The 54353-nt window shown below is 71.5% G+C and carries 59 protein-coding genes and 1 pseudogene (1 of these 60 running past the window's edge); 34 read left to right on the top strand and 26 right to left on the bottom strand.

What is annotated here, in order from left to right; translation table 11 throughout:
* Window positions 1-1392, top strand: partial view of a bifunctional metallophosphatase/5'-nucleotidase gene (locus tag ACFUJR_RS19625; protein ID WP_383167932.1) — the 3' portion only. The gene continues 429 nt to the left of window position 1, outside the view; the window shows 1392 of its 1821 coding nt (coding positions 430-1821); its start codon lies beyond the left edge, outside the window; the stop codon is at window positions 1390-1392.
* Between the two features lie 86 nt (window positions 1393-1478).
* Here the strand turns inward: ACFUJR_RS19625 and ACFUJR_RS19620 are convergent, their stop codons facing one another.
* The 5 genes from ACFUJR_RS19620 to ACFUJR_RS19600 all read right to left on the bottom strand — a co-directional run bounded on the left by ACFUJR_RS19620 (window position 1479) and on the right by ACFUJR_RS19600 (window position 6669).
* On the bottom strand, window positions 1479-2906 hold the full coding sequence (locus ACFUJR_RS19620) for a sensor histidine kinase (RefSeq protein ID WP_383167928.1): 1428 nt from the start codon (window positions 2904-2906) through the stop codon (window positions 1479-1481).
* Window positions 2903-3628 carry a response regulator transcription factor gene (locus tag ACFUJR_RS19615; protein WP_383167925.1) on the bottom strand — a complete coding sequence of 242 codons (726 nt, stop codon included), beginning with the start codon at window positions 3626-3628 and terminating at the stop codon, window positions 2903-2905. Before ACFUJR_RS19615 ends, ACFUJR_RS19620 begins: the two co-directional genes overlap by 4 nt.
* A gap of 20 nt (window positions 3629-3648) precedes the next feature.
* The gene (locus ACFUJR_RS19610; protein ID WP_383167922.1) at window positions 3649-4707 is read right to left on the bottom strand and encodes a S1C family serine protease; all 1059 of its coding nucleotides are present in this window, start codon (window positions 4705-4707) and stop codon (window positions 3649-3651) included.
* 111 nt (window positions 4708-4818) lie between these two features.
* The gene (locus ACFUJR_RS19605) at window positions 4819-5847 is read right to left on the bottom strand and encodes a LacI family DNA-binding transcriptional regulator (RefSeq protein WP_383167920.1); all 1029 of its coding nucleotides are present in this window, start codon (window positions 5845-5847) and stop codon (window positions 4819-4821) included.
* Window positions 5848-5871: 24 nt separating this feature from the next.
* Window positions 5872-6669 carry a response regulator transcription factor gene (locus tag ACFUJR_RS19600; protein WP_383167917.1) on the bottom strand — a complete coding sequence of 266 codons (798 nt, stop codon included), beginning with the start codon at window positions 6667-6669 and terminating at the stop codon, window positions 5872-5874.
* Between the two features lie 227 nt (window positions 6670-6896).
* Between ACFUJR_RS19600 and ACFUJR_RS19595 the strand changes: the two genes are divergently transcribed.
* From ACFUJR_RS19595 to ACFUJR_RS19565, 7 genes and pseudogenes are all read left to right on the top strand, one after another.
* Window positions 6897-7700: an alpha/beta hydrolase gene (locus tag ACFUJR_RS19595; protein ID WP_383167914.1), complete on the top strand. Its 804-nt coding sequence runs from the start codon at window positions 6897-6899 to the stop codon at window positions 7698-7700.
* A 45-nt stretch (window positions 7701-7745) separates the two neighbouring features.
* Window positions 7746-8000 (top strand): MoaD/ThiS family protein, encoded by a 255-nt coding sequence (locus tag ACFUJR_RS19590; protein WP_352191364.1) that lies wholly within the window; start codon window positions 7746-7748, stop codon window positions 7998-8000.
* Window positions 8001-8010: 10 nt separating this feature from the next.
* Window positions 8011-9108, top strand: coding sequence for a hypothetical protein (locus ACFUJR_RS19585; RefSeq protein ID WP_383450582.1), 1098 nt, complete (start codon window positions 8011-8013; stop codon window positions 9106-9108).
* A 78-nt stretch (window positions 9109-9186) separates the two neighbouring features.
* A complete protein-coding gene (locus tag ACFUJR_RS19580) occupies window positions 9187-9876 on the top strand; it encodes a DUF2993 domain-containing protein (RefSeq protein ID WP_383167908.1) in 690 nt (229 codons plus the stop codon).
* 542 nt (window positions 9877-10418) lie between these two features.
* Entirely contained in the window at window positions 10419-11264 is an 846-nt protein-coding gene (locus ACFUJR_RS19575; RefSeq protein WP_383167906.1) for a sulfurtransferase, read from the top strand.
* Between the two features lie 39 nt (window positions 11265-11303).
* Window positions 11304-11591 carry a DUF1416 domain-containing protein gene (locus ACFUJR_RS19570; RefSeq protein ID WP_352191368.1) on the top strand — a complete coding sequence of 96 codons (288 nt, stop codon included), beginning with the start codon at window positions 11304-11306 and terminating at the stop codon, window positions 11589-11591.
* Between the two features lie 140 nt (window positions 11592-11731).
* Window positions 11732-12010 (top strand): annotated as a pseudogene (locus tag ACFUJR_RS19565) (DUF3099 domain-containing protein); the annotation flags it as partial.
* 62 nt (window positions 12011-12072) lie between these two features.
* Here ACFUJR_RS19565 and ACFUJR_RS19560 read toward each other — a convergent pair.
* Window positions 12073-12435 carry a DsrE family protein gene (locus ACFUJR_RS19560; protein ID WP_383167902.1) on the bottom strand — a complete coding sequence of 121 codons (363 nt, stop codon included), beginning with the start codon at window positions 12433-12435 and terminating at the stop codon, window positions 12073-12075.
* Between the two features lie 105 nt (window positions 12436-12540).
* Here ACFUJR_RS19560 and ACFUJR_RS19555 point away from each other — a divergent pair, with 105 nt between their 5' ends.
* The 6 genes from ACFUJR_RS19555 (at window position 12541) to ACFUJR_RS19530 (ending at window position 17538) form a co-directional block, all read left to right on the top strand.
* Complete coding sequence (locus tag ACFUJR_RS19555; RefSeq protein ID WP_383167899.1) at window positions 12541-13299, top strand: hypothetical protein; 759 nt, start codon at window positions 12541-12543, stop codon at window positions 13297-13299.
* 17 nt (window positions 13300-13316) lie between these two features.
* Window positions 13317-14102 carry a hypothetical protein gene (locus ACFUJR_RS19550; RefSeq protein ID WP_383167896.1) on the top strand — a complete coding sequence of 262 codons (786 nt, stop codon included), beginning with the start codon at window positions 13317-13319 and terminating at the stop codon, window positions 14100-14102.
* Window positions 14099-15211: a hypothetical protein gene (locus tag ACFUJR_RS19545; RefSeq protein ID WP_383450579.1), complete on the top strand. Its 1113-nt coding sequence runs from the start codon at window positions 14099-14101 to the stop codon at window positions 15209-15211. Before ACFUJR_RS19550 ends, ACFUJR_RS19545 begins: the two co-directional genes overlap by 4 nt.
* Window positions 15212-15438: 227 nt before the next feature.
* Complete coding sequence (locus ACFUJR_RS19540; RefSeq protein WP_383167887.1) at window positions 15439-16011, top strand: FABP family protein; 573 nt, start codon at window positions 15439-15441, stop codon at window positions 16009-16011.
* Window positions 16012-16110: 99 nt separating this feature from the next.
* Window positions 16111-16548 carry a Fur family transcriptional regulator gene (locus ACFUJR_RS19535; RefSeq protein ID WP_383167884.1) on the top strand — a complete coding sequence of 146 codons (438 nt, stop codon included), beginning with the start codon at window positions 16111-16113 and terminating at the stop codon, window positions 16546-16548.
* 9 nt (window positions 16549-16557) lie between these two features.
* Window positions 16558-17538 carry a YgfZ/GcvT domain-containing protein gene (locus ACFUJR_RS19530; RefSeq protein WP_383167880.1) on the top strand — a complete coding sequence of 327 codons (981 nt, stop codon included), beginning with the start codon at window positions 16558-16560 and terminating at the stop codon, window positions 17536-17538.
* Between the two features lie 4 nt (window positions 17539-17542).
* Here the strand turns inward: ACFUJR_RS19530 and dtd are convergent, their stop codons facing one another.
* Window positions 17543-17968, bottom strand: coding sequence for a D-aminoacyl-tRNA deacylase (dtd, locus tag ACFUJR_RS19525; protein ID WP_383167877.1), 426 nt, complete (start codon window positions 17966-17968; stop codon window positions 17543-17545).
* A gap of 126 nt (window positions 17969-18094) precedes the next feature.
* Here dtd and ACFUJR_RS19520 point away from each other — a divergent pair, with 126 nt between their 5' ends.
* A complete protein-coding gene (locus ACFUJR_RS19520; RefSeq protein WP_383167874.1) occupies window positions 18095-18670 on the top strand; it encodes an ABC transporter substrate-binding protein in 576 nt (191 codons plus the stop codon).
* A gap of 342 nt (window positions 18671-19012) precedes the next feature.
* A complete protein-coding gene (locus ACFUJR_RS19515) occupies window positions 19013-20257 on the top strand; it encodes a GNAT family N-acetyltransferase (protein ID WP_383167871.1) in 1245 nt (414 codons plus the stop codon).
* A gap of 10 nt (window positions 20258-20267) precedes the next feature.
* On the opposite strand, the gene ACFUJR_RS19510 is transcribed toward ACFUJR_RS19515, so the two are convergent.
* Window positions 20268-21011, bottom strand: a complete 744-nt coding sequence (locus ACFUJR_RS19510; protein WP_383167868.1) for an ABC transporter permease — start codon at window positions 21009-21011, stop codon at window positions 20268-20270.
* Window positions 21004-21981: an ATP-binding cassette domain-containing protein gene (locus ACFUJR_RS19505; RefSeq protein ID WP_383167865.1), complete on the bottom strand. Its 978-nt coding sequence runs from the start codon at window positions 21979-21981 to the stop codon at window positions 21004-21006. The genes ACFUJR_RS19510 and ACFUJR_RS19505 overlap by 8 nt, the downstream gene beginning before the upstream one ends.
* 98 nt (window positions 21982-22079) lie before the next feature.
* On the opposite strand from ACFUJR_RS19505, the gene ACFUJR_RS19500 reads away from it, so the two are divergent.
* A complete protein-coding gene (locus ACFUJR_RS19500) occupies window positions 22080-22847 on the top strand; it encodes a TetR/AcrR family transcriptional regulator (protein ID WP_383167862.1) in 768 nt (255 codons plus the stop codon).
* Here ACFUJR_RS19500 and ACFUJR_RS19495 read toward each other — a convergent pair.
* From ACFUJR_RS19495 to ACFUJR_RS19475, 5 genes are all read right to left on the bottom strand, one after another.
* On the bottom strand, window positions 22772-23668 hold the full coding sequence (locus tag ACFUJR_RS19495; protein WP_383167859.1) for a hypothetical protein: 897 nt from the start codon (window positions 23666-23668) through the stop codon (window positions 22772-22774). The two genes, ACFUJR_RS19500 and ACFUJR_RS19495, sit on opposite strands and share 76 nt — an antisense overlap.
* 67 nt (window positions 23669-23735) lie before the next feature.
* Window positions 23736-24425 (bottom strand): hypothetical protein, encoded by a 690-nt coding sequence (locus ACFUJR_RS19490; protein ID WP_383167856.1) that lies wholly within the window; start codon window positions 24423-24425, stop codon window positions 23736-23738.
* A 476-nt stretch (window positions 24426-24901) separates the two neighbouring features.
* Window positions 24902-26425, bottom strand: coding sequence for an MFS transporter (locus ACFUJR_RS19485; RefSeq protein WP_383167853.1), 1524 nt, complete (start codon window positions 26423-26425; stop codon window positions 24902-24904).
* Between the two features lie 110 nt (window positions 26426-26535).
* Window positions 26536-27021 carry a MarR family winged helix-turn-helix transcriptional regulator gene (locus ACFUJR_RS19480; RefSeq protein ID WP_383167851.1) on the bottom strand — a complete coding sequence of 162 codons (486 nt, stop codon included), beginning with the start codon at window positions 27019-27021 and terminating at the stop codon, window positions 26536-26538.
* 287 nt (window positions 27022-27308) lie between these two features.
* Window positions 27309-28208: an NAD(P)-dependent oxidoreductase gene (locus tag ACFUJR_RS19475; RefSeq protein ID WP_383167848.1), complete on the bottom strand. Its 900-nt coding sequence runs from the start codon at window positions 28206-28208 to the stop codon at window positions 27309-27311.
* A gap of 49 nt (window positions 28209-28257) precedes the next feature.
* Here ACFUJR_RS19475 and ACFUJR_RS19470 point away from each other — a divergent pair, with 49 nt between their 5' ends.
* Window positions 28258-28608, top strand: coding sequence for a winged helix-turn-helix transcriptional regulator (locus ACFUJR_RS19470; protein WP_383167844.1), 351 nt, complete (start codon window positions 28258-28260; stop codon window positions 28606-28608).
* Window positions 28609-28906: 298 nt separating this feature from the next.
* Here the strand turns inward: ACFUJR_RS19470 and ACFUJR_RS19465 are convergent, their stop codons facing one another.
* The 4 genes from ACFUJR_RS19465 to ACFUJR_RS19450 are packed head-to-tail and all read right to left on the bottom strand — an operon-like array spanning window position 28907 to window position 30479.
* Window positions 28907-29326 (bottom strand): hypothetical protein, encoded by a 420-nt coding sequence (locus ACFUJR_RS19465; protein WP_383167841.1) that lies wholly within the window; start codon window positions 29324-29326, stop codon window positions 28907-28909.
* On the bottom strand, window positions 29278-29529 hold the full coding sequence (locus ACFUJR_RS19460; RefSeq protein ID WP_383167838.1) for a hypothetical protein: 252 nt from the start codon (window positions 29527-29529) through the stop codon (window positions 29278-29280). The genes ACFUJR_RS19465 and ACFUJR_RS19460 overlap by 49 nt, the downstream gene beginning before the upstream one ends.
* Window positions 29526-29981 (bottom strand): DUF6228 family protein, encoded by a 456-nt coding sequence (locus tag ACFUJR_RS19455; RefSeq protein WP_383167836.1) that lies wholly within the window; start codon window positions 29979-29981, stop codon window positions 29526-29528. The genes ACFUJR_RS19460 and ACFUJR_RS19455 overlap by 4 nt, the downstream gene beginning before the upstream one ends.
* 33 nt (window positions 29982-30014) lie before the next feature.
* Complete coding sequence (locus ACFUJR_RS19450) at window positions 30015-30479, bottom strand: DUF2199 domain-containing protein (protein ID WP_383167946.1); 465 nt, start codon at window positions 30477-30479, stop codon at window positions 30015-30017.
* A 554-nt stretch (window positions 30480-31033) separates the two neighbouring features.
* Between ACFUJR_RS19450 and ACFUJR_RS19445 the strand changes: the two genes are divergently transcribed.
* From ACFUJR_RS19445 to ACFUJR_RS19435, 3 genes are all read left to right on the top strand, one after another.
* Window positions 31034-31480: a helix-turn-helix domain-containing protein gene (locus ACFUJR_RS19445; RefSeq protein ID WP_383167833.1), complete on the top strand. Its 447-nt coding sequence runs from the start codon at window positions 31034-31036 to the stop codon at window positions 31478-31480.
* A 28-nt stretch (window positions 31481-31508) separates the two neighbouring features.
* Window positions 31509-32105, top strand: a complete 597-nt coding sequence (locus ACFUJR_RS19440; protein ID WP_383167831.1) for a hypothetical protein — start codon at window positions 31509-31511, stop codon at window positions 32103-32105.
* 85 nt (window positions 32106-32190) lie between these two features.
* Entirely contained in the window at window positions 32191-32535 is a 345-nt protein-coding gene (locus tag ACFUJR_RS19435; protein ID WP_383167828.1) for a DUF2516 family protein, read from the top strand.
* An 88-nt stretch (window positions 32536-32623) separates the two neighbouring features.
* Here the strand turns inward: ACFUJR_RS19435 and ACFUJR_RS19430 are convergent, their stop codons facing one another.
* The 3 genes from ACFUJR_RS19430 to ACFUJR_RS19420 form a co-directional block, all read right to left on the bottom strand.
* On the bottom strand, window positions 32624-33871 hold the full coding sequence (locus ACFUJR_RS19430; RefSeq protein ID WP_383167825.1) for a PP2C family protein-serine/threonine phosphatase: 1248 nt from the start codon (window positions 33869-33871) through the stop codon (window positions 32624-32626).
* 248 nt (window positions 33872-34119) lie between these two features.
* On the bottom strand, window positions 34120-35199 hold the full coding sequence (locus ACFUJR_RS19425; RefSeq protein WP_383167822.1) for a C40 family peptidase: 1080 nt from the start codon (window positions 35197-35199) through the stop codon (window positions 34120-34122).
* 225 nt (window positions 35200-35424) lie between these two features.
* Window positions 35425-36231, bottom strand: coding sequence for a class I SAM-dependent methyltransferase (locus ACFUJR_RS19420; protein ID WP_383167819.1), 807 nt, complete (start codon window positions 36229-36231; stop codon window positions 35425-35427).
* A 237-nt stretch (window positions 36232-36468) separates the two neighbouring features.
* On the opposite strand from ACFUJR_RS19420, the gene mshA reads away from it, so the two are divergent.
* Window positions 36469-37812 (top strand): D-inositol-3-phosphate glycosyltransferase, encoded by a 1344-nt coding sequence (gene mshA, locus ACFUJR_RS19415; protein ID WP_383167816.1) that lies wholly within the window; start codon window positions 36469-36471, stop codon window positions 37810-37812.
* Entirely contained in the window at window positions 37805-38308 is a 504-nt protein-coding gene (locus ACFUJR_RS19410) for a YbjN domain-containing protein (RefSeq protein WP_383167813.1), read from the top strand. Before mshA ends, ACFUJR_RS19410 begins: the two co-directional genes overlap by 8 nt.
* Before the next feature lie 281 nt (window positions 38309-38589).
* Here ACFUJR_RS19410 and ACFUJR_RS19405 read toward each other — a convergent pair whose 3' ends face one another.
* Complete coding sequence (locus ACFUJR_RS19405) at window positions 38590-39882, bottom strand: MDR family MFS transporter (protein ID WP_383167810.1); 1293 nt, start codon at window positions 39880-39882, stop codon at window positions 38590-38592.
* A 124-nt stretch (window positions 39883-40006) separates the two neighbouring features.
* On the opposite strand from ACFUJR_RS19405, the gene ACFUJR_RS19400 reads away from it, so the two are divergent.
* Window positions 40007-40765, top strand: a complete 759-nt coding sequence (locus tag ACFUJR_RS19400) for a phosphoglyceromutase (RefSeq protein ID WP_383167807.1) — start codon at window positions 40007-40009, stop codon at window positions 40763-40765.
* A gap of 273 nt (window positions 40766-41038) precedes the next feature.
* Window positions 41039-41605, top strand: coding sequence for a GNAT family N-acetyltransferase (locus ACFUJR_RS19395; protein ID WP_383167805.1), 567 nt, complete (start codon window positions 41039-41041; stop codon window positions 41603-41605).
* 24 nt (window positions 41606-41629) lie between these two features.
* Here ACFUJR_RS19395 and ACFUJR_RS19390 read toward each other — a convergent pair whose 3' ends face one another.
* Window positions 41630-42187, bottom strand: a complete 558-nt coding sequence (locus ACFUJR_RS19390; RefSeq protein ID WP_383167802.1) for a DUF4760 domain-containing protein — start codon at window positions 42185-42187, stop codon at window positions 41630-41632.
* Window positions 42188-42406: 219 nt separating this feature from the next.
* Between ACFUJR_RS19390 and ACFUJR_RS19385 the strand changes: the two genes are divergently transcribed.
* Window positions 42407-42874 (top strand): GNAT family N-acetyltransferase, encoded by a 468-nt coding sequence (locus ACFUJR_RS19385; RefSeq protein ID WP_383167799.1) that lies wholly within the window; start codon window positions 42407-42409, stop codon window positions 42872-42874.
* Between the two features lie 71 nt (window positions 42875-42945).
* Here ACFUJR_RS19385 and ACFUJR_RS19380 read toward each other — a convergent pair whose 3' ends face one another.
* Both ACFUJR_RS19380 and phoU read right to left on the bottom strand, forming a co-directional pair.
* Window positions 42946-43098, bottom strand: a complete 153-nt coding sequence (locus tag ACFUJR_RS19380) for a hypothetical protein (protein WP_383167796.1) — start codon at window positions 43096-43098, stop codon at window positions 42946-42948.
* A gap of 304 nt (window positions 43099-43402) precedes the next feature.
* The gene (gene phoU / locus ACFUJR_RS19375; protein ID WP_383167793.1) at window positions 43403-44083 is read right to left on the bottom strand and encodes a phosphate signaling complex protein PhoU; all 681 of its coding nucleotides are present in this window, start codon (window positions 44081-44083) and stop codon (window positions 43403-43405) included.
* Window positions 44084-44345: 262 nt separating this feature from the next.
* On the opposite strand from phoU, the gene ACFUJR_RS19370 reads away from it, so the two are divergent.
* A complete protein-coding gene (locus ACFUJR_RS19370; RefSeq protein ID WP_383167790.1) occupies window positions 44346-45626 on the top strand; it encodes a sensor histidine kinase in 1281 nt (426 codons plus the stop codon).
* On the top strand, window positions 45623-46303 hold the full coding sequence (locus ACFUJR_RS19365) for a response regulator transcription factor (protein ID WP_017242433.1): 681 nt from the start codon (window positions 45623-45625) through the stop codon (window positions 46301-46303). The genes ACFUJR_RS19370 and ACFUJR_RS19365 overlap by 4 nt, the downstream gene beginning before the upstream one ends.
* Before the next feature lie 211 nt (window positions 46304-46514).
* Here the strand turns inward: ACFUJR_RS19365 and ACFUJR_RS19360 are convergent, their stop codons facing one another.
* Window positions 46515-47189 carry a DUF461 domain-containing protein gene (locus ACFUJR_RS19360; RefSeq protein WP_383179995.1) on the bottom strand — a complete coding sequence of 225 codons (675 nt, stop codon included), beginning with the start codon at window positions 47187-47189 and terminating at the stop codon, window positions 46515-46517.
* Between the two features lie 640 nt (window positions 47190-47829).
* On the opposite strand from ACFUJR_RS19360, the gene ACFUJR_RS19355 reads away from it, so the two are divergent.
* From ACFUJR_RS19355 to ACFUJR_RS19330, 6 genes are all read left to right on the top strand, one after another.
* Window positions 47830-48312 carry a CarD family transcriptional regulator gene (locus ACFUJR_RS19355; protein WP_003953493.1) on the top strand — a complete coding sequence of 161 codons (483 nt, stop codon included), beginning with the start codon at window positions 47830-47832 and terminating at the stop codon, window positions 48310-48312.
* 411 nt (window positions 48313-48723) lie between these two features.
* Window positions 48724-49473, top strand: coding sequence for a 2-C-methyl-D-erythritol 4-phosphate cytidylyltransferase (gene ispD, locus ACFUJR_RS19350; RefSeq protein WP_383179998.1), 750 nt, complete (start codon window positions 48724-48726; stop codon window positions 49471-49473).
* Window positions 49463-49957 (top strand): 2-C-methyl-D-erythritol 2,4-cyclodiphosphate synthase, encoded by a 495-nt coding sequence (gene ispF / locus ACFUJR_RS19345; protein WP_383180001.1) that lies wholly within the window; start codon window positions 49463-49465, stop codon window positions 49955-49957. The genes ispD and ispF overlap by 11 nt, the downstream gene beginning before the upstream one ends.
* A 196-nt stretch (window positions 49958-50153) precedes the next feature.
* Complete coding sequence (cysS, locus tag ACFUJR_RS19340; protein WP_383180004.1) at window positions 50154-51551, top strand: cysteine--tRNA ligase; 1398 nt, start codon at window positions 50154-50156, stop codon at window positions 51549-51551.
* A gap of 98 nt (window positions 51552-51649) precedes the next feature.
* Window positions 51650-52609, top strand: coding sequence for a 23S rRNA (guanosine(2251)-2'-O)-methyltransferase RlmB (gene rlmB / locus ACFUJR_RS19335; RefSeq protein WP_383180007.1), 960 nt, complete (start codon window positions 51650-51652; stop codon window positions 52607-52609).
* Window positions 52610-52752: 143 nt separating this feature from the next.
* Window positions 52753-54351: a DoxX family membrane protein gene (locus ACFUJR_RS19330; RefSeq protein ID WP_383180010.1), complete on the top strand. Its 1599-nt coding sequence runs from the start codon at window positions 52753-52755 to the stop codon at window positions 54349-54351.
* The last annotated feature ends 2 nt before the right edge of the window (window positions 54352-54353 follow it).

Raw genomic sequence — 54353 nt, 5'->3', positions numbered from 1 at the left:
CTGAGGCTCGACGTCAGCTCCGTCGGCAACCACGAGTTCGACGAGGGAGCGCGCGAGCTCGCCCGGATGCAGAACGGCGGCTGCCACCCGACCGCCGGCTGCTTCGACGAGGACAGGAAGTTCAAGGGGGCGCGCTTCCCCTACCTCGCGGCCAACGTGACGAACGAGAAGACCGGCCGTCCGATCCTCGACCCGTACGTCATCTGGGAGCGCAACGGAGTCAAGGTCGGCTTCATCGGCGTCACCCTGGAGGGCACGGCCGACATCGTCTCCGCCGAGGGCATCAAGGGCCTGAAGTTCGGCGACGAGATCGAGGCGATCAACAAGTACACCAAGGTCCTGGAGCGCAAGGGCGTCAAGTCCATCGTCGCCCTGCTGCACGAGGGCGGTGCGCCGGCCTCGGGTTCGTACAACTACGACTGTGACAGCCCCGGTCCCGGCGACGGCATCTCGGGCCCGATCGTCGACATCGCGAAGAAGGTCAGCCCGCAGGTCGACGCCCTGGTCACGGGCCACACCCACCAGGCTTACGCCTGCACGATCCCGGACCCGTCGGGCAAGCCGCGCACGGTCACCTCGGCGGCCTCCTTCGGCAAGCTGTACACGGACACGACGCTGACCTACGACCGCCGGTCCAAGGACATCGTCCGTACCGCCGTCTCCTCCGCGAACCACGTCGTCACCCGCGACGTGGCGAAGGCCGCTGACATGACCCGGCTGATCGACCGCTGGAAGACGCTCGCCGCCCCGATCGCGAGCCGTCCGGTCGGCTACATCTCCGGTGACATCGACAACCCGTCCGACGTGCCCGAGAAGCCGCTGGGCAACCTGATCGCCGACGCGCAGCTGGAGGGCATGGCCCCGGCCGACAAGGGCGGCGCGCAGCTCGCGCTGATGAACCCGGGCGGTGTCCGCGCGCCGCTGGTCCACAAGGCGTCCGGCGCCGAGGGCGACGGGGTGGTGACCTACGGCGAGGCGTACACGGTCCAGCCGTTCACCAACATGATGACGGCGGTCGACCTGACCGGCGCCCAGCTCATCACCGCGCTCCAGCAGCAGGTGAGCGGCCCGAACCAGGCGGCCCCGAAGATCCTGCAGGTCTCGAAGGGCTTCACCTACACCCTGGACATGACGAAGACCGGCGCCGACCGGATCGTGACCTCCTCGGTGAAGCTGAACGGCGAGGCGATCGACCCGTCGAAGACCTACCGGGTCGCGATGAACGAGTTCCTGGCCGGTGGCAGTGACGGCTTCGCCGTCCTGAAGGAGCACAAGAACAAGCTGGTCGGCGCGTCCGACCTGGACCTGTTCACCGCCTACCTGGGGGCCCACTCCTCCGCGAGCGCCCCGCTGACCCCGCCGGCGACGGGCCGGATCACGGTCGTCAGGTAACACCGCGCACAACGACGCCCAGGGGGCGGCGGACCGTTCCGACGGCCCGCCGCCCCTTTCGCGTCACCGGGAGTCCCCACACCCGTTCAGGCCCGGTCGAGCCCCTCGTCCGCCACGACCGACGGCGGGGGCGTCGGCGCGCCCGGCAGTCTCAGGACCGCCGCCGTGCCGCCGCCCTCGGCCGCCGCCAAGGTCACCGTGCCGCCCGCCTGGTGGACCGTACGGGCCACGATCGACAGACCGAGGCCCGAGCCGGGCAGGCTGCGCGCCGACGGCGAGCGCCAGAAGCGCTCGAAGACATGGGGGAGTTCCTCCACCGCGACGCCCGGGCCGTGGTCCCGGACGGTCAGCTCGCCCCGCATCAGGGTCACCTCCACCGTGCCCCGCGCGGGCGAGAACTTCACCGCGTTGTCCAGGACGTTCACCAGCGCGCGCTCCAGCGCCGCCGGCTCCGCCCGGACGTACCAGGGCGCCAGATCCGTGACGAACGTCAGCTCGGGACCGCGCAGCCGTGCCCGGTCGAGGGCCGACCTCAGGAGCGTGTGCAGCGGGACGACCTTGAGCGGACCCGGCTCCGCCGCGTCCGGGCGCGCCAGCTCCTGGAGGTCGCCGATCAGCGCCGCCAGCTCCGTCATCTGCGCCTTCACCGACGCCATCAGCGCCCGCCGGTCCTCGGGCGGCAGCGCCCGGCCCGTCTCCTCGCTGCGGGCCAGCAGCTCGATGTTGGTACGCAGCGAGGTCAGCGGAGTCCGCAGCTCATGGCCCGCGTCCGCGATCAACTGCGCCTGCCGGTCCCGCGAGACCGCGAGCGCCGCCGTCATCGCGTTGAACGAGCGCGAGAGGCGGGCGATCTCGTCCTCGCCCTCGACCGGGATCCGTACCGTCAGGTCCTCCGTCGCCGCCACGTGCTCCACCGCGCCCGTCAGCCGGTTCACCGGCTCGAGCCCGGTCCGCGCCACCCACAGCCCGGCCGCGCCCGCGCCCACGACACCGATCCCGGAGACGAGCAGCAGCACCCAGCCGAGTGTGGACATCGAGCGGTCGATCTCGTACAGCGGACGGGCGACGGAGACCGCGACCGGCTGGTTGGCGATCGACACGGGATACGAGTAGACCCGCATCTCCGTGCCGTTCTCGGCGTCCGTCGTGTGCAGGGCGAACGGCTGCTCGCCCCGCGCGACGGCGAGGTCCGCGTTCCGGGCGGGGATCGGGGAGGTGCCGAGCGTGCAGAGGTCACCGGTGACGGTGACGATCTGCAGGGTCTGCGCGGGCCCGGCGGGCACCGGGCGGTCCCGCGCCCCCGGGGCGCAGGAGGCCAGCAGCATCCGCGCCTGCTCGTCCGTGAGGCGGCTGCCGCGCAGCGAGGAGTCCAGTTCGGCCTCCAGCTGCGCCCGGGTCACGAACCAGCAGGCGAGCGAGACCGCCGCCACCGCCACCGCGACCGCCGTCGCCGTCAGCAGCGCGAGCCGGGACCGCAGCGGCCGCGACCGGAACCACACCACAGGACCGCTCACTCGGGGCCTCCGCCGCGCAGCACGTACCCCACGCCCCGCACCGTGTGCACGAGGCGCGGCTCGCCGCCCGCCTCCGTCTTCCGCCGCAGGTACATCACGTACACGTCGAGCGAGTTCGAACTCGGCTCGAAGTCGAAGCCCCACACCGCCTTCAGGATCTGCTCGCGCGTCAGCACCTGGCGCGGATGTGCCAGGAACATCTCCAGGAGCGTGAACTCCGTCCGCGTGAGCTCCACCGCCCGGCCGGCCCGTGTCACCTCGCGGGTCGCCAGGTCCATCCGCAGATCCCCGAAGGTCAGGACGTCCCCCTCGGGCGCCGCCTCGGCGGCGCTCGCGTACGAGCTGCGCCGCAGCAGCGCCCGGATCCGGGCGAAGAGCTCGTCCAGCTCGAAGGGCTTCACCAGATAGTCGTCCGCGCCCGCGTCCAGACCGGTCACCCGGTCGCCGACCGTGTCCCGGGCCGTGAGCATCAGGATCGGCACGGTCGAGCCGGACGCCCGGATCCGGCGCGCCGCCGTCAGCCCGTCCATCCGGGGCATCTGCACGTCGAGCACGACGAGATCGGGGGCGTACGACTCCATCCGGGCGAGCGCGTCGACCCCGTCGACGGCCTCCTCGGTCCCGTACCCCTCGAAGGCGAGACTGCGCCGCAGGGCCTCCCGTACGGCGGGCTCGTCGTCGACGATGAGGATGCGGTCGCCTTCGTTCACCGGGCCAGTCATGGGGCCAGCCTCGCACGCGTTCAGTTCGCGCCGCCGTCCCGGAGCTCGTCCAGGTCGGCCTCGAGCGTGTTCACCGGGATGGCGAATCCGAGACCGACACTGCCGGCCGAAGAGCCGTTCGAAGAACTCGGCGAGTACATCGCCGAATTGATTCCGATGATCTCGCCGTTCATATTGATCAGCGCGCCGCCGGAATTCCCCGGATTGAGCGAGGCGTCCGTCTGGATCGCCTTGTACGTCGTCTTCGACGAACCGGTGTCGCCGTTGAACTCCTGCCCGCCGAACTCGAACGGCCACCCCTGCCGCGGGTCGTACTGCTGCCGCTGGTCCCGGCCGTCGTCCTTGGCCACCGTCACATCACGGTCGAGCGCGGAGACGATGCCGCTGGTCACCGTGCCGGTGAGGCCCTCCGGGGAGCCGATCGCCACGACCTCGTCGCCGACCCTCACGTCGTCGGAGTTCCCGAGCGTGGCCGCCTTCAGCCCGGAGGCGCCCTCCAGCTTGATCAGGGCGAGGTCCTTGTCGGGGTCGGTCCCGACGACCTTCGCCTCGTACGTCCTGCCGTTCGACAGCTGGACGCTGATCGAGGATGCGCCGGAGATCACGTGGTTGTTCGTGACGATCTCGCCGTCGCCTGTGATGATCACACCGGAGCCGGTGGACTTGCCGGACGTCGAGGACGCCGAGATCTCCACGATCGAGGGCGAGACGGCCTGGGCCACGCCGGCGACCGTGCCCTTGCTGCTCGCGGAGACGTTCGTACCGCTGACGCCGGACGCCGTGGGGGCGTCGTCCGCGGTGATCTGCTGCACCAGGGTCGCGGTGCCGCCGCCGACGGCCGCGGCGGCGATCGCCACGGCGACGAGGAGACCGACGCCCCGCCTGGCGCGCCGGCGCGGGAGAGGGGCGGCCGCGGCGGGCGCGGGCGGGGTCGGGGGAGTGACCGTCGGAGGGACGTGCCCCCCGGACGGCCAGACCGTCGTACCCGGCTCCGTGATGACGGGCTGCGTCGGGTCGTACGGCGGCCTCGGGGGCTGCGGCGGGTGGTACGGCTGCTGCGGCTGCTGGTGTTCCGTCATGCAGGAAACTCTCGGAGCCGTACATGAGAGCACTCTGAGGACGGCCTGAGAAGCCCGACAGAACCCTGTATGCCCCATATAAAAGGCAAGGGGGGTCGTCCCTGCGGCGGGTCAGCCGCCGTCGCAGCCGCAGGAGCGGCGGACCACCAGTGCCGACGGGAACTGCTTCACCCGTTCGCGCTTCGACCCCACCACCCGCAGCGAGTCGTCCAGGACCAGATCCACCGCCGCCCGGGCCATCGCCGGGCGGTCCGAGGAGATCGTCGTCAGCGGCGGATCCGTCAGCGCCGCCTCCTTCACGTCGTCGAAGCCCGCCACCGCCAGCTCCGTCGGCACGTCGATCCGCAGCTCGCGCGCCGCCCGCAGCACACCGAAGGCCTGGTCGTCGGTGGAACAGAAGATCGCCGGCGGCCGGTCCGGGCCGGAGAGCAGCTTCAGCGCGACCTGGTACGCGTCGTAGCGGTTGTACGGAGCCTGGAAGAGCCGCCCCTCGATCGAGTGGCCGGCCTCCAGCATGGCGCGCCGCCAGCCCTCCTCGTGGTCCGCGACCGGGTCGCCGACCGCCGGGGTGTTCGGGACGCCGCCGAGACACGCCACATACGGGTGCCCGTGCTCCAGAAGGTGCCGGGTGGCGAGCTGCGCTCCGCCGATGTCGTCCGTGACGACGGCCACGTCGTCCAGCGCCTCGGGCCGCTCGTGCAGCAGCACCACACGCGCGTCCCAGGCCTCGATCTCGCTCGCGGCCCGCTCGCTCATGCCCTGGCTGACCAGGATCAGACCGGAGACCCGCATCCCGAGGAACGCGCGGAGGTAGTGGACCTCGCGCTCGTCGCGGTAGTCCGAATTGCCGACGAGGACCATCTTGCCGCGCTCGGCGGCGGCCTGCTCGACCGCGTGCGCCATCTCCCCGAAGAACGGCTGACGCGCGTCGGGGACGATCATGCCTATGAGATCCGTGCGTCGCGATGCCATCGCCTGCGCCACCCGGTCGGGCCGGTAGCCCAGCTCCCTGATGGCGGCGAGTACACGCTCGCGCGTGGCCGGGGCGACCGGCCGGGGTCCGTTGTTGATGACGTAACTCACGACCGCGGTCGAAGTACCCGCCAGTCGCGCTACGTCATCCCGCGTCACCTTGGCCACGCGCGGCAGTCTACGCGGGGTGACCTACCTACCGGCAGGTCGCACTGTGGCTTCCGCCACGTTCTCGTCCTCCGCCGGGGTGACATCGTGCGCGTCATCCTTGACCCGGGCCTCTTCCTTCGCCCGCGCCTCCTCAGCCGCCCGCTCCACCTTCTCCGGCGTGACGAAGCGGTATCCGACGTTACGGACGGTGCCGATCAGCGACTCGTGTTCCGGGCCGAGCTTGGCGCGAAGTCGCCGCACGTGGACATCGACCGTTCGGGTGCCACCGAAGTAGTCGTACCCCCAGACCTCCTGGAGGAGCTGGGCGCGCGTGAAGACCCGGCCCGGGTGCTGCGCGAGGTACTTGAGGAGCTCGAACTCCTTGAAGGTCAGGTCCAGGACCCGCCCCTTGAGCTTGGCGCTGTACGTCGCCTCGTCGACCGAGAGGTCGCCGTTGCGGATCTCCATCGGGGAGTCGTCGGCCACGATCTGCTGCCGGCCCGTGGCCAGCCGCAGCCGGGCCTCGACCTCGGCCGGACCCGCGGTGTCGAGCAGCACGTCGTCGATGCCCCAGTCGGCGGTGACGGCCGCGAGACCGCCTTCCGTGACGACGAGGATCAGCGGGCAGCCGGGCCCGGTCGAGCGGAGGAGCTGACAGAGGCTGCGCACCTGCGGGAGGTCACGACGGCCGTCGACGAGGATGACGTCCGCGCCGGGGGTGTCCACCAGGGCGGGTCCCTCGGCCGGGGCCACCCGTACGTTGTGCAGCAACAGGCCGAGGGCGGGAAGCACCTCGGTCGAGGGCTGGAGTGCGTTGGTCAGCAGCAGCAGTGAACTCATCGGCCGCCTCCTGCGGGGGTGGCCGACCGGGTGTCCTGTCGGTCGTGCTCGGTTCGCTCGTCCATGACGTCGGTTCCTCCTCGGTCCCTGCGAGGACGTCTGCGTGTCTCACATGCGGCTCTCGCGCCCTGAGAGCTTTTGTTCATCCGTCCGTAACAACGGTCGGAAAACGCAAAAGGACCCGGGGGCTGCGTTGCCCGGATCCTCTGCCTAGGAGAATAGCCCACATGAGTTCCGAGGCAGAGGGGCGATTTCACATCGTGGATGTCTCCTCGATCACGTCCCGTCCCCAGCGTGCCACTTTGCACACCACTGACGGTGTCCGTATCGAGGCTGTTTACGAACCGTGTACGCGGGGCGTCACCGACACCGCCGTCGTCCTGGCCCACGGGTTCACCGGGTCGGCCGCCCGGCCGTCCGTCCGCCGTGCCGCCGAGGCGCTCGCCGAGCACGCGGCCGTCGTCACTTTCTCCTTCCGCGGACACGGCCGTTCGGGTGGTCGCTCCACCGTCGGCGACCGTGAGGTCCTCGACCTCTCCGCCGCCGTGCGCTGGGCCCGGAAGCTCGGCCACGCGCGCGTGGCGACCCTCGGCTTCTCCATGGGCGGCTCGGTCGTGCTGCGCCACGCGGCCCTGGAACGGGGCACCGGCGGCCACACCGACGCGGTCGCGGCCGTCAGCGCACCCGCCCGCTGGTACTACCGGGGGACACCCTCGATGCGCCGCGTCCACTGGCTGATCACCCGCCCCATGGGCCGCCTGGTCGGCCGGTACGGACTCCGGACACGGATCCACAACCAGGACTGGAACCCCGTACCGCTGTCGCCCGTGGAGGCCGTCCCGCTGATCGCGCCGACCCCGCTGCTGATCGTGCACGGCGACCGCGATCCGTACTTCCCCGTCGACCACCCGCGCATGCTGGCGGAGGCGGGCGCGGACGAGCTGTGGCTGGAGCGCGGCATGGGCCACGCCGAGAACGCGGCCGACGAGGACCTGCTGCACCGTCTGGGGGACTGGCTCACCCGCCGATAGCCCATCATGGACACCGGCGCGCACACGAACGAAGGGAGCGCCGCTATGGCAGCGGGAACCATCCGCTACTGGGCCGCGGCCAAGGCCGCCGCCGGTGTCGCCGAGGAGCCGTACACCGCCGAGAACCTGGCCGAGGCGCTGGACGCCGCCCGTGCGAAGCACCCGGGCGAGCTGGTCCGCGTACTCCAGCGGTGTTCGTTCCTCGTCGACGGCGACCCCGTCGGGACCCGCGGCCATGAGACCGTACGCCTTGCCGAGGGCGGCACGGTCGAGGTGCTCCCGCCGTTCGCAGGAGGGTGAACCGCACAGCATGAGCAGCGATCAGCAGCAGCCGTACGACCAGGGTTACGGCCAGGGGTACCCCCAGGGCCACGACCCGAGCCACGACCCGTACGCGGGTCAGCAGCAGTACGGCGCCCAGGATCCCCACGTCACACAGACGTGGCAGGGCCAGACCTGGGACACCCAGTACCAGCCGGTGGTCCAGCCCGCGCAGCCGCAGCAGCCGGCGGCGTACGACGCCACCGCCCACCTGCCCCCGCAGCCCGCGACCACGGCCCACCCGCTGCCGGACGAGACGCCGGCCGCCGCCCCCGTCCGGGGCGAGCCCACGGCCGCGTACTCCGCGCCCACCACCTCCGGCCACACCCGCCTCACGGACGCCCAGCGCGCCCGGGCCGAGGGCCGCTCGCCGATCATCGCGCCCGGGATCCAGCCCGCCGCCCTCACCGCGGTCCTCGGCGTCCTGCTCGCGGGCGGCGCCGCACTCGGCTCGTACGGACTGCTCGTCCCGCTCGTCCTGCTCCAGGCTGTCACCGCCGCCGGCTGGTTCCGCCTCAACGGCATGTGGCCCGCCCGCCAGGGCATCGCCCTCGCCTTCGCCGGCGGCCTGGCCGCCGACGTCGCCCTGCTCGCCGCCGGCCGCGAGAACGCGCCCGCCGCGATCATCGGCACCCTCGGCGTCTGGGTGCTCCTCACCCTCGTCCTCCAGCTCCGCAGCCACGCCGACCCCGACGAGCGGATGTACGGCCTGATGGCCACCGTCGCCTCGGCCGCGCTGACGATCGTCGCCACCGGGCACCTCGGCGCGGCGCCCGACGCCGTGGTCGTCGGCGGCCTCGCAGTCCCCGCCCCCACCTCCGCCCGCGCCCTCCCTCTGCCCGGCCCGGCCTCCGTCGTCGTGGCGCTCCTGGCCGCCGCGGGCGCCGGGATCGCGGCCGGCGGGTTCACCGACCTGGGGACCTCAGGGGCGCTGCTCGGCCTCGCCGCCGGGGTCTGCGCGCTCGTCGGACTGCACGTCGCGAGCTACGACTACCCCTCACGGTTCGTGCACATGACCGCCGGTGTCGCACTCCCGCTGACCGCCGCCGCCCCCGCCGTCTACCTGCTGGGACGCGCCCTCGCCTGACCCGGGGGAACCATCCGGCCCCGCGACGCGTCGATCTTGATGCCGGGGGCCGGACAAGTTTTTGGGGGCGGGCAGGTCATGCGAGCACTGCGCGTATTGCTGATCGTGGCCGTCGTGCTCGGCGGGATCTTCGTCGGCGTCGACCGGATCGCGGTCTCCTACGCCGAGTCCGAGGCCGCCGACCGCGTGCGGCTCGGCCCCGCGGGGGCCGACTCGACGGACGTCGACATCAAGGGCTTCCCGTTCCTGACCCAGGCGATGGACAAGCGGTTCGACGAGGTCGACGTGGTGCTGACCGGCGTCGAGGCCACGGCCGGCAGCCGGAGGATCCGGATCAGCGAGATGACCGCCGCGCTCCGGGACGTGACGGTCGAGGACGACTTCGCGGGCGCCCGCGCGCGCACCGTGACCGGTACCGCCCTGATCTCGTACGCCGACCTGACGGCCGCCGCCGACCGTGACGTGAAGATCGCCTACGGCGGCGACGGCAAGCTGAAGGTCACCGGCGGGGTCGAGATCCTGGGCCGTACGGTCACCCGCAGCGTCGTCTCCTCGGTGACCCTGGTCGACGGGAACACCATCCGGGTCCGCGCCGACAAGGTGCCGGGCGAGGGCATCCCGGGCCTGGAGTCCCTGATCCGCAAGCGCACCGACTTCGACCGCGAGATCGGCGGGCTGCCGCAGGGCATGAAGCTGGAGAGGGTCGAGGCCCGCGAGGACGGCGTGGCGATCGCCGTGACGGGCACGGACGTGGCCCTGGCCGGCTGAGGCCGGCGGCCCGGCTGCGGATCGGGCCGAACACGGCGACCGGACGGGCTGGCGACGGCGGCCCCGGGCCGGGCCGGCATGCGACGGACGGGCGCCGGAGGCGGTATGGACGGCGGCTCGGCCACATGGTGAGACGGCACCGTCCGACCCGTAGAAAAACCACCCCGCGGCCATGCCCCCGACCCGGGCGGCGCCCGGTTTCTCCGTGATCTCGTCCCACATCTCGGACGATCGCGTCTCAAAATATGACACACCGGTGACACGGCCGCCTGTCCGTCCCTACGATCGTGGGCATGAAGCGACAGGCGGATCTCACGAAGCGGCGGGCAGTAGACCTGTGCCGCATCGCCGCCATGCTCTGTCGCCCCGTCTGAGCGGGACGCCCCAGTCCCGCATTCCCCAGGCCCTTCCGACCCCCGGTCGGGGCCACCCCCGTGTAGCCCGTACGTGGCGCTGACGCGTACCCGCACCCCCCTGCGCGACACCCGCAGCACCGCAACACCGCACCACACCGCCGAACACTGCCCCGGAGGAGAAACAGCATGAGCCGCAGCGACGTCCTGGTAGACGCCGACTGGGTCGAGGCGAACCTCGACAACCCGCAGGTGGCCGTCGTCGAGGTCGACGAGGACACCTCCGCGTACGAGAAGAACCACATCCGCAACGCGATCCGGATCGACTGGACCCAGGACCTGCAGGACCCGGTCCGCCGTGACTTCATCGACCAGGAGGGCTTCGAGAAGCTCCTCTCGGCGAAGGGCATCGCGAACGACACCACGGTCGTCCTCTACGGCGGCAACAACAACTGGTTCGCCTCCTACGCGTACTGGTACTTCAAGCTCTACGGCCACCAGGACGTGAAGCTCCTCGACGGCGGCCGCAAGAAGTGGGAGCTCGACTCCCGCGACCTCGTCGACGGTTCCGACGTACCTGCCCGCCCGGCCACCGAGTACAAGGCCAAGGCCCAGGACACCTCCATCCGTGCCTTCCGCGACGACGTCGTGGCCGCGATCGGCGCCCAGAACCTCGTCGACGTGCGTTCGCCCGACGAGTTCTCCGGCAAGCTGCTCGCGCCGGCCCACCTCCCGCAGGAGCAGTCGCAGCGCCCCGGCCACGTGCCCAGCGCCCGCAACATCCCGTGGTCGAAGAACGCCAACGACGACGGCACCTTCAAGTCGGACGACGAGCTCAAGGCCCTCTACGAGGACGAGCGGGTCGACCTGGCGAAGGACACCATCGCCTACTGCCGTATCGGTGAGCGCTCCGCGCTGACCTGGTTCGTGCTGCACGAGCTGCTCGGCGTCGAGAACGTCAAGAACTACGACGGCTCGTGGACCGAGTACGGCTCCCTCGTCGGCGTGCCGATCGAGCTCGGCGCCAACAAGTAACACCACCGGACGCACGGACCCAAGGACAGGACGAAAGACATGTGTGGAGCACAGCCCGGCGGCCCCGACGCCTCGACGATCAAGCCCGGTGAGACCACCATCCAGGGCTTCGTGACCAGGGACGGCGAGCCCGTCACCGGTTACGTCCGCCTTCTGGACTCGACCGGTGAGTTCACGGCCGAGGTCCCGACCTCCGCCACCGGCCAGTTCCGCTTCTACGCGGCCGAGGGCACCTGGACCGTCCGCGCCCTGGTCCCCGGCGGCACCGCCGACCGCCAGGTCGTGGCGCAGCACGGCGGCCTCGCCGAGGTCGCGATCGCGGTCTGATCAGCTGACGCGCCCCTCGCACCGCTCGGCGCGGGGGCGCCTCAAGGGCTTCGACCAAGAAGCCCCTTCTGCCGGCCGAAGGGCCGTGCCTCCTGGGGGGTTGGACGCTTTCCCGGACTTGAGGCACGGCCCTTCGGTCTTACCCTGAAGATATGTACGCGCGTCGTCGGCACGTCTACTTCTGGCTGATGGGCGGCTGTCTGCTGCTCTTCGTGGGCGCCTGGGCCGTCGTGCGGCTGTTCTCGATGCCCGTCGCCATCGGGATGTGCGTGGTCGCCATGCTCATCCCGCCGGTCGCCGCGATGATCGCGAACCGGCGGGGCCCGGAGGACCGCTGGTGGGACGATCCGTCCGGGGACCCGCAGTCCGACGAGTGGTGGGACGAACTGGACGGCAAGAAGCGCCGCGAGGATCAGTAGCCGGCAGCGGACCAGGGCAGGGTCAGTAGCCGGTCGGTGAACCAGGGCGGTTCAGCAGCCGGTCAGTAGACCAGGGCCTGCGTGCCGTCCGCCATGGACTCCTGGACGAAGACCTGCGCGCCGGCGATACGGACGCCCTCCAGGACGTCCTTCTCCGTGATCTCGCGGCGGGCCGCGCACTGGGTGCAGAGCGTGATCCGCCCCGCCGCCAGGATCGAGTCGATGAGGTCCGGGAGCGGCGCGGCGTGCGGGAGTTCGAACTCGGCCGCGCGGCCCGGGAGCGCGAACCACGACGACTCGCCCGTCAGCCAGAGCGAGACCTCGACCCCGCTGGCCACGGCGACGGCCGCCACGGTGAAGGCCTGGGAGCAGCGTTCGGGGGCGTCGGCCCCGGCGGTCACCTTGATCACGAGCTTCTTCGCCATATACCGAACTGTAATGCGAACCTCTGCAACCTCATGCACCACTCACGAGTCAGCCCTGTGCGCGGATAACGGAATCCTCGCTTCAGGTCTCGTGGGGGGACCCTCTTGGAAAGCACGGAAGAAAGCGCCGCCGCGCCGCGTCGGCGCAGGACCGGACGGACGCTCGGCCTCGTCGCCGTCGCCGCCGTCCTCGGCCTCGTCGGCGGCACCGCCGTGGGCTACGGCATCCAGGCCGAGCGCGAGCCGACGGCTCTGCCCGCACTGAACCAGCCGGGTCTCGCCTACCCGAAGCCGCTCCCGGCGGGGCAGAAGGCCGCGCCCCTGCCGGTCTCCGAGGACCGCAAGGTCAAGACGGACGGCGATCTGCGCAAGCTGCTCCTGCCGCGCCCGGCGGGCGCGAAGGAGACGAAGTTCTCGGACCTCGGCGACGGCTGGATGCCGGTGTCCGCGTACGCCCGTGAATTCAGGAACCCGGGTCGGGCGCTGGACTTCCAGCTCAGCAGTGGCATCAGGCGCGTCGCGCGCACGACCTGGCAGCAGGGCAAGTACCGGTTCACCGAGATCCGGCTGGTCCAGTACCGCTCCACCGACACCCTCGGCGCGCAGGAACACGCCGAGGGCCAGATGGAGTACATGTCCGACGAGGACTACGCCTCCTCCGAGGGGGAGGCGATCAAGGGCTCCGCCAACGGCCGCTACTACCTGTTCCCGGTGGAACGGAAGGCCGGATACCTGGACCTCTACGAGGCCCGGGCGTACTTCCACCGCGGCGACATCATGGCCGAGATCTTCGTCGTCGACACCAAGAAGATCTCCGCGAAGGAGATCAGTTCGATCGCCGAGCAGCAGCTGGGGCGCCTGTGAGCGAGGACCTGAACACCGTGACCGAGCCGACGAAGCCCGGCCGCGGACGCAAGCTGTGGGCGGTCGTCCTGCCGGCCGTGCTCGTCCTCGGCGCGATCGGCGGCGGCGTCACGTACACCGCCGTCACCGTCGACGGCGCCGACCGCAGCGCGCCGACCGTCGTCTGGGAGGCACCGGCCGACACGGCCGAGAACAGGTACAAGGACCCCGCCGCGGGCGCGCTGCGCGGCAGGGCGTCGACGCCGCTCAGCAAGCTGCTCCTGCCGGTGCCGGAGGGATACGTCCTCGGCCCCGACATCGAGTCGTACGGGAACGACGGCGAGCTGGGCGACAAGGAGGCCCTCGCGCTGCTGAAGCAGGAGGGCAAGGGGCTCTCCGGCAAGAAGCGCCGCGCGTACGAGAAGCGGGTCGAGAAGGTCGGCATCAAGGGCATCGCCGTCCGTTCCTTCGCCTCGGAGGGCAGCGACGTCGTGGTCTCCATCCGCGTCGCGCAGATGAAGGACAAGAAGCGGATCCGCGAGATGTTCGAGCTCAGGAAGGACCTCTTCGAGCTCTTCGAGTTCCCCAAGGGGCCGAAGATCAGCGGGCACAAGAACTCCGCCTGCTTCATGGTTCCCGAGAGCAAGGACCTGACGAAGGCGGAGAAGGCCGGGCAGCTCGTGGAGATGCACTGCACGGCGTACGAGTCCGAGGTCGAGGTCACGGTCACCGTCGCGGGCACCAAGCCGTTCGACAGGTCGGCGGCCGCCAAGCTGGTGCAGAAGCAGCTGGACCACATCACGTCCCCGGGGGAGTACGTATGACCGAGCAGACGACGGACACCGGCGTGAAGCCTCCGGAGCAGGCTGCCGCCCCGGCCGCGGAAGCGGTGACCGAGGCGCCGGCAGCGGAGGCGGTGACCGAGGCGCCGGCAGCGGAGGCGGTGACCGAGGCGCCGGCAGCGGAGGCGGTGACCGAGGCGCCGGCAGCGGAGGCGGTGACCGAGGCGCCCGCCGCGGAGGCGGTGACCGAGGCGCCCGGTGCAGCTCGGGCCGCTCCGGCGGAGCCAGCCGAGCCGGTCGGCCGACCGGACATCGCCGCGCCTGCCGAGCAGCCCGGGCCGGACATCGCCGTTCCTGCCGAGCAGCTCGGGCCGGACGCCGAGCCCAAGCCCAGGGCCTCCCGCAGGCCGCTCCTCTGGGCCGTCGCCCGCTGGACCGCCGCCGCGCTCGTCTTCGGCGGCGTCGGGGCCGGGACCGCGCTCGGTATCACCTCCATGGAGCGCACCGACGTGCCCGGTCTCGCGACCGAGAGCGACGGCCGCTGGGCGTACCCGGAGCTCAGCCTCCCCGCGCTCCCGGCCGACGTGCCGCGGCCCTTCACCGAGGGCAACGACGGCGAGATCCACCACGCCGACCTGCGCAGACTCCTTCTCCCCGCACCCGCCGGCGCCACGCCCGACCCGAAGCTGAACGGCGGCTGGGTCGGCGTGGACCAGTTCCTGTCCCAGTACCGGACGGACGAACGGGCCGAGCTGTCGGAGTTGCTGAAGGAGTCCGCGCTGCGGCACATCGCGGCCAGGGGCTGGACCACGCCGGACGGGACGACGACCCGGATCCACTTGCTCCGGTTCAACTCGGTGGCCTTCGCCGAGACCTTCAAGGACGACGCCCTCCAGGCCGGCTCGGTGGCCGGTCCGCTCCTCGAGGGGGTCGAGGGCGTCCAGGTGGACAGCGACGCCGCGCTGGACATCAGGGTGCCGTACACGGCGCTGTACTCGTTCGTCGAGCTGCCCCAGAACGACGATCAGTCCCGCTGGGCCTACATCCAGGCCGGTGACACCGTGGCGCTGATCGCCCAGTCCCGGGACGGAGAGGCGCTGACGGTCCCGTTCCAGCAGACGGTGGCGCTCCAGAACCAGCTCCTGAGCTGACCGGTCGCGCACCGACCGACCTCACAGAGAGGGCCGGGTCCCCGCAGACTAAGCTGGGGTCCGGCCCGTTCCGCCTTCACCGCTCATCCGAGGAGCACCCGTGATCATCTTCTTCGAAGTCCTCCTGGCCCTGGTCTGCGTCGCCGTGCTCGCGTTCACCGGTCTGGCCGTGAAGAAGCTGTACCAGGGCCAGCGGTAACCACCTCTACGGAACGACAGAGCTGCTCATGATCGAGATCCCGTCCGACCTCAACCCGGACCTCGTCCCCCTCGCGTTCCTCCTCGGAACGTGGGAAGGCGCGGGCGTGGCCGACTTCCCCGGCGCCGAGAAGTGCAACTTCGGCCAGTCCGTGACGTTCAGCCACGACGGCCGTGACTTCATCGAGTACCACTCGCACTCGTGGGTCCTGGACAACGAGGGCAACCAGGTCCGCCCGCTGGAGAGCGAGAGCGGCTACTGGCGGATCGACAAGGACCGCAAGGTCGAGACCGTCATGGTCCGCGACCAGGGCATCGTGGAGATCTGGTACGGCGAGCTCGCCGACAAGAAGCCGCAGATCGACCTGGTCACCGACGCCGTGGCCCGGACGGCGGCGTCCGGCGCCTACAGCGGCGGCAAGCGGCTCTACGGCTACGTCAAGGGCGACCTGATGTGGGTGGGTGAGAAGGCGACCCCCGAGGTCCCGCTCCGCCCGTACATGTCCGCGCACCTGAAGAAGGTCGTGACGCCCGAGGAGGTCGCGGAGATGGCGCGCAACCTCGGCGACCTGCCGGACGACGGCATCGCCTTCTTCAAGTAGGACTCCTCCGTCGGCGAGGAGCCCTTCTCCGCGGGCCTTCTTCGATCAGGCCTCACGAGACCCAGCCGTGTGCGCCCACGCCCTCCTACACTGGGGGGCGTGGTGAGCACCGACTGGAAGAGCGACCTGCGGCAGCGTGGCTATCGGCTGACGCCTCAGCGCCAGCTTGTCCTGGAGGCCGTCGACACGCTGGAGCACGCGACGCCCGACGACATCCTGGGCGAGGTCCGCAAGACCGCCTCCGGTGTGAACATCTCCACCGTGTACCGGACCCTGGAGCTCCTGGAGGAGCTCGGGCTCGTCTCCCACGCCCATCTCGGGCACGGGGCGCCGACCTACCACCTCGCCGACCGGCACCACCACCTCCACCTGGTCTGCCGGGACTGTACGGAGGTCATCGAGGCGGATGTGGAGGTGGCCGCCGAGTTCACCGGGAAGCTGCGCGAGACCTTCGGCTTCGAGACGGACATGAAGCACTTCGCGATCTTCGGCCGGTGCCGGGACTGTTCGAACAAGGACACCGGTACGCAGTCGTAGGCTTGCCCCATGCAGCAACATTCAGCGCACAGCCCTCTGCTGTCCCTGCCCGGCGCCGTCCCCGCCGAAGGCCGTGACGAAGGTGTCGCCGCGCACTACGGCGACCTGTTCCGCGAGCAGCGTGCCCTCGCCGCGGGTGACGGCTTCGTCGATCTCTCGCACCGCGGTGTCGTCGCCGTCTCCGGCGACGACCGCCTGAGCTGGCTGCATCTGCTGCTCACCCAGCACGTCAGCGAGCTGCCGGTCGGCCGTGCCACCGAGGCGCTGATCCTCTCCGCCAACGGTCACATCGAGCACGCGCTCTATCTCGTCGACGACGGCGAGACCGTCTGGGCGCATGTCGAGCCCGGCACGCAGGACGACCTCATCGCCTACCTGGAGTCGATGAAGTTCTTCTACCGGGTCGAGGTCGCCGACCGTACGGACGAGGTCGCCGTCGTCCACCTCCCGGCCGGCTCCATCGCCGAGGTGCCGCGGGGCGTCGTCGTACGGGAGACCCCGCACGGCCGCGACCTGTTCCTGCCACGCGCCGACCTGGAGTCCTTCGCGGCCGCTCACGGTCCGGCCGCCGGGATGCTCGCGTACGAGGCGCTGCGGATCGAGGCGCACCGGCCGCGGCTCGGCTTCGAGACCGACCACCGGACCATCCCGCACGAGCTGGGCTGGATCGGCACCGCGGTGCACCTGCAGAAGGGCTGCTACCGCGGGCAGGAGACCGTCGCGCGCGTCCACAACCTGGGGAAGCCGCCGCGTCGCCTCGTCTTCCTGCACCTCGACGGCAGCGAGGTGCATCTCCCGGGCCACGGCACCCCGATCCGGCTCGCGTCGGACGGCGCCGAGGGCCGTCAGCTGGGCTTCGTCACCACCTCCGGCCGCCATCACGAGCTGGGGCCGATCGCGCTGGCGATGGTCAAGCGGAACGTGCCGGTGGACGCGGAGCTGATGGCCGGGGAGACGGCTGCCGCGCAGGAGACGGTCGTCGAGCCGTAGCTCCTCAGACCTCCAGGAGCACCGTGAACGGGCCGTGATTCGTGAGCGAGACGCGCATGTCCGCTCCGAACCGGCCCGTCTCCACGTGTGCGCCCAGCTCGCGCAGCCGCGCCACGACCTCGTCGACGAGGGGTTCGGCGACCGGACCGGGCGCGGCGGCGTTCCAGGTGGGGCGGCGGCCCTTACGGGCGTCCCCGTAGAGGGTGAACTGAGAAATCACCAACAAGGGGGCATTGATGTCCGAACAGGATTTCTCTCCCTCCAGAATCCGGACGGACCACAGTTTTCTGGCCAACTGTGCCGCTTTCTCCGGAGTGTCCTCGTGGGTGACTCCCACCAGCACACACAGCCCTTCGCCGACGATCTCGCCGACCGTCTCGCCCGCCACGACGACGCTCGCGCCGTCCACTCTCTGCACCACTGCACGCATACAGGCCAACCTACAGACCTTCACATAGGGGCTGAACGGGTGCAGAGCGCCTGCACGTGCAGGGGCGGGAGTGGCACCATGCGTGTCAGGCGGTGCGGTTCCGCACCGGTCGAGGGGACGATTCACATGAGTGCACCTGGCGCCGGGCAGACGCCGGCCCGTTTCGGAGTAGGCGTACGTCCGCCCGTGCAGCGGACGACGGAGCCCGCACTGCCGGAGCGGCGGCAGCCCGACGTCGCCGCCCTGAGGCTGCCTGAGCTGCGCGCGCTCCGCCGTGACGCGCAGGGCGACGAGGCGGACCTCAGTTACGTACGACGGATGCTGCAGGGCCGTATCGACATCCTCCGGGCCGAGCTGGCGCGGCGTACGGATCCGGAGTCACCGGTACTGGACCGGCTGTCGGAGATCCTCGCGGACGTGCCGTCGCGGCGGGGTTCGTCCGCGCGGCACGTGACGCTGTCGACGCCGCGGAGCGAGGAGTACCGGCGGCTGGCGGCGGAGATGCTCTCGGAGGTCGAGCTGTCCGACCTCGGGGCGCGGACGGACGACGAACTGCACACGGCGATGGGCCGGCTCGCGGGGTACGAGCAGCAGATCTCGCGGCGACGGCAGGATCTCCAGCGGACGGCCGACGACTGCAGCGCGGAGATCACCCGCCGCTACCGCGAGGGCGAGGCCCAGGTGGACGACCTCCTGGCCTGAGGGCGTGTGCGCCTGGGCGCGTGTGCGCCTGGGCCGGAGTGTCTGAGCACGTGAGCGCCGGAGTTCCCGAGTGCCGGAGTTCCCGAGTGCCCGAGGCTGTGGATGCCCGAGCGTCCCAGGGCAGGGGATCCCGAGGGCTTGACCGTCTGGGCGGGGCGAAGCCCTGTCGGGGGCTGGGGGAGTCGCCGACTCGGGCCCGTCGGGACCGGGGGGTCGCCGACTCGGGCCCGGCGGGGTCCGCTCGGGCCCGTGGGGCCCGCAGCCCCGGGGTCGCCGGGGCCCCGGCGACCCGGCGGGAAAACTCGCGTGCGAGGGCTTGGCGGCGTGCATAGTCTCGCCGTCATGAGCCTTGAGGTACGCCCCGTGGGCGAGTCCGAGTTCGGCGAGTGGCTGCGTGCGCTCAAGACCGGGTTCATGACCCCTCCGGTCGTCACGGACGAGGAGGTCGAGAAGCGACTGCCGCTGTTCGACCTCTCCCGCACGCTCGGTGTCTTCGACCGCGGCCGGATCGTGGCCACCTTCCGTACGTTCACGCAGGAGCTGTCCACCGTCGGCGGCGGCTCTCTCGCGGCCGACGCCATCAGTCAGGTGACCGTCTCGCCGACGCACCGCCGCCGTGGGGTGCTCCGCCGGGTGATGACGGCGGATCTCGCCGCGGCGAAGGAGCGGGGCGACGCCGTCGCGACCCTCATCGCCGCCGAGTACCCGATCTACGGCAGGTACGGCTTCGGTCCCGCGACCTGGACCACCGAGTGGGTCGTCGACCTGACCCGCGCGGGGCTCGACCCGCGCCGTACGGGCCGGCCCGAGTGCGGCGGCTCGGTCGACCTCTCCGACGGCGCGGAGATCCGCAAGATCGGCCCCGAGGTCCATCGCCGCCTGGCCCGGGTCCGGGCCGGTGTCCCGAACCGCAGCGCCCGGGACTGGGACCGCGGCACCGGCCTGGGCTTCCAGCCCACGCCCTGGACCGAGCCCTTCTACGCCGTCTACCGCTCGGAGTCCGGCGAGGTCGAGGGCTATGTCGGCTACCGCTCGGACGACAAGTGGGACGACGGCAAGCAGCCGGTGAACACGGCCACCGTCCGGGACCTGATCGCCTGCACCCCGGCCGCCGAACGGGCGCTGTGGCGCTACCTCTGCTCGATCGACTGGGTGACCTCGGTGCGGTCGGGCTACCGGGCCCCCGACGACCTGCTGCCGCTGACCCTGCCCGACCCGCGCGCGGCGAGGGTCCTGAGCCACGCCGACATGCTGTGGGTCAGGGTCCTGGACGTGGCCAAGGTGCTGGAGGGGCGTGCGTACGCCTCGTCGGGCAGTCTCGTCCTGGAGCTGCGGGACGCGGACGGACTGGCGGGCGGGCGCTACCGGCTCGACGCCTCCCCGGAGGGCGCGGAGTGTTCCCGTACGACCGGGTCCGCGGATCTCGCCCTCGACATCGCCGAGTTGGGGACGCTCTCGCTCGGTGACGAGTCGGTGGCGCGGCTGGTGGCGCTGGGGCGGGTCGAGGAGCTGACGGCGGGTGCGGCCGCCCGCGCGGACGTGCTGCTGCGGTCCGCGCGCCGGCCGTGGTGCCCCGACATATTCTGAGCGGCTTCCCTCACCTCGTACGGAGGCGGAACAGCGTCCCCGAGGCGGCGATGCCCGTGGCCATGATGCCCGCGCACCAGGCCAGCGCGATCCAGGGCGTGTTGCCGACCGGCTGGTCGAGCAGCAGTCCGCGCATCGACTCGATGAGAGGGGTGACGGGCTGGTGCTCGGCGAAGCCGTGCAGCCAGCCCGGCATGGTCTCGATCGGGACGAACGCGCTGCTCGGGTAGGGCAGGAACATCATGAGGAACGTGATCCCGCCCGCTGCTTCGGGCGTGCGGGTGAGCAGCCCGAGCGCCGCGGAGAGCCAGGAGATCGCGGTGATGAAGGCGACGAGCAGCCCGAGCGCGGCGAGCCAGCCGAGGGGGGTCGCGGTGGGCCTGAAGCCGATGGCAAAGGCCGCGCCGAGGACGAGAGCGGTGGCGGCGAGGTTGCGGGCGATGCTGGCGCCGACATGGCCGGCGAGGATCGGCGTACCGCCGATGTCGAGCGAGCGGAAGCGGTCGATGATCCCGCCCTTCATGTCCTCGCTGACGCCGACGGCGGTACCGGCGGAGCCGAAGCCGGAGCAGAGGATCAGTACGCCGGGGACGACGTAGGTCACGTACAGCGTGCCGGTGTCGATGGCTCCGCCGAAGAGGTAGACGAAGACCAGCATCAGCATGATCGGCAGCATCATCGAGGTGATGACGGCGTCGACGTTGCGGCGGCCGAGGCGGAGCCCGCGGCCGGTCATCGTGAGGGCGTCAGACATGGAGGGGCTCCTTCTCCGTGAGCGTCAGGAAGACGTCGTCGAGCGTCGCGGTGCGCAGCGCGAAGCGGACGATGTCGGTGCGGCCGGGGTCGAGTTCGTCGAGGAGCGCCCGGACCTGGGCGGCGCTGCCGTCGGTGGGGACGCCGAGGGTGAGGGTCTCGGCCTCGTGGTGGACGGCCCGGTCGGCGAGCCGCAGGTAGCTCTCCCGGTCGCGCAGGACGAGGTCGAGGCGGTGGTCGGCGAACCGGGCCTTGAGCTGCTGCGCGGTGCCGTCGGCGACGACGCGGCCGGCGTCCATGACGGCGATGCGGTCGGCGAGCCGGTCGGCCTCCTCCAGGTACTGGGTGGTGAGGAAGACGGTCGTACCGCTGTCGGAGAGGGCGCGGACCACGTCCCAGAGTTCCCTGCGGCTGCGCGGGTCGAGGCCGGTGGTCGGCTCGTCGAGGAAGATCACCGAGGTCTCGCCGGGGTCGCGGACCAGGCCGGCGGCGAGATCGAGGCGGCGGCGCATGCCGCCCGAGTACGTCCTGGCGAGGCGCCCGCCCGCGTCGGAGAGGCCGAAGCGCTCCAGGAGTTCGGCGGCGCGGCGGGCGGCGGCCGGGCGGGAGAGCCCGGAGAGCCGGGCCATCATGCGCAGGTTCTCGACGCCGGTCTGCATCTCGTCGACGGCGGCGAACTGTCCGGTCAGGCTGATGGCGCGGCGCACGCGGGACCGCTCGTCGGCGATGTCGTATCCCGCCACGCGTGCCTGGCCGGAGTCCGGTGCGGTGAGCGTGGCGAGGATGCGGACGGTGGTCGTCTTGCCGGCGCCGTTGGGACCGAGGAGGGCGAAGACGGTGCCCTGTTCGACGCGGAGGTCGAGGGAGTCCAGTACGGGGACGGCCCCGTAGGCCTTGCACAGGCCGATGGCTTCGATGGCGGGTGGTACGGCCGGGAGGGCGCGTGGTGCGGGCGCGACGGCGGATGGCATGGGTCCCCCTGGGATCGGTACTGCGTATGCCTTACGCGTTACTGTGTAAGGGTTACGCATTACTAGGATGGCCGTCAAGCGAAAGAAGGGCGGATGCGATGGCGGACGACAGGAGCGAGGGCGGCGGAACCTTCCTGCCCGCGAGCATCGAGGCCGCCTGGGGGCTGCGCGAGCGCCCCTCCAAGGGCCCCAAGCCGGGGCTCACCCTCGACCGGATCGTGACGACGGCCGTCGCCGTCGCCTCTGCGGAGGGCCTCGACGCGGTCTCCATGGGGCGGATCGCCAAGGAACTCGGCGTCTCGCCCATGTCCCTCTACCGCTACGTCGGGGCGAAGAGCGAGCTGTACGTCCTGATGCAGGACGTCGCCACGGGCGCCCCGCCGGCCCCGCTCCCGCCCGGCACCGGCTGGCGCGAGGGGATCGAGCACTGGGCCTGGGCGATCCGCGAGGTCTACCACCGCAATCTCTGGATGCTCCGCATCCCGCTCTCCGGCCCGCCCGCGACGCCGAACACCGTCGCCTGGTGGGAACAGGCCATGGTCGCCCTGGGGGGTACCGGCCTCGACGAGGGGGCCAAGGTCTCGGTCGTCCTGCTGCTGGGCGGCTTCGTCCGCAACGAGGCGCTGATGATGGCCGACCTCGGGGCCGTCATCAGCGCGAGCGGGCAGAGTCCGGAGGTGGTCCTCTCCCGTTACGGCCACACCCTGCGGCGGCTGGCCGACCCGGAGCGCTATCCGGCGGTGGCGCGGATGCTGGACTCGGGGGTGATGGAACAGGCGGACGAGCCGGACTACGAGTTCCGCTTCGGCCTGGACCGGATCCTCGACGGGGTCGCGCTGCTGGTGGAGGCGGCCGGGCGCTCGTAGAACTGGAGCACGCCGCCGACGCCGAAGCACGCCGCTCCCGTGAGCGTGCCCCAGTTCGCGACGGCGACGCTCACCATGTCCCCGGTCGAGGGCCGCGTGAAGGCGGTGACCGCCGAGGCCATGAAGAGGAACGACCCGAGCTGGTTGACCGCCACGATCCACCAGGCGAGGTCGTGCGGGAGGAGCCGTGGCCGGCCGTGGCAGACCTCGACCAGCGCGAGGTGCCCCGAGATCAGGAACAGGACGCAGCCGACCATGTCCGGGGCCCAGACGAGCCTGTTCACCTGCTGCACGGAGAGCCCGTCCAGCAGCGAGCCCACCAGGTTGATGCCGAACACGAGGGTGCCGGCGAACAGTACGAAGGTGCTGAGCCAGTCGATCCGGCCCGGTTCGTAGCTCCACCACCTCCAGCGCCGCGCGGCCAGGGTCCCGGCCTCGTGGTCACGGTCGGGCGTGTTGACCGCCTGGAGCAGTGAGGCGTACGCGCCCGTGTTGAAGCACAGGCCGCCGGTGAAGTAGATCCAGGCACTCGTCATGTCGCCCGGGCCGAACTGGGCCAGCCCGGCCCCCAGGGCGAACAGCGCGCCCCCGACGGTGAACGCGCACGCGGCGAGGGTGTTCAGCCTGCGCGTCCGGCCGACCGAGACGCTGTCCGCTGTCCGCGCGCGGGGCTCCGGCTCGCCCGCGGCGTGGACGGTCAGCAGGGCGCGCTTGCGTGCCAGGCGCGATTCCCAGACGGCGGTGACGCCGACCTCGGGTCGCCAGGTGACCCGGGTCGTGAACGGTCCCGCTCCTTCGGAGTGCTCTTTTGCTCCCGCCACGAGCCGACTGTATCCCTCTGGGGCAGTTGCCATCCTTATGTGACTTGATCGGTCGGTATGTCTGTCACTAGGTGAGCACGTTGACGGCGCGGGCGACGACCAGGCCGAGGATGACCAGTGAGACGAGGGACTGGACCGCCATGGCGATCTTGGCCCAAGGCGCCAGGGGCATGACGTCCGTGGGGCTGAAGGCGGTGGCGTTGGTGAGTCCGAGGTAGAGGTAGTCGACGTAGCGGGGGCGCCAGTCGGGCGCGGCGAGCTCGGGGTTGAACTGCTGGGGGAAGGCGAGTGCCGGGGTGGCGGGCATGCGGTGGGCGCGGGCCGCCGCTCCGCCGCCGTCGAGCTCGAAGTACAGCAGGGAGAAGGCGAGGACCGTGCCCGCCCAGACGGTGCCCCCGGTCTGGAGCAGACTCGTCGCGGAGGCGGTCTCCTTCCCGTTGTGGACGATGTCGTCGATCAGCTGAAGGGTCGACCAGACGGCGCTGAGCGCGAGCACGCCGACGAGGGTGATCGCCACGGCGCGCAACGCGGAGGACCGGCGGTCGATCCGGCCGGGGTCGCCCGCGATCAGCGTCAGCAGGAGCAGGCCTTCGACGGAGGGGAGCACCCACGTGGGCGCCATCCGCAGGGCGTCGGGGAGCAGCAGCGTGAGCACCATGGCGGTCACGACGGCGGCGGCCATGGGCCAGCGGGCCTCGCCGACGGGCTCGGTATCCTGCGGCGGCCCCTGCGGCCGGGGAGCGTGGTGTCGGCTCACGTCGGTTGCTCCCTGTCGGTGTCGTGGGCCGGTGGGCGAGCCCGCCGCGGGGATCCGCGTCGGGGATCCGTGTCCGGGAATCCGTGTCCGGGAATCCGTGTCCGGGAATCCGTGTCGGGGGGTCCCCCCGGGGATTCACCCCCGGGAATCCGCGGCCGGGGATCCGTCCCACTCCACTACGCCTCGCCGAGCCGCGCACGGCCCGGGACCCGGCCGGGTCAACGCGAGGACCGGAACGGCGGACACGCGCCGGGCGGGACTCCGGTGCGGGCCCGCGCCCCCTGAAGTGCCGTCAGGGCTCCCGTACGGCAGGCAACGCCAGGTGAGGACTCCCGTACCGCCGTGTGATCGAGCGGATCGGGTCCGGTCCGCGAACCTTGCGGGTGCTGCTCGCGCTCGCGTGCGCGGCCGGGCAGAGGCCGCCGCGGAACCGGCCGACGTGGGGGCGGCCGGCGGTCGCGGTGTCGGTGTGGCGCTCACGCGGCGGGCGCCGCGACCCGCTTCCGCCCCTGCCCTTGCCCCCGCTCTCGCCCCTGCCCTTGCCCTCGCTCCGCAGGTCGGCCGCTCTTCGGCTGCCGCAGCACCGTGAGGGCGACCGCGAAGGCGGCGGCCAGGAGCCCGGTGGCGACGGCGAACGCCAGGCGGTGACCGGCGGTCAGGGCCTCGGCGAGGGGGCGGCCCGCCTCGGTCAGGGCCTCGGTGCGGGCGGCGGCCAGGGTGGAGAGGACCGCGATCCCGAGGGCCATGCCGATCTGCTGGGTGGTGTTGAACAGACCCGAGGCGAGGCCCGCGTCCTCCTCCTTCGCGCCGGACATGCCCAGCGAGGTCAGAGCGGGCAGCGCGAGGCCGAAACCGGCTGCCAGCAGCATCACGGGCAGCAGATCGGTGACGTACGAGGCATGTACCGGGAGCCGGGTGAGCAGACCGAGCATCACCACGAGCAGCGCGAGCCCGGTGAGCAGGACGGCGCGCTCGCCGAATCGGGCGTTGAGGCGGGCCGAGACGCCCAGGGACACCGCGCCGATGACGGCGGCGGCCGGCAGCATCGCGAGACCGGTCTCGGCGGCGCCGTACGCGAGGACCTTCTGCAGGTGGAGCGCGACGAGGACCTGGAAGGAGAAGAGGGCGGCGACCATCAGAATCAGGACCAGGTTGGCGCCCGAGACGCTGCGCGAGCGGAAGATGCGGAGCGGCATCAGGGGGTTCGCGATCCTGGCCTGGCGGACGACGAAGCCGGCGAGGAGGGCGAGCGAGAGCGCGCCGAGGCCGAGGGTGTGGGCCGAGGCCGCGCCGTACTCCTCGATCTTGACGACCGCGTAGATGCCGGTCATCAGACCGGTCGTGACGAGCAGCGCGCCGAGCACGTCCGCGCCGCCGCCGGCCCTGAGGCCCGCGCCGGCGCCGGCCCTGAGGCCCGGGCCGCGGTCGGCGGGCAGGGCCCGGAGGGCGACGAGGAGGGTCGCGACGCCGATGGGCAGGTTGATGAAGAAGATCCAGTTCCACGTGAGGGCGTCGGTCAGGGCCCCGCCGAGCACCTGTCCGATGGAGGCGCCGGCCGCACCGGTGAAGCTGAACACGGCGATGGCCCTGGCGCGTTCGCGGGCTTCCGTGAAGAGCGTGACGAGGATGCCGAGGCTCACGGCCGAGGCCGTCGCGCTGCCGACGCCCTGAAGGAAGCGCGCCGCGATCAGGACGCCGGGGGAGGCGGCGACGCCGGCGAGCAGCGAGGCGGCGGTGAACACTGCCGTACCCGCGAGGAACATCCGCCTGCGGCCGATCAGATCGCCGAGACGGCCGGCGAGGAGGAGTAGCGAGCCGAAGGCGATCAGATATGCGTTGACGATCCAGCTGAGCCCGGCCGGGGTGAAGCCGAGGTCGCTCTGGACGGCGGGCATGGCGACGGTGACGATGCTGCCGTCGAGGACCGTCATCAGCATCCCGGTGGCCAGGACGCCGAGGGTGAGCGAGCGGGAACGCGCGGGGGCGGACGTGGCGGGCATGGGGGTCTCTCCTGTTCGACGGAGGCAACAGGAGAGACCGTAGCAGATGGTTCTGTTGCAGACTATCTTTTACGGATCAGGATCCGGGGGTGAAGTGCGGGGGGTCGGACTCAGCCCTTCTGTCGTGCCCGACGGGCGGGCCGCGCACCTTCGACCGGAGTCTCCAGATGGCCGGTGACCAGGCGGTTCAGCGCGCGCAGCAGCACCTCGCGCTCCTCCTCGGGGAGAGAGGACAGGGCGCTTTCGTGCACCCGGTCGACGATCTCCTGGCTCTCCGCCGCGACCTTCGACCCCTTGGCCGTCACCGCGATGATCCGCGCCCGCCGGTCGGTACTGGAGGGCCGGCGCTCGGCGAGGCCGGCCTTCTCCAGGGCATCGACGGTGACCACCATCGTGGTCTTGTCCATGTCTCCGATCTCGGCGAGCTGCGCCTGGGTGCGCTCGGCCTCCAGGGCGTGCACGAGGACGCAGTGCATACGGGGGGTGAGTCCGATCTCCCCGAGTTCGGCGGTCATCTGCGTCCGCAGGACATGGCTGGTGTGGTCCAGGAGGAAGGAGAGGTCCGGTTCGGTGCGCGCGGGTGCCATGGCTGTCATGTCAGCCAGGGTAAGGCCACTCGATCCGTCGCGGATTATCAGGAAGCGGACGACGGGCGGGGTGTGCGGGCCGGTGTACGGGGTGCACGGGCGCGGTGTACGGGCTGGACGGGCCCGGTGTACGGGGTGCACGGGCGCGGTGTACGGGCTGGACGGGCCCGGTGTACGGGATGTGACGGGCCTGGTGGAGGTGGCGGACGCGCGGGTTGTCGTCCGCGAGGGGCATGAGCCCCTCGCCGGCCGGCGGGGCACCGGCCGGCGTCCGTACCCCCTCCGGCCCGTCAGGCTCACCCCTCCGGCCGGGTGCGGCCCAGTATCTCCGTGATGCGGAGGAAGCCGTCGGCGCCGTGGCCCAGGCCGATGGTGCGACGGGCGAGGCCTTCGGCCGCGCGCATCAGGCCGGCGTCGATGCCGTGCGCCTCGGACGCCTGGACGATGTGGGCCATGGACGAGGCCGCCGAGGTGAGCGGATTGCCCTCGCCGGAGAACCTTCCGGCGTCCACCTCCGCCGCGGACTCCTCGAAGAACGGCGGGAGGATGGCGCCGATGCCCTGGGCGAAGGGCGCCAGCTCCCGAGCGGTGATGCCTTCGGCCCGCGCGACCGCCAGGGCGTGGGCGTAGCCCGCCATCGCCGTCCAGAAGATGTCGAGCAGCGCGATGTCGTAGGCGGCCGCGCGGCCGATCTCCTCGCCGAGGTGGGTGTGCGTCCCGCCGAGGGCGTCCAGGACGGGCTTGTGCGTGCGGTAGAGCTCCTCCGGGCCGCAGTGGAGGAACACCGCCCCCGGGGTGCCGATGGTGGTGGTCGGTGTCATGATCGCGCCGTCCAGGTACCGGACGCCGTGCTCGGCCGCCCAGCCGGCCGTGGACCGCGCGCGATCCGGTGTGTCGGCGGTCAGGTTGACCACGGTGCGGCCCTTGAGCGCGCCGGTGACCGCCTCGCGCCGCAGGACGGCGTCCGCAGCGTCGTAGTTCACGACGCAGACCACGGTCAGCGCGCTCGCCGCGACGGCCTCCTCGGCCGACGCGGCGCCGAGCGCGCCCCGCGCGGTCAGCTCCCGGTCCCGCCCGGGCGTCCGGTTCCAGACGGTGGTGCGCAGCCCGGCGTCCAGGAACGCACCGGCGAGCGCTCGGCCCATCGGCCCGAGGCCGAGTACGGTGACGGAGGAGTGATCGGTCTCCGATGACATGGTCCAACTCCTGTGTGAGTAGTGGCAATTCGTAGGAAATGGGGAGGGAATGACGCGCAGTCGTGCCCAGGACGCGAACGTCTGCGGAGTGACCGCCGCGATCGCCGTGATCGACGGAAAGTGGAAGACGGCTCTGCTCTGGCAGCTGGAATCGGGCCCGCGCCGCCCGGGCGAACTTCGGCGCGTCCTGCCCGGCCTCAGCGAGAAGGTGCTGACTCAGGCGCTCCGCGAGATGGAGATCGACGGCCTCGTGCACCGGGAGGTGTACGACACGCTGCCGCTGAAGACCGAGTACTCCCTGACGGAGTTCGGCAGGCAGCTCTCGGAGGCGCTCGCGCCCCTGTCTGACTGGGGGCACCGCCGCCTGGAGAGGCTCACCGTTAGCCGCTCGGCCTTATGACCCGTCACGCCACGCACCCCCCTCGGCCCTGGCGGCCCCGCGACCGCCCTCCACAAGGTTCGCCGCACCGCCGCCCCCCGCCAAGTACCCACAAAAAAGTGGCTACGCGGCGAGGAAGTGCCGGATGCCGGAGGCGAGGGACGACATCTGCCCGCCGGCCTCCAGCCGGTCGGCCTTTCGTCGAGGGCGTCGACGCACAGGCGATGCCGTTCGTGGCTGCAGCCGTCGGAGCGGGCTCGTCGAGAACGATGTACGGATCAGCCGTTCGCACGCCCCGTTGCGCTCGGATCGCCGTTGCTCAGGGAGCTGCGACGTGGAAAGCCCCGAACCCGCCCTTGCCGCCTCGGATCTGCGTGTGGTGATGTGCTGTGCGATGTGCACCGCTACCTGTGCGGGGTGCTGAGCTGCGCCGTGCATCCGCCTGACCGCGCAGCTCCGCGCCCGGAGGCGCGGAGAGCATCATCAGCTCGGACCGGAGCTGCCGGCCGTACCCCCGCTCGTCGCTTCCCGCCGCCGCTTCCGCGCCCGCGGTGACCACGGAGTGACGCAACCGCAGGACGTCCCCGCGGGCGAGGGGGCCGGTGAGCGTGCCGTCCGGACCCATCTCCACGGTGGCATCGGTCCGGTTGATCCGCCGGATCGACGCTTCCAGAGCGCTCGGCTTTGCCGCTACTCCGCCAGGTCGTTCGCCAGAACCACCGGGACTCGCCCCATCCACTGAGAACGGGCACCTACCGTGCTCAGTCGCTGTCCCGTCTCCGTCACGCCCGCGACGAGCTGGGCCACCGCGGTCAGGAGCTCCTCGGGCGCACTGGTGATGTAGGACGCGGTGAGCTCGACTCTCGCCTGGCGATCTTCAAGGGTGCAGTCCGCCCACCCGGATCCCGCCAGGGTCCAGGTGATGCGCATGCCGGATGTCACTGGTGCTCCTCAGCGAGGAAGGCCCGAACATCGGCCGCCAGGGAAGTCATCTGCTCGCCGGCCTCCAGCCAGGTGGTCACAGAGGCGCCCCAGCCACCTGCGGCCTGAGGCCACGGCCGCAAGGCCCAGGTCAGGCCGACGTGGCCGCCGGACCGGAAGACCGCCGACACCATTAGGTCGTGGTCATTGGTCTGCCAGCTCCGTTCGCCGTCCCATCCCCGGTAGTCGGCGGCGAGCTCTTCCAGGAATGCGGTGAGATCGCTGTCCCAGATCCAGGCGACGACCTCGTTGACGCGAGCGGTCAGACCGGGAGCCCGCAGCTCGACGGCATAGTGCACGGAGTCTGCGTCGAAGCTGAACCGGTCGCAGAACGTCACGCCGACGGACGCATTGTCCTGGCAGCGGATCGTCACGCTGGCCTCATCGCCGGTGCCGACGTCGGGGGTGGTCATGGGTGGAACGCTAGGTCAGCAGGATGTTCGACGTCACCTGGATTCGCTGTCGGCAGGGTGGAGAACAGCTTCGGCGATTTCACGGACACGCTCCATCGTGATGCCGGTCCGCTGTTCGACCGCGAGAGGGTGGTCGGTCGGCTCCAGCTCGATGAACGGACGCTGTCCGATGGGGCGGGTGTGGACGTGGGTCTTCAAGTTGATGGTGCTGGGCGAGTAGAGGAAGAGGTCGGTGGACAGCCATCCGAAGTACGGCTCCTCGGATTCGCGTCCCCGGGTGTCCCAGAGGTCCGCGGCTCGGGCGAAGTTGTCCCGGCTGAGGGAGACCCATGCGGCCCAGGAGAAGGCCTCGTCGCTGCCGATGATCGGTATCTCGATCAGACCCTTGACGAAGTAGTGCTGTGCCTGGATGACGCACTGATCCGACGAGAGCAGGCAGTCCGCACGGTCGGCGAAACGCGGATCCCAGACGTAGGGGGCCGTGGCCGAGTAGTTCATCGGCAGTTCGGCGTGATGGCTGCCGCAGCACGAGCATGTGAATCCGAGGGCGCTGGTCATGAGCGGAGCCTAATGATCGGCCCCGACGTTGCCGACGTCAGTCCCGTCTCGGTGAGGCACGCGGGCATCGAACGGCATCGGATGTCCTCTCGTGGAAGCCGCCGAGTCAGTCCCCCATGATCTCGCCGGTCGTCGCGCCAGACCGTCTCGCCGCGCCGCCGCATGGGGAGGCGAACCGGAAACGTCAGCCCGCTGACGCGTCGGCCTCGGGTTCCGCGCTCGGCGCCCCGAGCGCCAGTGATGCCCGGACTCGGGTGAGGCATCACTGCAGATGCCCGGAGATCTTCGAGACTGCCCGGACTGCGCAGAGACCGGACACCGGCCGCCAGCTCGCCGGGACTCCGCCAAGTCGTTCGCCAGAACCACCGGGATTCGCCACATCTACTGAGAACGGACAGACACGTCATCAGTCGCATCGGCCGCGTACGGTGAGGCGCGACACTCTTGCAAGCGCCTGCTTGCAAAAGTTAGCGCTGGATGTCATCGTCACGGTCATGGCATCACTCAACGTCGGCAATCTTGGCGAGTACCTCCGTGAGCAGCGGCGCACCGCGCAGCTGTCGTTGCGGCAGCTCGCGGAGGCCGCGGGGGTGTCCAATCCGTATCTGAGCCAGATCGAGCGCGGTCTGCGCAAGCCCAGCGCCGAGGTGCTGCAGCAGGTCGCCAAGGCCCTGCGGATCTCCGCCGAGACGCTGTACGTGCGGGCCGGAATCCTCGACGAGAAGGAGCGGGACGAGCTGGAGACGCGCGCCGTCATCCTGGCCGACCCCTCGATAAACGAGCGGCAGAAGCAGGTGCTGCTCCAGATCTACGACTCCTTCCGCAAGGAGAACGCCGCCGAGGCGGCCGACGCGGCCGACGCGGTCAGGGTGACCGACGTCGCCGGTACCGCCGGTACCGCCGATGCCACCGGCGCCACAGCCGAACCCACCCCGAGCTAGTACGTACACATCCGGGAGGACCACCACCATGGCCATCATCGAAGAACTGCGTACCCCCCTCTACTTCGCCGCCGGTACCGCCGACCTCGCCGTCCAGCAGGCCAGGAAGGTCCCCGGCCTGATCGAGCAGATCGCCGCCGAGGCGCCCGCGCGCATCGACGCCGTCCGCAACACCGACCCCAAGGTCGTGCAGGAGAAGGTCACGGACCGGGCCAAGGAGGCCCAGGCCACCGTCCAGTCGAAGCTCGCCGAGGTCGTCGGCAACCTCGACACCGACCTGAAGAAGCTCGGCGAGACCGCCCAGGACCTGGCCCTGCGGAGCGTCGGCGTGGCCGCCGAGTACGCGGTCAAGGCGCGCGAGAAGTACGAGGAGGTCGCCGCCCACGGCGAGGAGGCCGTCAGGGCGTGGCGCGGTGAGGTGGCCGAGGAGATCACCGAGATCGCGGTGGTCGTCGAGCCGGAGTCGGCGAGCACGCCGGAGACGAAGAAGGCCGAGCCCAGGGCCCAGGTGCCCGCCGCGAAGACGGCGGAGGCGGCCGGGACGGCCGAGGCGTCCAAGCCCGCCCGGAAGACCACCGCCCGCAAGGCGCCGGCCAAGAAGCCGGTCTCCGCCACCGAGAAGTAATCCCCGGCACCGATCAGGGTGGCCGGTGCGTTGTACCGGGTACCTTGGCCGCGAGGGCTCCCATCACTGACTAGGCGGTTCAGACATGTTGCGCGACGGATTCGACCTCGGTCTCCTCCTGGTGACGGACCTGGTCTTCCTCGGCTTCGCCGTCGTCTCGTTCGTCTTCGCCGCCATGGCACGCGAGGACGCGTATCGTGCGGCCGACAAGCAGACCAAGAAGTTCTGGCTGATCATCCTCGGCCTCAACCTCGTCCTGAACCTGGTTCTGGGCATGCTCTTCCTGCAGATCGCCGGGCTCATCGCCGCCATCGTCTTCATGGTCGACGTGCGCCCCGCCATCAAGCAGGTCTCCGGTGGGGGCGGCGGCGGGCGGCGCGGCGGATCGAGCAGCGACGGTCCGTACGGTCCCTACAACGGCGGCCGGTAGGAGCAAAGCGGGGCCCTACGGCCCTACGGCCGGAAGAGCCCGTACGACGTTCTTCGGGACCCGATCCGGGGACCCAGGGGGCCCGGGGTCAGCCCCGGGCCCTTTCCAGTGCCAGGACCGCCACGTCGTCCGTCAGCTCCCCGCCGTTCAGCGAGCGCACCTCCGCCACCGCCGCCTCCAGGAGCTCCTCGCCCCGCAGGCCCTCCGCCAGCTGCCGGTTGATCATCTCGACCATCCCGTCCTGGCCGAGCCGCGGCGAGCCCGGGCCCGCCGAGCGGCCCTCGATCAGGCCGTCCGTGTACATCAGCAGGCTCCACGCCCCGCCCAGCTCCACCTGGCGCCGCGGCCAGCGGGCGCGCGGCAGCAGGCCGAGGGCCGGGCCGCCGTCCTCGTACGGGAGCAGCCGCGCGGGCCGGTCCTTGCGGGCGATCAGCGGTGCGGGGTGCCCGGCCAGGCAGAGGCCCGCCCGGCGCCCGTCAGGGGCGATGTCCACCGTGCAGAGCGTCGCGAAGATCTCCTCGCTCTCCCGCTCGTGCTCCAGGACGCGCTGGAGGGTGGAGAGCAGCTCGTCGCCGCAGAGTCCGGCGAAGGTGAGCGCCCGCCACGCGATGCGCAGCTCCACGCCGAGCGCCGCCTCGTCGGGGCCGTGCCCGCAGACGTCGCCGATCATCGCGTGGACCGTGCCGTCGGGGGTGCGGACGGTGTCGTAGAAGTCCCCGCCGAGCAGCGCGCGGGAGCGGCCGGGCCGGTAGCGGGCGGCGAACCGCAGGTCGGAGCCCTCCAGGAGCGGGGTGGGGAGCAGCCCGCGCTCCAGGCGGGCGTTCTCCTGGGCCCGAAGCCGCGACTCGGTGAGCTTCACCTGCACCGCGTCGGCCCGCTTGCGCTCGACCGCGTAGCGGATGGCCCGGCTCAGCAGCCGGCCGTCGAGCTCCTCGCGGAAGAGGTGGTCCTGAGCCCCGACCCGTACCGCCTCCGCCGCCAGCTCCGCGTCGGTCGAGGCCGCGAGCGCCAGGACGGCGTGGCGCGGCGCGAGCCGCAGGATGTGGCGCAGGGGCGCGAGGGTGTCGTCGCCGGCGGCGCGGGGCCCGGGGAGCGCCAGGTCGACCAGAACGCAGTGCACGTCGTCGGTGAGCAGCCGCTCGGCCTCGGTGAGGTTCCGGGCGGTACGGATGCGGACGCGGGTCCCGTCGACGTCGTCGAGCATCTCGGGGACGGCGAGGGCACCCGCCGGGTCGTCCTCGACGACGAGCAGCGTGAGATCGGTGCCTGTCGCAGCGGGCACAGCGCCGGGCGCCTCGGCAGAGACGATTCTCTGGCGCGGTACGGGTACGGGCATCGGTCGTGGTTTCCTTCCCTCCCCCCGAGGGCGCGGCGGGGCGACGAACGACGTCCCGCCAGACGGGGACCATAGCGGTACCGCACCGGGCAGCGGAATGGCGATCACGGTACGAGCATCGACGGTCCCTTGGCATATGCCGCGCATGGGGAGGTTGTTGCCCGCGGAGCCATGACGAACATCACGCCGGACGGCCTCCGGAAGGGAGCCCTCCGGAGGCGCGGGTCACTCCGGGGGTCACTCCGGGGTCACTCCGGACGGACGACTCCCAGGATCTCCATCGAACCGGCGCCCGCGAGGGTCACGTTCCGCCCGGGACGCGGGGCGTGGACCATCGCCCCGTTTCCTACGTACATCCCGATATGACTGGCGTCCTTGTAGTAGACGATCAGGTCGCCCGGCCGCATGTCCTTGATGTCCACCCTGGGCAGCAGGCGCCACTGCTCCTGCGAGGTGCGCGGAATGTTCCGGCCCGCCTTGCCCCAGGCCCGCTGGGTCAGCCCCGAGCAGTCGTACGAGTCCGGGCCCTCGGCGCCCCAGACGTACGGCTTGCCGATCTGCGCCGTCGCGAACTCCACCGCCCGCTTGCCCTGCGGTGTCGCCGTGGCGTTCAGGCCCTTGAGGACGCCGGTGTCCAGCCAGGCGGTCTGCGCCCGGTACTGCTCCTGCTCCTCCAGGCGCAGCAGCCGCGCACGCTCCTCGGCCGCCAGCTCGGACTCGAGCTTCTTGGCGGCGGCTATCTTCGCCTCGATCTCCTTCTTCGCCTCGGCCTGCTTGACGCGGTTGGCCTCCAGCTTGGTCCAGTTGGTGCCCGCGTCCTTGGCGTAGACGGTCAACTGGGCCTGAGTCCTGGTCATTTCGGCCAGCAGGTCCCTGGTGGCCTTCTGGCCCTCCTTGAGCCGGCCGGCGTTGTCCAGGAAGAGCTGCGGGTCGTCGGTGAGGACGAACTGGGCGCCCTCGGGAAGCCCGCCGTTGCGGTACTGGGCGCGGGCCGCCGCGCCCGCCTGGGCCTTGAGCGCGTCGATCTTCTCGCGTCCGGCGACGATCATCTTGGCCAGCCGCACGATCTCGGCGGACTGCTCCTTGGTCTGCTCCTCGGCGAGGTTGTACGCGTCGGTGGCGGCGGCCGCCTTCCGGTACAAGCCGTCGATCTCCTTGCGCACCTCTTCGAGGGTCTTCTTCGGAGCGTCGGGCGGGAGCGGGGCCGCGGGTGCCGCCTTCGGAGCGGCCGGGGCCGCCGAGGCATGGAACGTCAGCGCGGGCGAGGCCAGCACCGTCAGAGCGCAGACCACGGTGATCGCGGCGTTGACACGGCGGCGTCGGTTCACAAGCTCCCCCTCGTACGGCCCGCACCGGTATCTGATTTACCGTCAGTAACTTCGTCGTGACCTTGGTGATGGTGCCACGCGGAACGCGAAAGCAACAGGGGATACCGGACCCTGTCGGGTCACTTTCCCCCACAGGGGACGAGTGAGGTGGGAGTCGCGTTCCCGACGGGCCCTCGAATTCACCGGCACTCGGCGTTCTGACGGCCTTCGGGTGGCGCACGTCCGTCAGCGGGGAGTCAGTGCCTCCCAGCGGACCGTCACTTCGCCCTGACGCCACCGCCGGTGCCCGTCCGTCAGGGGCCAGTCCGCCGCCAGACCGCGTACGGCCCGGATCCAGCGCTGCCGCGCGCCGAGCGAGGCGTACGGAGCGGCCGCCGCCCACGCCCGGTCGAAATCGCGCAGGAACGCGTGCACCGGCTCGCCCGGCACGTTGCGGTGGATCAGCGCCTTGGGGAGCCGCTCCGCGAGGTCCGAGGGCCGGTCGAGCGAGGCCAGACGGGTCGCGAACGTCACCGATCGTGGTCCGGTGCGGTCGAGCGTCACCCACACGTGGCGCCGCCCGATCTCGTCGCAGGTCCCCTCGACGAGCAGCCCTCCCGGCGCCAGCCGCGCGCGGAGCCGCGCCCAGACCGCGGCCACCTCGTCCTCGTCGTACTGCCGCAGCACGTTCGCGGCCCGGATCAGCGCGACCTCGCCCGGGACGGGGACCTCGAAGCCGCCGTGCAGAAAGGTGAGTCCCTCGCGCTCGTAGGGGCGGGCGGCGGCGACCCGGGCCGGCTCGATCTCGATACCGACGACCTCGGTACGCGGGTCGGCGGTCCGCAGCCGGGCCAGGAGCTCCACGGCGGTCCAGGGCGCGGCCCCGTACCCCAGGTCGACGGCGACGGGAGGCTCGGCGGAGCGGCGCAGGGCCGCGCCGTGGACGGCGGCGATCCAGCGGTCCATGCGGCGCAACCGGTTGGGGTTCGTGGTCCCGCGGGTGGCCGTGCCGACGGGGCGGCTCGGGGTGCGGAGCGTGGTGCGCGGGGCCATGGAACGAGGGTACGGGTCGCGCCACGCCGTGCGGACACGGCAATGAATTGGCAAAACGGAAATGGATGGCGGCATTCCGGTGTTGTGCGGCGTGAAGGGCGCACGACGCGTCCCTTCTGCCGTGCCCGCACGCCCGCGGGCCTGCTCCACTCGCACCACCTGCCCGACCCGCACCGCCCCAGATCACCCGCACCGCCCCGCAAGGCCCGCCACCCCCTCAGCGGAAGGACCGTCGACGTGAGCCAGTACGTGTCCCGGCTTGCCGGCTCCCTGGCGACGCCGCCCCGACTCCGGCTCCCCGGACGCCACCGGACGCCGCGCCGGGTGGCCATGCTCAGCGTCCACACCTCGCCCCTCCACCAGCCGGGCACCGGCGACGCGGGCGGCATGAACGTCTACATCGTCGAGCTGGCCAAGCGCCTGGCCGCCATCGACATCGAGGTCGAGATCTTCACCCGGGCCACCACCGGCGGCCTCGCCCCGGCCGTCGAGCTCGCCCCGGGCGTTCTCGTACGGCATGTGGACGCCGGGCCGTACGAGGGTCTGGCGAAGGAGGAGTTGCCGGCCCAGCTCTGCGCCTTCACCCACGGTGTGATGCGGGCCTGGGCGGGCCACCGCCCCGGCTACTACGACCTGGTCCACTCCCACTACTGGCTCTCCGGGCACGTCGGCTGGCTCGCCGCCGAGCGCTGGGGCGTCCCGCTCGTCCACGCCATGCACACCATGGCCAAGGTCAAGAACGCGGCGCTCGCCGAGGGCGACACCCCCGAGCCGGTGGCGCGGGTGATCGGCGAGACGCAGATCGTCTGCGCCGCCGACCGGCTGATCGCCAACACCGCCGAGGAGGCCGACGAACTCGTCCGCTTCTACGAGGCGGAGCGGGGGAAGGTCGCCGTCGTCCACCCGGGCGTGAACCTGGAGCACTTCCGCCCCGCCGACGGCCGCGCCGCCGCCCGCGCCCGCCTCGGGCTGCCCGCCGACGCCTTCATCCCGGTCTTCGCGGGCCGTATCCAGCCGCTGAAGGCCCCCGACATCCTGCTGCGGGCCGCGGCCGTGCTCCTGGACCGGGACCCGTCGCTGCGCTCGCGCATGGTCGTGCCGGTCGTGGGCGGGCCGAGCGGCAGCGGCCTCGCCAAGCCCGAGGGGCTGCAGAAGCTCGCCGCGCGGCTCGGCATCGCGGACGTCGTCCGCTTCCACCCGCCGGTCGGCCAGGACCGGCTCGCGGACTGGTTCCGGGCGGCGTCGGTGCTGGTCATGCCCTCGTACAGCGAATCGTTCGGCCTGGTCGCCATCGAGGCGCAGGCGGCCGGTACGCCGGTCGTCGCGGCGGCGGTGGGCGGCCTTCCGGTCGCGGTACGGGACGGTGCCACCGGCTTCCTCGTCCCGGGCCACGACCCGGTCGACTACGCCCGCGCGCTCGCGCGGTTCGTGGCCGACCCGGCGCTCTCCGTCCGGATGGGCGAGGCGGCGGCCCGGCACGCGGAGTCCTTCGGCTGGGACACGGCGGCCTCGGGCACGGCGGAGGTGTACACGGCAGCGATGCACGATCATCGCCGTCGCGTACGCTCGCACCATGGCTGAGCAAGCTGAGGACGTACGGCGGGTCATCGAGGACACCTTCAAGGACGCCGAACTGGAGTGGGAGTCGCCCGAGCCCGGGTCGTACGTGGTGAAACTCCCCGGCACGCGCAAGCTCTTCACCACCCTGTCGCTGCGCGTCGGCCGCCACTCCCTCTCCCTCAACGCCTTCGTGATCCGCCACCCCGACGAGAACGAGACGGGCGTCCACCGCTGGCTTCTCGAGCGCAACCTCAAGCTGTACGGAGTGAGTTACGCGGTCGACGGCCTGGGCGACATCTATCTGACCGGCAAGCTCCCGCTCGCCGCCGTCACCCCGGAGGAGCTGGACCGGCTCCTGGGCTCGGTCCTCGAAGCGGCGGACGGCTCCTTCAACACGCTGCTGGAACTGGGCTTCGCGAGCGCGATCCGGCGCGAGTACGAGTGGCGGGTCTCGCGCGGCGAGTCGACCCGCAACCTCGACGCGTTCACGCATCTGACCCAGAAGCCCGCGAACTGACCGCCGGCCCGTCGTGACCGCGCGGGCCCGCACGGTCCCGCAGGAAGCAGCCCGCACGCCCCCGCGGGACCCCGCCCGCGTCGGCCCCCACGACCCGCCCCCACGACCCGCCCGCGTCGGCCCCCACCACGACCCGCCCCGCCCCGCGGGACCCCGCGCGCGTCGGCCCCGCAGGGCCCCACCCGCCCCGACCCCGCAGGCCCCCCCGCCCCGCCCCGCGGGACCCCGCGCGCCGAGGGGTCGGGGCTCCGGGGGGCCGTGGTTCTCGGCGGCCCGGGGTGTTACGGGGCCGCGTCCTGCGGCTCGGCCGCGCGAGCGGTCCCCACGGGCTTGGTGAGCGTCGGCGCGTCCGCCGGGGTGTCGTCCGCGAGGGCCTTGCGGAGCCGGGTCGTGTATCCGATCGCGGCGACGGCTCCGATGACGGCCGTGCCCATCCAGAGGAAGTCCGGCCCCGGTCCGTCGACGACCCAGCCCGCGAGGATCGGGGCGAGGAAGCCGGACAGCGCCCAGGACATGCCCATCACACCCTGGTAGCGGCCACGGGCGTGCTCGGGGGCGAGCTTGGCGGTGGCGGCGGCGTTGGTGGGGACGTGGACCATCTCGCCGATGGTCCAGACGACGACGGTGGCGGCGAAGACCAGGGGGGTTCCGGCGAGTGCCGTGGCGCCCGTGCCCACGGCGAAGAGCAGCGAGGAGACGGTGAGCAGCACGGCCGGGGAGCGCCTGTCCGTCACCTTGTTGACCAGCAGCTGGAAGGCGACGATCACGACACCGTTGACGGCGATGACGGCGCCGTACGCGCCCGGCTCCAGACCGGCCGCCGCCATGGACAGGGGCAGGCCGACCCAGGGGGCGGTGAAGACGAGGCAGACGAGGAGGTTGAGGAGGACGAGCGTCCGGAAGGGGGCGTCGCGCAGGACGTCGAGGACGCTGACGCGGTCCTTCTCGACGACCTCGCCGACCGCGTTGCGGCGGGCCTCGGGGCGGGTCTCGGGGAGGCGGAGGAAGACGATCAGGGCGCAGAGCGTGACCGCGACGGCCTCGATGACGAAGAGGGTGCGGTAGCCGAGGAAGATCGCGGCGCCACCGCCGAAGGCGGCGACGGCGAAGCCGAGGTTGAGCGCCCAGTAGTTCAGGGCGAAGGCCCGGCGGCGGTCGTGCTCGGGAACCATGTCGGTGATGGTCGCCGAGATGGACGGCCGGACGGCCTGCATGGAGACGCCCATCACCAGGACGACGGCGGCGACGCCCCAGCCGGTGGAGACCAGCGCGAGGGCGGCGGCACAGGAGGCCGTCACCAGGTGCATGGTGACCATCGTGGGCCGTCGGCCCCACTTGTCGGTGAGCGTGCCGCCGAGCGGGGAGCCGGCGACGCCGCCGAGGCCGTGGAGGGCGATGACGAGCCCGGCGAACCAGGCGGAGTGGCCGAGCTCCTGGGTGAGGTAGAGGGAGAGGAAGGTGAGGACGAAGGCGCCGGTCCGGTTCACCAGGGTGGAGAGCCAGAGCCACCAGAAGCCGCTGGGAAGGCCGGAGACCGTCGCGCGTGCTGATCGTCTGAGCGAGTCGATGGACATGTGTGGCCGGCCCCCGTGTGTGTAAGTCCCTCTAACGGCAGCCGTAACTTACGCATCTCATACGCCGGACGCCAGCGAATTGACGGTGCACGTCAATCGTCAGGCGTCGATTAGGCTCGGGCGCATGGCCGACGCACCGTACAAGCTGATCCTCCTCCGCCACGGCGAGAGCGAGTGGAACGCCAAGAACCTGTTCACCGGCTGGGTGGACGTCAACCTCACCGAGAAGGGCGAGAAGGAGGCGGTCCGCGGCGGTGAGCTGCTCAAGGACGCCGGCCTGCTGCCCGACGTACTGCACACCTCCCTCCAGAAGCGCGCCATCCGCACGGCGCAGCTCGCCCTGGAGTCCGCCGACCGCCACTGGATCCCGGTCCACCGCTCCTGGCGTCTGAACGAGCGCCACTACGGTGCGCTCCAGGGCAAGGACAAGGCGCAGACGCTCGCGGAGTTCGGCGAGGAGCAGTTCATGCTCTGGCGCCGCTCGTACGACACCCCGCCGCCGGCGCTCGAGGACGGCACGGAGTTCTCCCAGTCGGACGACCCGCGCTACGCGACGATCCCGCCGGAGCTGCGCCCGCGGACGGAGTGCCTGAAGGACGTCGTCGACCGCATGCTGCCGTACTGGTACGACGGCATCGTCCCGGACCTCCTGGACGGCAAGACGGTTCTGATCGCGGCCCACGGCAACAGCCTGCGCGCGCTGGTCAAGCACCTGGACGGCATCTCGGACGAGGCCATCGCGGGCCTGAACATCCCGACGGGCATCCCGCTCTCCTACGAGCTGGACGAGAACTTCAAGCCCCTCAATCCCGGCGGCACCTACCTCGACCCGGAGGCGGCGGCCGCGGCGATCGAGGCCGTGAAGAACCAGGGCAAGAAGTAGCCCTACGCGTGATCACGGCCCCCACCGGCGGTTTCTCCGCCGGTGGGGGCCTTGTTCGTGCCGAGATGACGCCGGCCGACGCGAGGGTGCGTCATGATGCGTGCATTGAACCAGGCTGCTGGACGTCGGCGCGGGCGTACCGGTGCTGCTGTGGACCCGCAGGGCCGCTCGGGCGACAGGCCGGTCCGCTGCACGATCACCCTGTTCCGGGGCGACCTGACCGCATGAACCACGAGTCGGCACGCCGTCCGGCCGACAGGAGGATGAGCCGCCGTGATCATAGAGACCGCGACACCAGACGATCTCGGCAAGCTGCTGGCCTTCAGGGAAGAGGCCGCGTCGTGGCTCTCCGCCCTTGGCACCGACCAGTGGCGCCGCCCCTACCCGGCGGACAAGCTGCTGGCCACCCTTGAGGCAGGCGTCGTGTTCATGGTCCGCGACGACGCCGCGACGGCGGCGACGATCACCCTGACTCCCGAAGCGGATGACGGGCTCTGGAACGACCGCGAGCGCTGCGAGCCCTCTGCGTACGTGAACAAGCTGACAGTGGCCCGCACGCACGCGGGTCAGGGCCTGGGCCGTCGGCTGCTCGACTGGGCAGGGGACCGGGCGTATCGGGCCGGCGCCGTCTGGCTCCGACTCGACGCCTGGACGACCAATGAGGCCCTTCAGCGCTACTACCTTCGGCATGGCTTCGAGCACGTTCGCACGGTCACGGAGGGCGGAGCGGTGAACGGCGGCCCACGCGTGTCCGGTTGGCTTGCTCAGCGGTCAGTACGTGCTGCGGACCACGCGTTCGTGGACGAGACGCCCGAGCCTCGACCAATCGCCGACGCCTAGCCGGCACCGGCGCCCCTCTGCCTCCTACCCGCGTGCTGGTTGCCCCTGGGAAGGCAGGATGTCGCTGTCGACGGGATGGGTCGCGGCCCGGCGCGGTGTCATTTCGCCCGCCAGCCACTGCAAGTCCTCGTACAGGCGCGGCTCGCCGTGAGCCTGTCGCTGTGCCTCGATCCAGGGCGCGTAGTTGTCCCGGACGGCGATGATCAGACCACCCCAGGCCTGATCGACGACCGCTCGGTCGAAGGCGTCCGAACGGGTGCCGACGCCGAGGTAGTTGAGCGCCGACAGGTACGACGTGATCAGCTTCGTCGCCGCGGCGTCACCCGACAACGACAGACTGACCAGAGCGGAAACGGCGACGTGATCCCGCTCGTCGGGGATCCCTGCGTCGTAGAGCTCCTTTCGCCGCTCCATGATGGCCGTGAGGTACTCCATGGTCGCTTGCTTGCGGCGCCTGTCGTGATCTTGGGCTGTGTTGCGAGACAGCATGAGAAGCTGCCACGCCAGTGCGCCGAAGGCCACAACACTGACGAACAGGGTGCCGAAGGAGGCGAGCAGGGACCAGCGCTCATAGGGCGTCACGACCGAGTACCTTACGGACGATCTCCTGACGGCGGTGCCGTTCTGACATCAACGTCCGATCCATGCCGGCTTGCCCGTGCGGGGCCAGGCGGGGAGAGCGGGGGAGCGCAGGGAAGGGCGGAGGAAGGCGGGGGAGCGCGAACCGCCGGCCTTGTCCTCGGGCCTCGCCCCGGCATATTCACGGGCGTGGGTCCCCGAGGTGTCGGTAGCCTCCGCGTCATGTCTACCGCGCTCCGTCTCGAGAAGATCACCCCCGACAACGTCGACGCCGCGATCGCCCTGCGCGTGCATCCCCACCAGGAGAAGAACGTCGACCCCGTCGCGAACTCGCTGGCGGAGGCGTACGCCTTCGGTGAGCCCGCCTGGCCCCGCCTCATCTTCGACGGCGACGAGCTCGTCGGCTTCCTGATGGCCTTCCTCGACATCCAGTGGGCCCCGAAGAAGGACCCCGACGACTACCGCAGCGGCCTCTGGCGGCTCAACATCTCCGCCGATCACCAGGGCAAGGGGTACGGGCGCTTCGCCGTAGAGGCGGTACGCGAGGAGATACGGCGGCGGGGCGGCAGCCTGATGTACGTGTCGTGGGAGGCGGACGAGGACGGGCCCGGGGACTTCTACCGCAAGCTGGGCTTCCGCGAGACCGGTGAGACCACCGGGGGTCAGCCGGTCGGCGTGCTCGACGTGTGACGCCGTCGCGGCGACGACGTGAGAAGCCCCGCCCGGGGGCGAATCCCGGGCGGGGCTCCTCGGGCTCACGGCTACCCCGAGCAGCCCCCGCACTGGCACGGCCCGCCGGACTGGCAGCCGCAGCCGCAGCCCGCGCCGCACCCGCAGGCGCCGAGGACGGGCAGGAAGACCGCGTCGCGCGGCGGCTCCTGCTGGGGGTCGGTGGTCGTGGCGGATTCGGCCATGGGAGTCCCTCCTCGAAAGCGTACGTCGCCTCCCCCCCATTGCATGCCCACCCCACCGGGCGCATCAACGGCGCACAGAAGTGCGAACACCCGCCCGCCGCCCGCACGCGCACGACGGCCCACGGGGCGGGCGAGGACCCCCGGCCCCGAGGGCGCAGCGGTGGCCCCCAGCCCAAGGCCCCCGCGACCGTCCCGCCGGCCGCCCGAGGGCTACGCGCCCTCGACCGGGCCGTCCGCCCGCCGTCCGTCCGAGGGCTACGCGCCTTCGACCGGGCCGTCCGCCCGCCGTCCGTCCGTCCGAGGGCTACGCGCCCTCGACCGGGGCGTCCGACTGCTGGAGCTCGTCCGCGTGCTCGCCCGTGACCAGGTACACCACGCGCTTCGCCACCGACACCGCGTGGTCCGCGAACCGCTCGTAGTAGCGGCCCAGCAGCGTCACGTCGACCGCCGTCTCGATGCCGTGCTTCCAGCGGTCGTCCATCAGGTGCTGGAACAGCGTCCGGTGCAGCAGGTCCATCTCGTCGTCGTCCTGCTCCAGCTGGAGCGCCAGGTCGACGTCCTTCGTGATGATGACCTCCGCCGCCTTCGCCATCAGGCGCTGCGCCAGCTGACCCATCTCCAGGATCGTCGCGTGCAGGTCGCGCGGCACGGCCGTCGCCGGGAACCGCAGCCGCGCCAGCTTCGCCACGTGCTGCGCCAGGTCGCCGGACCGCTCCAGGTCCGCGCTCATGCGCAGCGACGTCACCACGATCCGCAGGTCCGTCGCCACCGGCTGCTGGCGGGCCAGGAGCGCTATCGCCCGGGCCTCCAGGTCGTGCTGCAGGTCGTCGACCTTCTGGTCCGCGGCGATCACGCTCTCCGCGAGCTTCAGGTCGGCGTCGAGCATGGCCGTCGTGGCGCGCCCGATCGCCGACCCGACCAGGCGGGCCATCTCGACCAGGGCCTCGCCGATCGAGTCAAGTTCCTCGTGATACGCGTCCCGCATCGATGTCCCTCTCTCGCAGTCGTCCGGGGTCCAGTTGTGCTCGGACCCCCACGCTCCCACGTTCGACCGCGGACAAGTCAGGCGTGTCCACCCCAAGTGAATGAGCCATTTCCCCTCGGTGAACTCTGGGCGACCTGCGCCGCCGCTCCGGGCAGGCCAAATGAACCGGCACGGTCCCTACGGTGAACTCTGGGCGACGACTGTTCGAGCAGCCACACGGACGGCTGGGAGAGTGTCCGTCGGCCCGCATAACCTGGATGGCATGGACGTGAACGCGGCGGTCGCCGCATTGGCAGCGATCGCCGGGGTGTGCACCGGCGTGATCGCCATGCTGGCGTTCCGCTGGAGCGAGCGCGACCAGGCGCGACCCACCCGGACCTCCCTGCACACCGACGCCGTGCTCCCGCCCGGCGTCGACACCGTGCTCTCCGTGCTGCGATCCTCCGCGGTCGTGCTCGACGAGAGCGACTCCGTGGTCAAGGCCAGCTCGGCGGCGTACGCCCTCGGTCTGGTCCGCGGCGGGAAGCTGGCCGTCGAGCCCATGCTCAACATGGCCCGCGACACCCGCCGCGACGGGGAGATACGTCAGGTCGAGCTCGACCTGCCTCGGCGGGGTACGGGGCGGGGTGAGGCCCTCGCGGTCTCCGCCCGCGTCGCCCCGCTCGGCTCCCGCCTGGTGCTGCTCCTGGTCGAAGACCTGACCGAGGCCCGCCGTATCGAAGCGGTACGGCGCGACTTCGTCGCCAACGTGAGTCATGAACTCAAGACTCCGACAGGCGCCCTCTCCCTGCTCTCCGAGGCCGTCATGGACGCCTCCGACGACCCCGAGGCCGTCACCCGCTTCGCCGGCCGCATGCAGATCGAGGCGACCCGGCTCACCAACCTCGTACAGGAGCTCATCGACCTCTCCCGGGTGCAGAACGACGACCCGCTGGAGGACTCCGAGCCCGTACGGGTGGACGAGCTGGTCGCCGAGGCCATCGACCGCTCCCGGCACGCGGCCTCGACCAAACAGATCACCATGGCTTCGAACGTGTGGCCGCCCGAAGGACTCGAACAGGGTGGTGGTGGGCGACGGGAGGGCGGCACCGCGGACCTGCGTGTCTGGGGCAGCCGCGGCCAGCTCGCCGCGGCACTCGGCAACCTCGTCGAGAACGCCGTCAACTACTCACCGGCCCGTACGCGGGTGGGCATCGCGGCCCGCCGCGTCTCGGCACCCGGCGGCGACCTGATCGAGATAGCGGTGACCGACCAGGGCATCGGCATCTCCGAGAAGGACCGTGAGCGGGTCTTCGAGCGCTTCTACCGCGTCGACCCGGCCCGCTCCCGCGCCACCGGAGGTACGGGTCTCGGCCTGGCCATCGTCAAGCACGTGGCCGCCTCGCACGGCGGGGAGGTCACCGTCTGGAGCACCGAAGGCCAGGGCTCCACGTTCACCCTGCGGCTGCCCGAGGCGGGCGCCGTACGGGACCGTCGCCCGCCCGCCTCCCCCACCCCCGATCTCATGACCGAACCGCTCCCTGCCCCGGAGGTCCTTCCGTGACCCGAGTGCTTGTCGTCGAGGATGAGGAATCCTTCAGCGACGCCCTGTCGTACATGCTTCGCAAGGAAGGTTTCGAGGTCGCGGTCGCCGCGACCGGGCCCGACGGCCTCGACGAGTTCGAGCGCAACGGGGCGGATCTCGTCCTCCTCGACCTCATGCTGCCGGGGCTGCCCGGCACCGAGGTCTGCCGCCAGCTCCGCGGCCGATCGAACGTGCCGGTCATCATGGTGACCGCCAAGGACAGCGAGATCGACAAGGTCGTCGGGCTGGAAATAGGCGCCGACGACTACGTGACGAAGCCGTTCTCCTCGCGGGAGCTGGTCGCCCGCATCCGCGCGGTCCTGCGCCGCCGCGGTGAGCCGGAGGAGGTCACTCCCGCCGCCCTGGAGGCCGGCCCGGTCCGCATGGACGTGGACCGTCACGTCGTCACGGTCTCCGGCGGCAAGGTCGACCTCCCGCTGAAGGAGTTCGACCTCCTGGAGATGCTGCTGCGGAACGCGGGCCGCGTGCTGACCCGTATGCAGCTGATCGACCGGGTGTGGGGCGCCGACTACGTCGGTGACACCAAGACCCTCGACGTCCACGTGAAGCGCCTGCGGGCGAAGATCGAGCCCGACCCGGGCGCGCCGCGGTACCTGGTGACGGTGCGCGGTCTCGGCTACAAGTTCGAGCCGTAGACGGTCGGAGCCGCCTGCCCTGCGTACGTGAAGGGGCGCCCCGCCGGAGCGTTGGTAGGGGGGGGGGGGGGGGTGTCTGGGCGACGGTGTGGGGCGGGGGGGGTGGGGCTCCTCTTTCTGGGGGGGGGGGGGGGGCCCCCCCGCGGGGGTGCTCGGACGGTCCGCCCCTCGTGCGTACGGGTGTGACGGGTGTGTCGGTGACCGGGGTGTGTCAGTGCCCGGTCGAGCTGCTCGCGCCGTCCGTGGGCGTGCCGGTGCCGGTCGGCGTGGCGGTGCCCGTGGGGGTTCCCGTCGGGGTGGCCTCGCCGCCGTGGCCGGCGTCGCCGGTCGGCGTGGCGGTGGCGGTCGGCTTGGCGGCCGGGGGCTGCGGGATCTCGGTCGGCCCGAACTCGGCGAAGTAGCCGGTCGCCGGGACGACGAAGGCGGCCAGGGAGACGTCGCCGGTCCGGCTCAGCTTGAAGACGAGCTTCTGCGCGTTGCCGTCCTTCACGGCCTCGTGGCCGTTCTCGATCGTGGCGGAGGCGTTGCCCTTGCCGCCGATGACGACCGAGCCGCCCGCGGGGATCGTGATCGGGCCGGAGCCCGTGGCGGCCTTGAGCGCCACCGGCGCGGCGGAGCCACCGAGCGTGATCGAGTCGAGCGTCTGCGGCGCGCTGCCGTTGTTGAACACCGTGGCGGAGACGACGGCCGGACCCGGGGCCCCGGTGGTCGGCTGGGTGATCACGAGGGCGTTCTGGATCTTGACGTCCTCGACGGTGACGGCGGCGTTGTCCGGCCGCACGCCGAGCGTCTGCGCGTCGTTGCCGGCGCCACAGGCGGACAGCGAGGCGATCGAGATCACGATGGCGGCGGCGGCGAGGGCGCCGCGTCGAAGGCTGCGGCTCACGGCGGCGGCAACTCCTTGGACGTACGGACGGGCAGGGACGAGCCGGCTGGAGTCGAGCTCAGGACCAACCGGCTAAAGGAAGAGCTAAAGGTGCGTCAGCGGGCTTAGGTTACCGAGCCACCCTCTCCGTCCCGCACCCGACCCGCCCCTTCGCGCCCCCGGGCCGCGGGGCCGCGGTCGCCACACCCGTCGTGATCGCCTTCGCCATGGCCGGATCACGTCGCATTGACGCTCCGTTCACATAACAGACTTGATCAATTCGGTGACCCTCCGCGCATTCCCTCGCGCGCCTCACGGAAAAACGCGAGTCGCACCGTCGGGTGATCAATTCGGGATTCGGTCCGAGATGCATCCGCACGGGTGACCGATCCTCGAACGGAGTACGTGAAGATGTACGTTCCGAAACCGGCAAAACGGGACATGCCGCCTCCTCCGGGGTGCTCCAGGCGGGTGTGGCGGGCGCGTTTCTCTCCGTCCGCACAGCCGCTCCGACCTGCGAATACCGGCTTCCGTCGGCCCCGCGCAGCACGTTCGCGTCGCTGTTGTCAAGCCCCGAGATATGCCCTGACCTGCGAAAACGCCATTCAGAAGAAGCTGTATCCGTGTTACTCTGGATAGCCACGGAAGGGGTACCTGTCACATGACGTTCAAGGTTGGCGACACCGTGGTCTATCCCCATCACGGGGCCGCGCTGATCGAGGCCATCGAAACTCGCCAGATCAAAGGCGTGGACAAGACCTACTTGGTGCTCAAGGTCGCCCAGGGCGACCTGACGGTTCGTGTGCCGGCGGACAATGCGGAGTTCGTCGGTGTTCGCGATGTGGTTGGTCAGGACGGTCTTGACCGGGTCTTCGAGGTGCTGCGCGCGCCGTACGCCGAGGAGCCCACCAACTGGTCCCGGCGCTACAAGGCGAACCTCGAGAAGCTCGCCTCCGGCGATGTCATCAAGGTCGCCGAAGTGGTCCGCGACCTGTGGCGCCGGGAGCGCGAGCGCGGTCTCTCCGCAGGTGAGAAGCGCATGCTCGCCAAGGCTCGGCAGATCCTGGTGAGCGAGCTGGCGCTCGCGGAGAACACGAACGAGGACAAGGCCGAGGCTCTCCTCGACGAGGTCCTCGCGTCCTGAGCGAAGCGATGCCGCGGTGCCCGATGACGTGCTGTGTCCCACACAGCGCCGTCGCCGGGCGCTGCGGCATGTTTCGTCTCTCGGCGTCCCGCTCGATGTCCACGGCCGCTCTCACGACGTCCGGGTGATCCCCCGACGCGCTCCAGCCGCTCCAGGCGGTCTTCCGGGTGATCTCACGTCCGGGCGATCTCCGGGTGACGTCCGTCTCGTGACGCGTCCGTCGACGAAACTCTCGTACCCCTGCCCCCCCTCGCGTCCCACGGCTTCGTGCCACTCGCAACGCCCCGACCGTCGTCACGGAAGGGGCCCGGTCAAGGCGTTGCGTTCAGCACTCCCCCGGACGTCGTCCGGGGCGACCCCCAGGGCCATACCCATGTCGGCCGAGGAAACAAACCTGCCGGAGTGCAACCGATGACAGACGAAACGCGTCCCGCGCGCACCGCCGCTGTGATCCCCGCGGCGGGCCGGGGCGTACGCCTCGGCCCGGGCGCCCCCAAGGCGCTCCGCGCGCTGAACGGCACCCCCATGCTCATCCACGCCGTCCGGGCGATGGCGGCCTCCCGGGCCGTCTCCCTCGTCGTCGTGGTCGCGCCGGCCGACGGGGCCGCGGAGGTCAAGAACCTCCTCGACGCCCACGCGCTGCCCGAGCGCACCGACTACCTCGTCGTCCCCGGCGGCGACACGCGCCAGGAATCCGTACGCCTCGGCCTCGAAGCGCTGCCCGAGGGCGTCTCCACCGTCCTCGTCCACGACGCGGCCCGCCCGCTCGTGCCCGTCGACACCGTCGACGCCGTCGTCGAGGCCGTGCGGGACGGTGCCGTCGCCGTCGTCCCCGCCCTGCCCGTCGCCGACACCGTCAAGGAGGTCGAGCCCGCGGCGACGAAGGGCGATCCCGAGAGCGTCGTCGCCACGCCCGCGCGCTCCCGGCTGCGCGCCGTCCAGACCCCGCAGGGCTTCGACTACGAGACCCTCGTCAACGCCCACGCGACCGTCGCCCTCACCGGTGACGGCGCCACCGACGACGCCGGCATGGTCGAGCGGCTCGGCGCTCCGGTCGTGGTCGTCCCCGGCCACGAGGAGGCGTTCAAGGTGACCCGTCCGCTCGATCTCGTACTGGCCGAGGCCGTACTCGCCCGCAGGAGGGCCAACGATGGCTTCTGACCACCCGCCGATCCCGCGGACCGGTATCGGCACCGACGTCCACGCCTTCGAGGAGGGCCGCGAGCTGTGGTGCGCCGGCCTGCTGTGGGAGGACGAGGAGTACGGCCTCGCCGGGCACTCCGACGGTGACGTCGCCGCCCACGCCGCCTGCGACGCCCTCTTCTCCGCCGCCGGTGTCGGCGACCTCGGCGCCCACTTCGGCACCTCCCGCCCCGAGTGGTCCGGCGCCTCCGGCGTCACCCTCCTCACGGAGGCCGCCCGGATCGTCCGCGCCGAGGGGTACGAGATCGGGAACGTCGCCGTCCAGGTCATCGGCGTCCGCCCCAAGGTCGGCAGGCGCCGCGAGGAGGCGCAGAAGGCGCTGAGCGCGGCCGTCGGCGCCCCCGTCTCCGTCTCCGGCACCACGACGGACGGTCTCGGCCTCACCGGCCGGGCGGAAGGACTGGCGGCCCTCGCAACGGCCCTGGTCTACCGCCGGGCCTGAGCCACCGGACGGCCCGACGGGGGTGCGACCCGCGTGAACCCGCCCGGCCGCGCCCCGGTCTGCCGCGCCCGCGTGCGGTCGGGCCACCACCCGACCCCGCCGGTCTGCGCCCCGCCTGACGTATCGCCGGAAAAATCCCGCCCCGCGAGCCGCGATCGGTCGCGGGGCACTACCACACGCCCACTACCCTGGAGTGGTGACTATTCGCCTGTACGACACCAGCGCCCGGCAGATCCGTGACTTCTCCCCGCTCACACCGGGCTGCGTCTCGATCTACCTCTGTGGTGCCACCGTCCAGGCCGCCCCGCACATCGGCCACATCCGGTCGGGGCTGAACTTCGACATCATGCGCCGCTGGTTCGAGTACCGCGGCTACGACGTCACGTTCATCCGCAACGTCACCGACATCGACGACAAGATCATCGCCAAGGCCGGCGACCAGGGCCGCCCCTGGTGGTCCATCGGCTACGAGAACGAGCGCGCGTTCAACTCCGGCTACGACGCGCTCGGTTGCCTCCCGCCCACGTACGAGCCCCGCGCCACCGGCCACATCACCGAGATGGTCGAGATGATGCGCGGCCTCATCGAGCGCGGACACGCCTACGAGGCCGACGGCAGCGTCTACTTCGACGTCCGCTCCTTCCCCGGCTACCTCGCCCTGTCCAACCAGGACATCGACGACCTCCGCCAGCCCGACGAAGGCGTCTCCGGAAAGCGCGACCCGCGCGACTTCGCCATGTGGAAGGCCACCAAGCCCGGCGAGCCCGACTGGGAGACCCCGTGGGGCCGCGGCCGGCCCGGCTGGCACCTGGAGTGCTCCGCCATGGCCCACAAGTACCTCGGCTCCGCGTTCGACATCCACGGCGGCGGCCTCGACCTGATCTTCCCGCACCACGAGAACGAGATCGCCCAGGCCAAGGCGTACGGCGACGACTTCGCCTCGTACTGGGTGCACAACGCCTGGGTCACCATGAGCGGCGAGAAGATGTCCAAGTCGCTCGGCAACTCGGTGCTCGTCTCCGAGATGGTCAAGCACTGGCGCCCCATCGTCCTGCGCTACTACCTGGGCACCCCGCACTACCGCTCGATGATCGAGTACAGCGAGGAGTCCCTGCGCGAGGCCGAGTCCGCGTTCGCGCGGATCGAGGGCTTCGTCCAGCGCGTCACCGAGAAGGCGGGCAAGACCGTCCCGCCCGCCCCCGAGGTGCCGCCCGCCTTCGCCGAGGCGATGGACGACGACCTGGGCGTCCCGCAGGCGCTCGCGATCATCCACACCACGGTGCGCCAGGGCAACAGCGCGCTGGCCGCCGACGACAAGGACGAGGCCATCGCCCGCCTCGCCGATGTCCGGGCCATGCTCGGCGTCCTCGGCCTCGACCCCCTCGACCCGCACTGGGCCGAGGAGACCGACCGCGGCGAGGAGCTCCACGGCGTCGTCGACACCCTCGTACGGCTCGTGCTCCAGCAGCGCGAGTCGGCCCGCGAGCGCAAGGACTGGGCGACCGCGGACGCGATCCGCGACCAGCTCGGCCAGTCCGGCCTCGCCATCGAGGACAGCCCCGACGGCCCCCGCTGGACGCTGGGCAACCGCTGATGATGTGCCGCTCGGGGAGCCGGGCGGCACACTTCACTTACAGACCTGAGTACGCGCGTGAACGCACATGCGTACGCAACACCGAGGATTAGGTAGTCATGGCCGGGAACAGCCAGCGCAGGAACCGCCGTACGTCCAACAAGAAGGGCGCGACGGTCGGCAGCGGTGGCCAGCGGCGCAAGGGCCTGGAGGGCAAGGGCCCCACGCCGCCCGCCTCCGCCCGCAAGGGTCACAAGAAGAACCGCATCGCCAACGCCCAGGCGAAGCAGGCCGCCGCCCGCCGCCCCGCCCCGCGCCGAGGCGGCCCCAAGGGCACGTCGGAGATGGTCGTCGGCCGTAACCCGGTCTTCGAGGCGCTGCGCGACGGCGTCCCCGCCACCACGCTCTACGTCCAGCAGTTCATCGACAACGACGAGCGCGTCCGTGACGTCCTCAAGCTCGCCGGCGACCGCGGCAACATCAACCTGATGGAGGCCCCGCGCCAGGAGCTCGACCGGATGACGAACGGCCTGAACCACCAGGGCCTCGTCCTCCAGGTCCCGCCCTACGAGTACGCGCACCCCGAGGACCTCACCGCGGCCGCCTACGACGCCCACGAGGACCCGCTGATCGTCGCCCTCGACGGCGTCACCGACCCCCGCAACCTCGGCGCGATCGTCCGCTCCGTCTCCGCCTTCGGCGGCCACGGCGTCGTCGTCCCCGAGCGCCGCGCCGCCGGTATGACCGCCGGCGCCTGGAAGTCCTCGGCCGGCACCGCCGCCCGGACCCCCGTCTCCCGCGTCACCAACCTGACCCGGGCCCTGGAGGGCTTCCAGAAGGAGGGCCTCACGGTCGTCGGCCTCGCCGCCGACGGCGAGCACACCGTCGAGGACCTGGAGGCGCTCGACGGCCCCGTCGTCATCGTCATCGGCAGCGAGGGCAAGGGCCTCGGCCGCCTCGTCGGCGAGACCTGTGACTACCGCGTCCGCATCTCGATGCCCGGTGGCGCCGAGTCGCTGAACGCCGGCGTCGCCGCGGGCATCGTCCTCTACGAGGTCGCCCGCCGCCGCGCGAACTGACCTCGCCACACGCCGTACCGAACGGGCCCACCTCCCTGAGCTGGGCCCTTTCGCGTACACGGGCACAGTTGGCGCGATCTTGACGGGTCTCGGACATTCAGAGCCCGTCAAGGCAGTGTCCTAACCCCGCGTCACTCGGTTAGATGAGTGTGGACACCAGAACGCCCCGGCCGGGGTTCGACGATCAGCCCGCGCTGAGCATGCTCAAAGTGGATTCCGATCCCGCGCAGGTCATCGTGAACCACGCCAGCTTCCGCGTGCGGCTCGCCCCGGCCCAGCAGCCGAAGTTCGCCGCCTCCCGCGGCCCTGCCCTCGCAGGCGCCGCGGCAGCGGCGGGCGGTGCCGCCGGCCGCCGTCGGCCCGTCGTATGGACCGGAAAGTCCGCGCCCGGAGCGACCGGACTGCTCCAGGCCGTGCGCGAATCCTCCGTCTCCACGCTGGAACCCCCGGCGCACCACGACACCGGCGTCACGCAGGCCATCCCGCGCATCGACGACACCATGCCCACCCCCGTCGTCAGCGCCGACCCGCCGCTCCTCCCTCCGATGCGGCGCGCCGAAGGCGCCTTCGACCACGCCTACGACGGCCCGTACGAGCTGTCCCGCGACGGCGCGTACGGGAACGGCGACGGGAGCGGACACGGGAGCGGACACGGGGACGACCCGAACGGCCACGAGTACCGCGGCAGCCGTGCGCAGCGCCACGGCGCCGACCCCGTCCGGCACGCCTACTACCCCGGGCGCCGGATGAACCTCGGCGTCGTCCTGCTCCCGCTCCGCGTCTTCCTCGGCTTCATCTCCATCTACGCCGGCATGGGCAAGCTCTGCGACCCCGTCTACTTCGACGGCGGCGAGCGCGGCTCCATGGTCAAGTGGCTCCACTCGCTCAACCCCTGGGCACTGGCCGAACCGCTCCGCGACTTCGCCCTCCAGCACCCGGTCGGCGCCGGCCTCACCGTCGCCTTCCTCCAGGTCGTCGTCGGTGTCCTCACCGTCCTCGGCCTCTGGCAGCGCGTCGCGGCCGTCATCGGCGCCCTGCTCTCCGCCGCGCTCCTGCTGACCGTCAGCTGGAAGTCCGTCCCCGTCTACGACTCCGCCGACATCATCTTCCTCGCCGCCTGGTCCCCGCTGATCACCGCCGGCGCGCCCGTCTACTCCATCGACGGCCGTCTCGCCGGCGAAGCCTGGCGCACCCTCGGGCCCCGCTCCGAGCTGTGGGACCTGCGCCGCCGCGTCCTGCGCCGCGGGGCGCTCGTCACCTCCGTCGTGGTCGGCCTCACGCTGCTCATCGGCTCGGTGCTCGGCGGGGCCGTACGGTCCACCGAGATGGTCACGGTCCCCGGCCCGAACGACGACCCGATCAACCACCTGCCCGGCCGGACGCTCCCGCAGGAGCCCGGCGAGCGCACCCCGTCCCAGTCGACGTCCACCCGCCCCAAGCCGTCGGCGACGGCCGGCGCGAGCGGGGAGCGCGAGGACGACAAGACGGCCTCGCCGAGCGAGACCGTCCGGGAGACGGGCCGTACCGAGGAGAGCCGGCCGACCGCCACGCAGGGCACCGGCAGCAGTACGCCGACCCAGTCACGGCCGGCGGCCCCACCGTCCACCAGCTCCGGCCCGACGAGCACCGGCGGCACGAGCGGCAGCGGTGGCGGCACCGGCGACACGACCGAGCCGACGAGCGGCGGCTCGTCGACGGGCACCGGCGGCAACCGGAACCCGATCGGCGGCCTGCTGGGCTGACG

The organism is Streptomyces sp. NPDC057271 (assembly GCF_042668715.1).
Lineage (GTDB): Bacteria > Actinomycetota > Actinomycetes > Streptomycetales > Streptomycetaceae > Streptomyces.
This window is presented reverse-complemented; position numbering and strand designations above follow the sequence as displayed.

Coding starts and splice junctions, on each gene's coding strand:
- ACFUJR_RS19370 (WP_383167790.1), top strand. CDS start 44,346: ATGGACGTGAACGCGGCGGTCGCCGCATTGGCAGCGATCGCCGGGGTG.
- ispF (WP_383180001.1), top strand. CDS start 49,463: ATGGCTTCTGACCACCCGCCGATCCCGCGGACCGGTATCGGCACCGAC.
- ACFUJR_RS19600 (WP_383167917.1), bottom strand. CDS start 6,669: ATGAGTTCACTGCTGCTGCTGACCAACGCACTCCAGCCCTCGACCGAG.
- ACFUJR_RS19385 (WP_383167799.1), top strand. CDS start 42,407: ATGTCTACCGCGCTCCGTCTCGAGAAGATCACCCCCGACAACGTCGAC.
- ACFUJR_RS19455 (WP_383167836.1), bottom strand. CDS start 29,981: ATGACCACCCCCGACGTCGGCACCGGCGATGAGGCCAGCGTGACGATC.
- ACFUJR_RS19580 (WP_383167908.1), top strand. CDS start 9,187: ATGCGAGCACTGCGCGTATTGCTGATCGTGGCCGTCGTGCTCGGCGGG.
- ACFUJR_RS19380 (WP_383167796.1), bottom strand. CDS start 43,098: ATGGCCGAATCCGCCACGACCACCGACCCCCAGCAGGAGCCGCCGCGC.
- ACFUJR_RS19470 (WP_383167844.1), top strand. CDS start 28,258: ATGACGCGCAGTCGTGCCCAGGACGCGAACGTCTGCGGAGTGACCGCC.
- ACFUJR_RS19560 (WP_383167902.1), bottom strand. CDS start 12,435: ATGGCGAAGAAGCTCGTGATCAAGGTGACCGCCGGGGCCGACGCCCCC.
- ACFUJR_RS19545 (WP_383450579.1), top strand. CDS start 14,099: ATGACCGAGCAGACGACGGACACCGGCGTGAAGCCTCCGGAGCAGGCT.
- ACFUJR_RS19450 (WP_383167946.1), bottom strand. CDS start 30,479: ATGAACTACTCGGCCACGGCCCCCTACGTCTGGGATCCGCGTTTCGCC.
- ACFUJR_RS19330 (WP_383180010.1), top strand. CDS start 52,753: ATGAGTGTGGACACCAGAACGCCCCGGCCGGGGTTCGACGATCAGCCC.
- ACFUJR_RS19410 (WP_383167813.1), top strand. CDS start 37,805: ATGGCTGAGCAAGCTGAGGACGTACGGCGGGTCATCGAGGACACCTTC.
- rlmB (WP_383180007.1), top strand. CDS start 51,650: ATGGCCGGGAACAGCCAGCGCAGGAACCGCCGTACGTCCAACAAGAAG.
- ACFUJR_RS19540 (WP_383167887.1), top strand. CDS start 15,439: ATGATCGAGATCCCGTCCGACCTCAACCCGGACCTCGTCCCCCTCGCG.
- ACFUJR_RS19420 (WP_383167819.1), bottom strand. CDS start 36,231: ATGGCCCCGCGCACCACGCTCCGCACCCCGAGCCGCCCCGTCGGCACG.
- ACFUJR_RS19575 (WP_383167906.1), top strand. CDS start 10,419: ATGAGCCGCAGCGACGTCCTGGTAGACGCCGACTGGGTCGAGGCGAAC.
- ACFUJR_RS19430 (WP_383167825.1), bottom strand. CDS start 33,871: ATGCCCGTACCCGTACCGCGCCAGAGAATCGTCTCTGCCGAGGCGCCC.
- ACFUJR_RS19435 (WP_383167828.1), top strand. CDS start 32,191: ATGTTGCGCGACGGATTCGACCTCGGTCTCCTCCTGGTGACGGACCTG.
- dtd (WP_383167877.1), bottom strand. CDS start 17,968: ATGCGTGCAGTGGTGCAGAGAGTGGACGGCGCGAGCGTCGTCGTGGCG.
- ACFUJR_RS19480 (WP_383167851.1), bottom strand. CDS start 27,021: ATGACAGCCATGGCACCCGCGCGCACCGAACCGGACCTCTCCTTCCTC.
- ACFUJR_RS19445 (WP_383167833.1), top strand. CDS start 31,034: ATGGCATCACTCAACGTCGGCAATCTTGGCGAGTACCTCCGTGAGCAG.
- ACFUJR_RS19595 (WP_383167914.1), top strand. CDS start 6,897: ATGAGTTCCGAGGCAGAGGGGCGATTTCACATCGTGGATGTCTCCTCG.
- ACFUJR_RS19530 (WP_383167880.1), top strand. CDS start 16,558: ATGCAGCAACATTCAGCGCACAGCCCTCTGCTGTCCCTGCCCGGCGCC.
- ACFUJR_RS19475 (WP_383167848.1), bottom strand. CDS start 28,208: ATGTCATCGGAGACCGATCACTCCTCCGTCACCGTACTCGGCCTCGGG.
- ACFUJR_RS19570 (WP_352191368.1), top strand. CDS start 11,304: ATGTGTGGAGCACAGCCCGGCGGCCCCGACGCCTCGACGATCAAGCCC.
- ACFUJR_RS19510 (WP_383167868.1), bottom strand. CDS start 21,011: ATGTCTGACGCCCTCACGATGACCGGCCGCGGGCTCCGCCTCGGCCGC.
- ACFUJR_RS19500 (WP_383167862.1), top strand. CDS start 22,080: ATGGCGGACGACAGGAGCGAGGGCGGCGGAACCTTCCTGCCCGCGAGC.
- ACFUJR_RS19485 (WP_383167853.1), bottom strand. CDS start 26,425: ATGCCCGCCACGTCCGCCCCCGCGCGTTCCCGCTCGCTCACCCTCGGC.
- phoU (WP_383167793.1), bottom strand. CDS start 44,083: ATGCGGGACGCGTATCACGAGGAACTTGACTCGATCGGCGAGGCCCTG.
- ACFUJR_RS19615 (WP_383167925.1), bottom strand. CDS start 3,628: ATGACTGGCCCGGTGAACGAAGGCGACCGCATCCTCATCGTCGACGAC.
- ACFUJR_RS19400 (WP_383167807.1), top strand. CDS start 40,007: ATGGCCGACGCACCGTACAAGCTGATCCTCCTCCGCCACGGCGAGAGC.
- ACFUJR_RS19355 (WP_003953493.1), top strand. CDS start 47,830: ATGACGTTCAAGGTTGGCGACACCGTGGTCTATCCCCATCACGGGGCC.
- ACFUJR_RS19505 (WP_383167865.1), bottom strand. CDS start 21,981: ATGCCATCCGCCGTCGCGCCCGCACCACGCGCCCTCCCGGCCGTACCA.
- ispD (WP_383179998.1), top strand. CDS start 48,724: ATGACAGACGAAACGCGTCCCGCGCGCACCGCCGCTGTGATCCCCGCG.
- ACFUJR_RS19515 (WP_383167871.1), top strand. CDS start 19,013: ATGAGCCTTGAGGTACGCCCCGTGGGCGAGTCCGAGTTCGGCGAGTGG.
- ACFUJR_RS19590 (WP_352191364.1), top strand. CDS start 7,746: ATGGCAGCGGGAACCATCCGCTACTGGGCCGCGGCCAAGGCCGCCGCC.
- ACFUJR_RS19585 (WP_383450582.1), top strand. CDS start 8,011: ATGAGCAGCGATCAGCAGCAGCCGTACGACCAGGGTTACGGCCAGGGG.
- ACFUJR_RS19440 (WP_383167831.1), top strand. CDS start 31,509: ATGGCCATCATCGAAGAACTGCGTACCCCCCTCTACTTCGCCGCCGGT.
- ACFUJR_RS19405 (WP_383167810.1), bottom strand. CDS start 39,882: ATGTCCATCGACTCGCTCAGACGATCAGCACGCGCGACGGTCTCCGGC.
- ACFUJR_RS19520 (WP_383167874.1), top strand. CDS start 18,095: ATGAGTGCACCTGGCGCCGGGCAGACGCCGGCCCGTTTCGGAGTAGGC.
- ACFUJR_RS19610 (WP_383167922.1), bottom strand. CDS start 4,707: ATGACGGAACACCAGCAGCCGCAGCAGCCGTACCACCCGCCGCAGCCC.